The organism is Sphaerobacter thermophilus DSM 20745 (assembly GCF_000024985.1).
In the GTDB taxonomy this organism is placed as follows: domain Bacteria; phylum Chloroflexota; class Chloroflexia; order Thermomicrobiales; family Thermomicrobiaceae; genus Sphaerobacter; species Sphaerobacter thermophilus.
This window is the reverse complement of sequence record NC_013523.1, coordinates 1,032,898-1,090,568: the sequence shown is the minus strand read 5'-3', so window position 1 is coordinate 1,090,568 and position 57,671 is coordinate 1,032,898. Positions and strand designations below refer to the sequence as shown.

At 67.2% G+C, this 57,671-nt stretch carries 51 protein-coding genes, 1 other RNA gene and 1 pseudogene (2 of these 53 only partly in view); 17 read left to right on the top strand and 36 right to left on the bottom strand.

Translation table 11 applies throughout. The features are described 5' to 3' along the window. The 3 genes in view from STHE_RS04955 to STHE_RS04945 are tightly spaced (at most 39 nt apart) and all read right to left on the bottom strand, a layout consistent with a single transcriptional unit that may run on beyond the window. On the bottom strand, positions 1-813 hold the 5' portion of the coding sequence (locus STHE_RS04955; protein WP_012871470.1) for a (Fe-S)-binding protein. It extends 510 nt beyond the left edge of the window; 813 of the gene's 1,323 nt are visible here — the first part of the coding sequence; its start codon is at positions 811-813; its stop codon lies off the left edge, out of view. A gap of 39 nt (positions 814-852) precedes the next feature. Next, the gene (locus STHE_RS04950; protein WP_012871469.1) at positions 853-2,130 is read right to left on the bottom strand and encodes an FAD-binding oxidoreductase; all 1,278 of its coding nucleotides are present in this window, start codon (positions 2,128-2,130) and stop codon (positions 853-855) included. Between the two features lie 13 nt (positions 2,131-2,143). Further along, the gene (locus STHE_RS04945; protein ID WP_012871468.1) at positions 2,144-3,613 is read right to left on the bottom strand and encodes an FAD-binding oxidoreductase; all 1,470 of its coding nucleotides are present in this window, start codon (positions 3,611-3,613) and stop codon (positions 2,144-2,146) included. Between the two features lie 190 nt (positions 3,614-3,803). Between STHE_RS04945 and STHE_RS04940 the strand changes: the two genes are divergently transcribed. Together STHE_RS04940 and STHE_RS19650 are read left to right on the top strand one after the other, a co-directional pair. Next, entirely contained in the window at positions 3,804-4,280 is a 477-nt protein-coding gene (locus STHE_RS04940) for an EVE domain-containing protein (protein ID WP_012871467.1), read from the top strand. Positions 4,281-4,399: 119 nt separating this feature from the next. Then, positions 4,400-4,567: pseudogene (locus STHE_RS19650) on the top strand (cyclase family protein); the annotation flags it as partial. 524 nt (positions 4,568-5,091) lie between these two features. On the opposite strand, the gene ssrA reads toward STHE_RS19650, so the two are convergent. Both ssrA and smpB read right to left on the bottom strand, forming a co-directional pair. Then, positions 5,092-5,443, bottom strand: a transfer-messenger RNA (tmRNA) gene (gene ssrA / locus STHE_RS18430). Positions 5,444-5,473: 30 nt separating this feature from the next. Continuing rightward, complete coding sequence (gene smpB / locus STHE_RS04930; RefSeq protein ID WP_012871465.1) at positions 5,474-5,956, bottom strand: SsrA-binding protein SmpB; 483 nt, start codon at positions 5,954-5,956, stop codon at positions 5,474-5,476. Positions 5,957-6,044: 88 nt separating this feature from the next. On the opposite strand from smpB, the gene STHE_RS04925 reads away from it, so the two are divergent. From STHE_RS04925 to aroA, 3 genes are all read left to right on the top strand, one after another. Further along, positions 6,045-6,812, top strand: a complete 768-nt coding sequence (locus STHE_RS04925; RefSeq protein WP_012871464.1) for a class I SAM-dependent methyltransferase — start codon at positions 6,045-6,047, stop codon at positions 6,810-6,812. Between the two features lie 94 nt (positions 6,813-6,906). Next, positions 6,907-7,362 (top strand): dTDP-4-dehydrorhamnose 3,5-epimerase family protein, encoded by a 456-nt coding sequence (locus tag STHE_RS04920; protein ID WP_012871463.1) that lies wholly within the window; start codon positions 6,907-6,909, stop codon positions 7,360-7,362. A 14-nt stretch (positions 7,363-7,376) separates the two neighbouring features. Then, entirely contained in the window at positions 7,377-8,684 is a 1,308-nt protein-coding gene (gene aroA / locus STHE_RS04915; RefSeq protein ID WP_012871462.1) for a 3-phosphoshikimate 1-carboxyvinyltransferase, read from the top strand. A 170-nt stretch (positions 8,685-8,854) separates the two neighbouring features. Here aroA and aroC read toward each other — a convergent pair whose 3' ends face one another. From aroC to STHE_RS04885, 6 genes are all read right to left on the bottom strand, one after another. Then, the gene (aroC, locus tag STHE_RS04910; RefSeq protein ID WP_012871461.1) at positions 8,855-9,919 is read right to left on the bottom strand and encodes a chorismate synthase; all 1,065 of its coding nucleotides are present in this window, start codon (positions 9,917-9,919) and stop codon (positions 8,855-8,857) included. A gap of 27 nt (positions 9,920-9,946) precedes the next feature. Then, positions 9,947-10,840, bottom strand: coding sequence for a GNAT family N-acetyltransferase (locus STHE_RS04905; protein ID WP_012871460.1), 894 nt, complete (start codon positions 10,838-10,840; stop codon positions 9,947-9,949). Between the two features lie 19 nt (positions 10,841-10,859). Continuing rightward, positions 10,860-12,596 (bottom strand): ABC transporter substrate-binding protein, encoded by a 1,737-nt coding sequence (locus tag STHE_RS04900; RefSeq protein WP_012871459.1) that lies wholly within the window; start codon positions 12,594-12,596, stop codon positions 10,860-10,862. Between the two features lie 138 nt (positions 12,597-12,734). Next, positions 12,735-13,643 (bottom strand): nickel transporter permease, encoded by a 909-nt coding sequence (gene nikC / locus STHE_RS04895; RefSeq protein ID WP_012871458.1) that lies wholly within the window; start codon positions 13,641-13,643, stop codon positions 12,735-12,737. Next, complete coding sequence (locus STHE_RS04890) at positions 13,640-14,584, bottom strand: ABC transporter permease (RefSeq protein WP_012871457.1); 945 nt, start codon at positions 14,582-14,584, stop codon at positions 13,640-13,642. The genes nikC and STHE_RS04890 overlap by 4 nt, the downstream gene beginning before the upstream one ends. 69 nt (positions 14,585-14,653) lie before the next feature. Continuing rightward, positions 14,654-15,964 (bottom strand): ABC transporter substrate-binding protein, encoded by a 1,311-nt coding sequence (locus STHE_RS04885; protein WP_041398828.1) that lies wholly within the window; start codon positions 15,962-15,964, stop codon positions 14,654-14,656. Between the two features lie 764 nt (positions 15,965-16,728). On the opposite strand from STHE_RS04885, the gene ggt reads away from it, so the two are divergent. Further along, positions 16,729-18,321, top strand: coding sequence for a gamma-glutamyltransferase (gene ggt, locus STHE_RS04880; RefSeq protein WP_041398826.1), 1,593 nt, complete (start codon positions 16,729-16,731; stop codon positions 18,319-18,321). Between the two features lie 139 nt (positions 18,322-18,460). After that, entirely contained in the window at positions 18,461-19,801 is a 1,341-nt protein-coding gene (locus STHE_RS17830) for a hypothetical protein (RefSeq protein ID WP_012871454.1), read from the top strand. Positions 19,802-19,810: 9 nt separating this feature from the next. On the opposite strand, the gene STHE_RS04870 is transcribed toward STHE_RS17830, so the two are convergent. From STHE_RS04870 to STHE_RS04855, 4 genes are all read right to left on the bottom strand, one after another. Then, positions 19,811-20,149 (bottom strand): adenylate kinase family protein, encoded by a 339-nt coding sequence (locus tag STHE_RS04870; RefSeq protein WP_012871453.1) that lies wholly within the window; start codon positions 20,147-20,149, stop codon positions 19,811-19,813. A 61-nt stretch (positions 20,150-20,210) separates the two neighbouring features. Further along, entirely contained in the window at positions 20,211-20,921 is a 711-nt protein-coding gene (locus STHE_RS04865; RefSeq protein ID WP_041398824.1) for a SpoIIE family protein phosphatase, read from the bottom strand. Between the two features lie 5 nt (positions 20,922-20,926). Further along, entirely contained in the window at positions 20,927-21,964 is a 1,038-nt protein-coding gene (rfbB, locus tag STHE_RS04860) for a dTDP-glucose 4,6-dehydratase (RefSeq protein ID WP_012871451.1), read from the bottom strand. A gap of 226 nt (positions 21,965-22,190) precedes the next feature. After that, positions 22,191-22,508 (bottom strand): hypothetical protein, encoded by a 318-nt coding sequence (locus tag STHE_RS04855; RefSeq protein ID WP_012871450.1) that lies wholly within the window; start codon positions 22,506-22,508, stop codon positions 22,191-22,193. 326 nt (positions 22,509-22,834) lie between these two features. Between STHE_RS04855 and STHE_RS04850 the strand changes: the two genes are divergently transcribed. The 5 genes from STHE_RS04850 (at position 22,835) to STHE_RS04830 (ending at position 29,248) form a co-directional block, all read left to right on the top strand. Then, positions 22,835-24,133: an HD-GYP domain-containing protein gene (locus tag STHE_RS04850; RefSeq protein WP_012871449.1), complete on the top strand. Its 1,299-nt coding sequence runs from the start codon at positions 22,835-22,837 to the stop codon at positions 24,131-24,133. Between the two features lie 105 nt (positions 24,134-24,238). Then, positions 24,239-24,970, top strand: coding sequence for a tRNA (guanosine(37)-N1)-methyltransferase TrmD (trmD, locus tag STHE_RS04845; protein WP_012871448.1), 732 nt, complete (start codon positions 24,239-24,241; stop codon positions 24,968-24,970). A gap of 118 nt (positions 24,971-25,088) precedes the next feature. Then, entirely contained in the window at positions 25,089-25,823 is a 735-nt protein-coding gene (locus tag STHE_RS04840) for an ABC transporter ATP-binding protein (protein WP_012871447.1), read from the top strand. A gap of 94 nt (positions 25,824-25,917) precedes the next feature. Continuing rightward, positions 25,918-28,260 (top strand): ABC transporter permease, encoded by a 2,343-nt coding sequence (locus STHE_RS04835; protein WP_012871446.1) that lies wholly within the window; start codon positions 25,918-25,920, stop codon positions 28,258-28,260. Then, the gene (locus STHE_RS04830) at positions 28,253-29,248 is read left to right on the top strand and encodes an efflux RND transporter periplasmic adaptor subunit (protein WP_012871445.1); all 996 of its coding nucleotides are present in this window, start codon (positions 28,253-28,255) and stop codon (positions 29,246-29,248) included. Before STHE_RS04835 ends, STHE_RS04830 begins: the two co-directional genes overlap by 8 nt. Positions 29,249-29,535: 287 nt before the next feature. Here STHE_RS04830 and STHE_RS04825 read toward each other — a convergent pair whose 3' ends face one another. Beyond that, positions 29,536-29,718 (bottom strand): hypothetical protein, encoded by a 183-nt coding sequence (locus STHE_RS04825; RefSeq protein WP_012871444.1) that lies wholly within the window; start codon positions 29,716-29,718, stop codon positions 29,536-29,538. A gap of 302 nt (positions 29,719-30,020) precedes the next feature. Here STHE_RS04825 and STHE_RS04820 point away from each other — a divergent pair, with 302 nt between their 5' ends. Further along, positions 30,021-31,307: an ATP-binding protein gene (locus tag STHE_RS04820; RefSeq protein WP_012871443.1), complete on the top strand. Its 1,287-nt coding sequence runs from the start codon at positions 30,021-30,023 to the stop codon at positions 31,305-31,307. Positions 31,308-31,334: 27 nt separating this feature from the next. Here the strand turns inward: STHE_RS04820 and STHE_RS04815 are convergent, their stop codons facing one another. Together STHE_RS04815 and STHE_RS04810 are read right to left on the bottom strand one after the other, a co-directional pair. After that, the gene (locus STHE_RS04815; RefSeq protein WP_012871442.1) at positions 31,335-31,994 is read right to left on the bottom strand and encodes a cyclase family protein; all 660 of its coding nucleotides are present in this window, start codon (positions 31,992-31,994) and stop codon (positions 31,335-31,337) included. Positions 31,995-32,015: 21 nt separating this feature from the next. Beyond that, on the bottom strand, positions 32,016-32,660 hold the full coding sequence (locus STHE_RS04810) for a hypothetical protein (RefSeq protein WP_012871441.1): 645 nt from the start codon (positions 32,658-32,660) through the stop codon (positions 32,016-32,018). 85 nt (positions 32,661-32,745) lie between these two features. On the opposite strand from STHE_RS04810, the gene STHE_RS19180 reads away from it, so the two are divergent. Both STHE_RS19180 and ftsH read left to right on the top strand, forming a co-directional pair. Further along, complete coding sequence (locus STHE_RS19180; RefSeq protein ID WP_052295261.1) at positions 32,746-33,033, top strand: cupin domain-containing protein; 288 nt, start codon at positions 32,746-32,748, stop codon at positions 33,031-33,033. Between the two features lie 424 nt (positions 33,034-33,457). Beyond that, entirely contained in the window at positions 33,458-35,416 is a 1,959-nt protein-coding gene (ftsH, locus tag STHE_RS04800) for an ATP-dependent zinc metalloprotease FtsH (RefSeq protein WP_012871440.1), read from the top strand. A gap of 76 nt (positions 35,417-35,492) precedes the next feature. Here ftsH and STHE_RS04795 read toward each other — a convergent pair whose 3' ends face one another. From STHE_RS04795 to STHE_RS04780, 4 genes are all read right to left on the bottom strand, one after another. Beyond that, positions 35,493-36,308, bottom strand: coding sequence for a purine-nucleoside phosphorylase (locus STHE_RS04795; RefSeq protein WP_012871439.1), 816 nt, complete (start codon positions 36,306-36,308; stop codon positions 35,493-35,495). 12 nt (positions 36,309-36,320) lie between these two features. Next, positions 36,321-36,944, bottom strand: a complete 624-nt coding sequence (locus tag STHE_RS04790) for a PH domain-containing protein (protein WP_012871438.1) — start codon at positions 36,942-36,944, stop codon at positions 36,321-36,323. A 94-nt stretch (positions 36,945-37,038) separates the two neighbouring features. Next, positions 37,039-37,869, bottom strand: coding sequence for a DNA repair protein RecO (gene recO, locus STHE_RS04785; protein ID WP_012871437.1), 831 nt, complete (start codon positions 37,867-37,869; stop codon positions 37,039-37,041). Next, a complete protein-coding gene (locus tag STHE_RS04780; RefSeq protein ID WP_012871436.1) occupies positions 37,859-38,503 on the bottom strand; it encodes a bifunctional 4-hydroxy-2-oxoglutarate aldolase/2-dehydro-3-deoxy-phosphogluconate aldolase in 645 nt (214 codons plus the stop codon). Before STHE_RS04780 ends, recO begins: the two co-directional genes overlap by 11 nt. 159 nt (positions 38,504-38,662) lie before the next feature. Here STHE_RS04780 and STHE_RS04775 point away from each other — a divergent pair, with 159 nt between their 5' ends. Continuing rightward, positions 38,663-39,508: an NAD(+)/NADH kinase gene (locus STHE_RS04775; RefSeq protein ID WP_012871435.1), complete on the top strand. Its 846-nt coding sequence runs from the start codon at positions 38,663-38,665 to the stop codon at positions 39,506-39,508. 48 nt (positions 39,509-39,556) lie between these two features. On the opposite strand, the gene STHE_RS17825 is transcribed toward STHE_RS04775, so the two are convergent. The 11 genes from STHE_RS17825 to STHE_RS04720 all read right to left on the bottom strand — a co-directional run bounded on the left by STHE_RS17825 (position 39,557) and on the right by STHE_RS04720 (position 53,099). Next, positions 39,557-40,342, bottom strand: a complete 786-nt coding sequence (locus STHE_RS17825) for a zinc ribbon domain-containing protein (RefSeq protein ID WP_012871434.1) — start codon at positions 40,340-40,342, stop codon at positions 39,557-39,559. A 71-nt stretch (positions 40,343-40,413) separates the two neighbouring features. Beyond that, entirely contained in the window at positions 40,414-40,746 is a 333-nt protein-coding gene (locus STHE_RS04765; RefSeq protein ID WP_012871433.1) for a cyclic-di-AMP receptor, read from the bottom strand. A 9-nt stretch (positions 40,747-40,755) separates the two neighbouring features. Then, positions 40,756-41,394: a dTMP kinase gene (tmk, locus tag STHE_RS04760; RefSeq protein WP_012871432.1), complete on the bottom strand. Its 639-nt coding sequence runs from the start codon at positions 41,392-41,394 to the stop codon at positions 40,756-40,758. Next, positions 41,391-43,112 carry a R3H domain-containing nucleic acid-binding protein gene (locus tag STHE_RS04755; protein WP_012871431.1) on the bottom strand — a complete coding sequence of 574 codons (1,722 nt, stop codon included), beginning with the start codon at positions 43,110-43,112 and terminating at the stop codon, positions 41,391-41,393. The genes tmk and STHE_RS04755 overlap by 4 nt, the downstream gene beginning before the upstream one ends. Positions 43,113-43,130: 18 nt before the next feature. Next, entirely contained in the window at positions 43,131-44,168 is a 1,038-nt protein-coding gene (locus STHE_RS04750) for a hypothetical protein (RefSeq protein WP_012871430.1), read from the bottom strand. A gap of 62 nt (positions 44,169-44,230) precedes the next feature. Next, positions 44,231-44,836: a recombination mediator RecR gene (gene recR, locus STHE_RS04745; RefSeq protein WP_012871429.1), complete on the bottom strand. Its 606-nt coding sequence runs from the start codon at positions 44,834-44,836 to the stop codon at positions 44,231-44,233. 99 nt (positions 44,837-44,935) lie between these two features. After that, positions 44,936-47,161: an FtsK/SpoIIIE family DNA translocase gene (locus tag STHE_RS04740; RefSeq protein WP_012871428.1), complete on the bottom strand. Its 2,226-nt coding sequence runs from the start codon at positions 47,159-47,161 to the stop codon at positions 44,936-44,938. 65 nt (positions 47,162-47,226) lie between these two features. After that, complete coding sequence (locus STHE_RS04735) at positions 47,227-48,894, bottom strand: ribonuclease J (RefSeq protein WP_012871427.1); 1,668 nt, start codon at positions 48,892-48,894, stop codon at positions 47,227-47,229. A 70-nt stretch (positions 48,895-48,964) separates the two neighbouring features. Continuing rightward, complete coding sequence (locus tag STHE_RS04730) at positions 48,965-49,573, bottom strand: uracil-DNA glycosylase (protein WP_012871426.1); 609 nt, start codon at positions 49,571-49,573, stop codon at positions 48,965-48,967. A 68-nt stretch (positions 49,574-49,641) separates the two neighbouring features. Then, the gene (locus STHE_RS04725) at positions 49,642-51,039 is read right to left on the bottom strand and encodes a phosphohexomutase domain-containing protein (protein ID WP_012871425.1); all 1,398 of its coding nucleotides are present in this window, start codon (positions 51,037-51,039) and stop codon (positions 49,642-49,644) included. Between the two features lie 83 nt (positions 51,040-51,122). Continuing rightward, positions 51,123-53,099 (bottom strand): exonuclease domain-containing protein, encoded by a 1,977-nt coding sequence (locus STHE_RS04720; protein ID WP_012871424.1) that lies wholly within the window; start codon positions 53,097-53,099, stop codon positions 51,123-51,125. Positions 53,100-53,252: 153 nt separating this feature from the next. Here STHE_RS04720 and ligA point away from each other — a divergent pair, with 153 nt between their 5' ends. Continuing rightward, entirely contained in the window at positions 53,253-55,295 is a 2,043-nt protein-coding gene (ligA, locus tag STHE_RS04715; protein ID WP_012871423.1) for an NAD-dependent DNA ligase LigA, read from the top strand. Positions 55,296-55,676: 381 nt separating this feature from the next. On the opposite strand, the gene STHE_RS04710 is transcribed toward ligA, so the two are convergent. From STHE_RS04710 to carB, 3 genes are all read right to left on the bottom strand, one after another. After that, the gene (locus STHE_RS04710) at positions 55,677-56,411 is read right to left on the bottom strand and encodes a B3/B4 domain-containing protein (RefSeq protein ID WP_012871422.1); all 735 of its coding nucleotides are present in this window, start codon (positions 56,409-56,411) and stop codon (positions 55,677-55,679) included. Positions 56,412-56,593: 182 nt separating this feature from the next. Further along, positions 56,594-57,199 (bottom strand): orotate phosphoribosyltransferase, encoded by a 606-nt coding sequence (gene pyrE, locus STHE_RS04705; RefSeq protein ID WP_012871421.1) that lies wholly within the window; start codon positions 57,197-57,199, stop codon positions 56,594-56,596. A gap of 51 nt (positions 57,200-57,250) precedes the next feature. After that, positions 57,251-57,671 carry the 3' portion of a carbamoyl-phosphate synthase large subunit gene (gene carB / locus STHE_RS04700; RefSeq protein WP_012871420.1) on the bottom strand. The gene runs 2,822 nt beyond the window's last position, so 421 of the gene's 3,243 nt are visible here — the last part of the coding sequence; its start codon lies beyond the right edge, outside the window — the gene reads right to left on this strand; its stop codon occupies positions 57,251-57,253.

Sequence of the window (57,671 nt, the reverse complement as noted above, 5' to 3'; positions counted from 1 at the left end):
AGCGTTGACGATGATCGCGTCCAGATACGGGGTGTCGAACGCGTCGATGTTCTTCCGCGCCAGCGCGCGACCGCCGTCCGGGTCACCCTGGTGAACGTGGAGCGCGCCGCAGCAGCCCTGTCCGTTGATCAGCGTCACCTCGAAACCGTTGCGCGTCAGCACGCGGATCGTCGCCTCGTGGATCTCGGCGTACGCGGTGCTCATGATGCAGCCGGTGAACAGGCCGACTCGCCCGCGCCACTCTCCCCGCGCCGGGATCGTCTCGCCCTTGGGCACGACGAAGCGGTCGCTCACCTGCGGCATCAACTCGTGGGCCTGATCGAGGCCGAGCACCTTGAGCACACCGCTACGCTTGGCGATGCGGGGCAGCGGTGAGCGCTGATACAGCCGCAGCCCTGCGCTCAGTGCCCGGAAGCGTCGCATGTCGGTGAAGATCCCGCCGAACACCACCTTGCGGAGCACCCGGGCCTTGGGAGTGCCCTTGCGCGCCTGCTCGATCTGCGCTCGCGACGCCTCGAGGATCTCGCCGTACTTCACGCCGGACGGACAGACCGCCTCACAGGCCCGGCAGTTGAGGCAGAGATACATCTCCTCCTCGAACAACGGGTCGAGCAGGTCCAGCCTTCCCTCGCTGACCTCTTTCATCAGCCAGATTCGGCCACGCGGTGATGAGCGCTCGCGCCGCGTGATCACGTACGTCGGACACGACGGGAGGCAGAGGCCGCAGTGGACGCACGAGCGAATCACCTCCGTGCTGGGGACATCGTGGCCCGCGAAACCGCGCAGCTCGCTCGCTGGTGCAGTGGTCGCCATAGTTCCGTTCCTTCGTCCCGTACGCCCGATCGGCTGGTGTCACAGGTGGCCGATGAACCGCCCCCGGTTCAACGTGCCTCGAGGGTCGAACTCGGCCTTCAGGGCACGCATCGTCTCGAAGCCGGCCGGCTTCCGGCCAAACACGTCGGTGTCCGACTTGATCCCGTGCGGGGCGGTCAGCAACGTCGCGTGCAAGCCGAGTTGAGCCAGCTCCTCCCACGCACGCCGCATCGCAGCCGGCTCGCCCATGGCCCGCACGTAACAGAGCCCGCTTCCCAGGTCCAACGTCAGCTCCGTGGCCAGGTCGAGTGCAGCCAGCTCGTTCGCCGCAGCCTCGGAAACGACCGAGAGCTGCGACGGGGCCGCGCCCACCCTCACGCCGATCGTGTCCGCGGCGGGCGCTGCGTCGAGCGCCAGTGCGATCCGCTGCCAGAGGCCGGTGGTTTCATCGTTCTCCACGATCTCCGCGGCTTCCGCACCGTTCCGGACCGCGGCCGCTATCCGCTCGGCCTGGCGCACCACTGCCACCGGCGGCGCCTCGCAGCGCAGGCAGAGCGACCAGCGCGCATCCGGCAACTCCGCCCGGCGCGTGGCTCCTTCATCCAGCACCACGATCGCCGTCGGGACGAGCTGCGACGTGCGCACCGCCTCGGCTGCCTCCACCGCGGCCGTCAGCGTGGGGAACCGAGCGACCACGCTGCGCTGCGCGCGCGGCCTGGGGATCACCTTCATGTTGACCTGGGTGATCACAGCCAGCGACCCGAGCGAGCCGTAGTAGAGCCGCATCATGTCGAAGCCCGACACGTTCTTCACCACCATGCCGCCGCCCTTGGCGATCCTGCCGTCCGGCAGCACAACGGTGATGCCGATCAGGAGGTCGCGCAACGAGCCGTAGCCGAAGCGGCGAGGGCCGGCGAGCCCGGCCGCCACAACGCCGCCGATCGTCGCGCTTTCCGGTCGGGCCACGTCGATCGGAAGCACCTGCCCATGCTCAGCCAGGTGCCGATCCAGCTCGGCGATCGTGCAGCCCGCCCGCACCGAGATTGTCAGGTCGTCCGGCTCGTGGTGCGCCACGCCGTCCAGGGCTCGCAGGTCGAGGGCAACGTCGTAGCTGGCCGGGAGGTTGCCCAGCCCCATGTGCGAGCCACCGCCCCAGGGGATCACCCCGAGCCCTGCGTCGTTGGCAGCCGCCAGGCAGGCGCTCACCTCCTCGACCGTCGTCGGGGCGAGCGCCACCGCCGGGACCACACCATCCACCGCATAATCCTGAGGGTCACGGCGCGCTATCTCCGCCGGGAGCGCGTCGAGGTTCTGCACGTCACGCTCCTGCTCAGACGACATCTTCCAGCCCCAGTCCACCGGCCACCGGGACGCCGGATTCCTTGATCGCCGCCACTTCACCGCAGGAGAAGGAGGTCGGGAAGACCTTCTCCGGGTTGAAGTACTCCAGCGGGTCGAAGCTGCGCTTCAGCCCTGCCATTGCCGCCAGATCGTCCGGAGAGAAGATCAGTGTCAGATAATCCTTCTTCTCGAGCCCGATCCCGTGCTCGCCGGAGACGGTACCGCCGCGCTCAACACAGTACTGCAGCAGGTCCGTCCCGGCGTTGAGTACCCGCTCGATCGCCCCCTTCTCATAGCGGTCGAACAGGATGAGCGGGTGGAGATTGCCGTCCCCCGCGTGGAACACATTGGCGATCCGCAGCCGGTACTCACGGCTCAGTTCACCCACGAACGCCAGCGTCTCGGGCAACTTGGTCCGGGGCACGGTCGCGTCCTGGAGGTAGTAATTCGGGGTGAGCCGGCCCATGGCGCCGAAGGCCGCCTTGCGCGCGAACCACAGTGCCTCGCGCTCCTCGGCCGACTCCGCCACCCGCACCTCCATGGCGTCGTGCTGGCGGCAGATGTCGGCAATGGCGTTGGAACTCTCGGCGACCGCCTCCTGAAGCCCGTCGATCTCCACGAGCAGGACCGCCCCCGCGTCCGTCGGGTACCCGGCGTGGAACGCCGCTTCCACCGCCTGGATCGAGAGTTGGTCCATCATCTCCAGCGCCGCGGGCAGGACACCCGCCGCGACGATGGACGAAACCGCGTTCGATGCCGTATCGATAGTCGGGAACGGGGCCAGGAGCACGCTGACGGCCTCCGGGTTGCGCGTCAGGCGCACCATCACCTTGGTTACGATCCCCAGCGTCCCTTCGGAGCCGACCAGCGCTCCCGTGAGGTCAAACCCGGGCGACTCCGGCGCAGGACCGCCCGTCCAGATCACCTCCCCGCTCGGCAGCACCACTTCCAGGCCCAGGATATGGTTCGAGGTCACTCCGTATTTCAGGCAGTGCGGTCCACCGGAGTTGTTGGCGACGTTGCCGCCGATGGTGCAGGCACGCTGCGACGAGGGATCGGGCGCGAAGAAGTAGCCGCGCGGCGTCGTCGTGTTCGACAGTTCGAGGTTGATCACGCCCGGCTCGACGATGGCATAGCGGTCGCGCTCGTTGATCTCGATGATACGGTTCATCCGGGTCATGACGACCATGATCCCGCCGCGCGCGGCGATGGCTCCGCCCGCAAGACCGGTCCCGGCCCCACGCGGGGTGACCGGCAGGCCGTACTCCCGCGCCAGGCGGACGACCTCCGCAACCTGCGCCGTCGACTCCGGCAGCACCACGAAGTCCGGGCGGTGGCGTCCGGCGATGGCCTCATCCGACGCATCGTATTCGTAGACAAGCAGATCGGTCGGATCGGCGATCACACCACTCGCGCCGACGACCGCTTCCAGTCGTTCGCGCAGAGCCGCCCTATCCATAGCCCACACTCCTCTGGTGATGACACTCGCTAGTGTCAGTATGCCGGACCGCTGAGGGTACCGCAACCACGGTAGCGGAGCGACTCTGCCTTCGCTGGCAGCCATCTCGGCTTACCGCATTCGTACGCGGTCATTCAGGGAGAGCTGTGGCATAATCCGGTGAAGGACGCAGCGAGAGGAGAGATACGCCATGGCCGAACCGAACTACTGGATCATCGTCGGGTCCCCGGAGAACTTCGAAACTACGCGGGCGCACGGGTTCACTATCCAGGGAATTAAGAGCCGCCACCGTAAGAAGGCCGAGCAGATGCGCCCGGGCGACAAGTTCATCTACTACGTCACCGGCGTCAAGGCGTTCGCCGCGATCGCCACCGTGACCTCGGAGTACTTCGAAGATCACACGATCATCTGGAAGAGCAGCAACCCGAAGAAGAAGGACGAGGACTACCCCTATCGCGTGAAGATCGAGCCGGACATCGTCCTCCCCGAGGGCCAGTATCTTCCGGCAGAGGAGATTGCCCGCGGCATGGAGCACGTCCAGAAGTGGCCGGCCGAGAACTGGACGCTCGCTTTCCAGGGCAACGTGCACAAGATAAACCAGCACGACTACGACCTCGTCCGCGCTGCGCTGGCTGAGGCCGCCGCCACTGCCGCCGCGGCGGACTGAGAAATCCCGAGGTGCAAAAGACCACAGGGCGCGGTTCCTCCCGGCCGCGCCCTGTGTTCGTCGGCACGCTCATTTCCCACCAGGGAACTATCTCGCTTCGTCAATCCCGGCGATACTTGCCCCGCACCGACTTCGCCGCCCACGTCACCGTGCTCGGCGCCGGCAAGTACGGCGTTGAGAACCTGGCCAAGCTCGGTACAATCCCGCCGAAGGGCGTGACCATCGTGGTCGGCGCGCCCAAGCATGCCGGAGCTTCCGGCGGCCCGACCTACGTCTTCGCGATCTATCCGGGAAGGGATCAGGTCCAGAGGGCATCCACCGGAGCGAGAGGAGATTCCATGGGTTACTGTCCGCGCTGCGGCGAGAACTCGGCCTTCGGAGCGACGGAACCAGGGAAGCGCGACCTGCGCCCCAGGGCGCTGCGCATCCCTGCAGGCTCGCGCATCGTCGACCTTCCGTCCGATCTGCAAGACGGGGAGGTCATTCAGTACGGCGGCAGCCGCTTCCGAGTCCGCCGCGACGGAAACGACTACCTCATGGAGATCGCGGAGTAGCGCCTGCTGCCACTCATTCCGGCCGAAGAGGCGGCGAGCCGGGCGCCGACGACGCCACACCCGGACAAGATCAGGGACCTCGCGCGGGTCACCGCCCCAGCGGGAGGTCCCTTGCTTCTGCATCAGAGGACGCGACAGCGGCGACGCCCCAGGGGGAAGCGCCCATTGCGCGACCTTAGCGCGCGATGGCGATGTCCAAGCTCCCGTTGCTCAGGCCCGGAAACGACGAAGGCCGGGCACTAGGCCCGGCCTTTACTCGGTGGAGATGGGGGGAATCGAACCCCCGTCCAGAACCTTCAGCCGAAGATCTACTACAAGCTTAGTCGGTGTTTTGGATCCCGCGCCGAACCCCCACCGACAGGGTTTCGTCGCGGTAGTCGGATGGTCTTATGCTGATCCTATCCGACGCTCGGACCAGCAGCACCCCGGCCTTGTGGCGCCCACTCCCAACCCGCCGGGGTGGGGTCAGGGTGGACGTCGCCGCTAGTTATTAAGCGGCGAGAGCGTAAGACTCGTTGCCGTTTATGGCTTTGCCCCTTTTTACGAGTCCCGGGGCGACCTCGGCTTGCAATCTTCGCGCCTACGGCCCTGTCGAAACCAGACATCCCCGTAAGTGCGCGGGAAAGTATACCACGCGGGCTAACGCTGCCGCAACGCGCGCTCCATCTCCCGACGCGCATCCCGCTCGGCCAGCGCCGCACGCTTGTCGTACGACTTCTTACCGCGGGCCACGCCGATGTCCACCTTCGCCAGCCCCTTGCGCAACACCAGCCGCAAGGGCACCAGCGTGTACCCCTTCGCCTCGACGCGGTTCCGCAGGTAGTTCAGCTCGTGGCGATGCACCAGCAGCTTGCGCGGGCGGTCCGGGTCGTGCTGGAAGTAGCCGCCGGCATGCTCGTACGGCGAGATGTGCATCCCGATCAGCCACAGCTCGCCGTTCTCGATCCGCGCGTAGGCGTCGCGCAGGTTCACCCGCCCGGCTCGGATCGACTTGATCTCCGTGCCGGTCAGAGCGATGCCCGCCTCGAGCTCCTCTTCGATGTGGTAGTCGTGAAACGCCTTCCGGTTCGTGGTGACGACCTTCTCGCCCCCACTCGCCGCCGGCGCCTTCACCTTCGCCATAGCGTCTCAGTCTACCATCGCGGCGCCCATTCTCCCAGGTTTGACGCCTATTTGCCGCCCCATACGGCCGCTCCGTACAATCTCCAGCATGGACGACGCGTACGCGGCTATCGCACCCTTCTACGACCTGGAGTTCGGCGAGTTCGACGCCGATGTGGACCTCTATCTGGGCTACGCGGACTACGTCGGATCCCCCGTGCTCGAACTCGGCTGCGGCACCGGTCGCCTCCTCCTCCCGCTCGCCAGGGCGGGACTCCAGGTCCACGGCATCGACAGTTCCCCGGCGATGATCGCCCGGGCCCAGGCGCGACTGGAGGATGCCGGAGTCTCCGACGTCGAGCTGCGCACCGGCGACATGACCGACCTCAGCGCCTACCCGGACGCCCATTTCCGCATGGTCTTCGCCGCGATCAACTCATTCCTCCACCTCGAGACCCGCGAGCGGCAGCTGACCGCGCTCACGGAGGTGCGCCGGGTGCTCCACCCGGACGGCATCATGATCCTCGACATCTTTCACCCCACACCGGCCGTACTCCACGCCATGGACGAGGCCCTGCGGGTGGACGGCCAGTGGCCTCTGCCCACCGGCGGGCGGGTCGACCGGTTCAGCATGCGCCGCGTCTACCCCGCCGAGCAGCGGATCGAGACGACGCTCTACTACGACCACACCGAGCCCGGCGGTTCGGTCCGCCGTACCGTCACCAGCTACACCATGCGCTACATCCACCGCTTCGAGATGGAGGGACTGCTCGATCAGGCCGGCTTCGTGCTGGAAGGGGTCTACGGCTCGTACGAACTCGACCCGCTCGAAGACGACTCCGCGATCATGCTCTTCGTCGCCCACCGCCGGGCGTGAGACGCCCCTTTGCTATAATCGGCCCGCCGCGCAGCCCTGCGGGCAATCCCCGCGCGGCATCGATTGCGATACCTGAGGAGAGGGAGGACCGGGCGTGATCCACGGCGTCGAGGTCAAGCGGCTCATCACGCATGTAGACGAGCGCGGGGCGTTGACCGAGTTGATCCGCCGCGACGACCCGTTCTTCGAGCAGTTCGGCCAGTGCTATGTCTCGGTGAGCTACCCGGGCGTGATCCGCGGTTGGCACTACCACAAGAAGCAGACCGACTACTTCACCTGCGTCAAGGGGATGATCAAGGTCCCGCTCTACGACATCCGTGAGGACTCGCCCACCTACGGCGAGTTGAACGAGTTCTTCATCGGCGACGACAACCGCATCGTCGTGAAGATCCCGGCCGGGGTGCTCCACGGCTTCAAGAACATCGGCCACGAGCCGTGCTACCTGCTCAACTTCCCGACCGAGCCGTACAACCCGGACGACCCGGACGAATACCGGATTCCCTGGAACTCGCCCGACATCCCGTACAACTGGGATATCCAGTTCAAGTAGATCGGACCGCGAGCGTGGCGCAGTCGCCCCGGTACCCCGACGAGATCGAGATCCAGCCGGTCCGCGCACCGGTCGATGTGGAGGTCGCGGTGCCTGGGTCGAAGAGCGACACCAACCGCGCGCTCCCGATCGCCGCCCTTGCGGACGGCACCTCGGTCATCCGCGGCGCGCTCTTCAGCAACGACACGCATTACATGGCCGCAGCGCTCAACGCGCTCGGGATCCACGTCACCGCTTCTAGGGAGGACCGAACCTTCACGGTTGCCGGCGCTGGAGGCTCGATCCCCGCGCGGTCGGCGTCGCTCGTTATCGGCAACTCGGGGACGACCGCCCGCTTCCTGACCGCGCTCCTTGCGCTGGGCCGCGGCGAGTACGTCCTCGACGGCGTCGAACGGATGCGCCAGCGCCCCATCCAGCCGCTCCTCAACGCGCTCCAGCAACTCGGCGTCGACGCCGTTTCGATCCACGGCACCGGCTGCCCGCCGGTCCGTATCCGCGCGAACGGCCTGCGCGGCGGCCACACACGGCTCGACGGCCGCGAGAGCAGTCAGTTCCTCAGCGCGCTCCTCATGGTCGGCCCCTGCACCCCAGACGGCCTGACCATCGACATTGAGGGTGATCTCGTATCGAAGCCCTACGTCGACCTCACAGCGTCGACCATGGCCGCCTTCGGTGCGACCCTGACCAACGAGCGTTACCGCCGCTTCGTCGTGCCTGGTGAACAGCGCTACCGGGCCACCGAGTATCAGGTCGAACCGGACGCTTCTGCGGCCTCCTACTTCTTCGCCCTCGCGGCCGTCACGGGAGGACGCGTGCGCGTGCCCGGCCTCGGGAGCCGGTCACTGCAGGGTGACCTGCGCTTTGTCGAGGTCCTGGAGCGGATGGGCTGCACCGTCGAGATGACCGCCGACGCCACTGAGGTGCGCGGCCCGGAGCGCCTCGCAGGCATTGACGTGGACATGAACGCCATCTCGGACACGGCCCAGACGCTCGCCGCCATCGCGCCGCTCGCGTCGGGGCCGGTCGCCATCCGCAACGTGGCGCACATCCGCGCCAAGGAGACCGACCGGATTTCCGCCGTCGTTACCGAGCTGCGCCGCCTGGGAGTTCGTGTCGAGGAGATGCCGGACGGCCTCGTGGTCTACCCCAGCCCCGTCCGGCCGGGTCGCGTAGAGACGTACGACGACCACCGCATGGCCATGAGCTTCGCCATCCTGGGCTGCGCCACCCCCGGCATCCGCATCGCCGACCCCGGGTGCGTCGCCAAGACGTTCCCCGAATTCTGGGATACGCTCGCCGCTGCCACGGCCGGAGTGAGGTAGTCAGTCATACGTGATGCGTCATGCGTCATCCGTCCCCCTCACCCCCGACCCCTCTCGAACGGAGCCCACCAGGGGACAGGGGGGTGGGACGGAGCACGGAACACGCAACACGTACTACGCAGTGCGCACTACGCAATACGGATGACGCATGACGCATCACGCGTGACGCATCACACCCGCGCCATTCGGTTCCACAGGTACAGATCGGCCAGGACTAGGCACATCATCGCCTCGGCCACCGGCACGACGCGCGGGCAGATCGACGGATCGTGGCGCCCCTCGACGAGGATCTCGCGCTCGTTCCCGTGGATGTCGACCGTGCGCTGCGGCTGGGAGACGGAGGAGGTCGGCTTCACGGCGAGGCGAACGACGATCTGCTCACCGTTGGAGATCCCGCCGAGCATGCCGCCCGCGTGGTTCGAGTAGGTGCGTACCCGACCGTTCTCCATGTAGAACTCGTCGTTGTGCTGCTTACCGGTCAGGAGGAAGGCACCGAACCCCTCGCCGATCTCGACGCCCTTGACCGCCGGGATACTGAACATCGCCTGCCCGAGCAGCGCGTCGAGTTTGTCAGCCGTGGGCTCACCCAGCCCGGGCGGCACGTTGTCCGCACGCACCTCCACCAGTCCGCCGAGACTGTCTTTCGCCTCCTTGGCCTCGAGGATGGCCTGCACCATCTTCTCCGCGGCGACCGGGTCGGGGCAACGTACCGGGTTTCGGTCGATTTCGTCCCGGTCGAAGGTCTCCATCTGGATCGTGTGCAGTTGCCGCACGAAGCCGTACACCTCGACCCCGATGGTGCGCAGGAGGGCCCGCGCGACAGCACCGGCCGCCACGCGGCCCCACGTTTCCCGCGCGCTCGAGCGCCCACCGCCGCGGTGGTCGCGGTGGCCGTACTTTGCCCAGTAGGTGTAGTCGGCGTGCCCCGGACGGAAGAGGTCCCGGATCGCGTCGTACTTGCTCGAGTCCGCGTCGGCGTTGTAGGTGATGAGCGAGATCGGCGCCCCGGTCGTGCGCCCCTCGAAGACGCCGGAGAGGATCTGCACCCGATCCTTTTCCTGCCGAGGCGAGGTCACCTTGCTCTGCCCGACCCGGCGGCGATCCAGATCGCGCTGGATCAGCTCCTCGCTAATCTCCAACCCCGCCGGGCACCCGTCGATCACCGCGCCGAGCGCCGGTCCGTGCGACTCACCCCAGGTGGTGACCCGGAACATGCGGCCATACGTGCTCGCCATCCTGCCCTCTCCCCCTCACCGGTGCCGTCACATCTCACCGCGTGGGCCAATCCACCGCCCCCATAGGCGGTAGTCATGACTCATTGTCCGGCGAAATCCGTAGCGCTCGTAGAGTCGCCGGCTCACGGCGTTGCGCGCCTGGGTGCTCAGCCCGATCCGACGCGCGCCCTTCCCTGCCAGCACCGCGACGGCAAAGTCGAGTGAGCGCCACCCGTATCCCTGTCCCTGCCGGTCCGGCGCCACGGCGATCCGATCCAGATGACCCCAGTTCCCGCCGCGAAACCGCGTCACGCCGACATAGCTGACGACGGCGCCACTGGAATCCCGACCCAGGTAGATCTCTACCCCTCCTGAGTGCAGATAGTTCTCGAACTCACCCTCGCTGTTCCACCAGAGCCAGGGGAACGCGGCGTGGTCAAGCTCCAGCAACTCGTCCCGCCGCGCACGATCCTCCGGCAGAACCCGCTCGAACCGCAAGTCCCCTAGATTGGGCTCGATGCGCCGCACCGGCGAAAGCTCGTAGACGAGGATCTCTTCCAGCAGCTCGAACCCGGCCGAATCGTAGAACGCACGGTGGCGCGTTTCGAGATGCTCGCTCATCAAGACCAGCCGCTTGCCGGCCTCCGTCGCCACCTGCACCAGGGACTCCAGAAGGGGCACGGCGTTGGCCCCGCTCGCCAGCTCCACAACGCCGACGATTTCCGGCCGGTGACGCCACGGCCCGCCGATGACGTACTCGCCTGTGCTCGGAATCCAGAGACTCAGCCCCGGATACTCCCGCAGGTGCTCCTCGAGGTCACGCACCTGGAACCGGCTCGACCACCCAAGCCGGAGCCGGCGCGACTCGTCGCTGCTGAGCGGGACGATACGCGGTGTTTCGACCCTGCTTCTCCGGGCGTCCGCTTCCCATGATTCAGTCATTGGCGTCTCGCGCCCCGCGCTACAACGTCATCCATACGGTTTCCAGGCCAAGGATACCCAGCGGGGTAATCGTCATGCCATGAACATACGGCTTGATCAGGGTGTACGACTCCTCGGCATACAACGGCACGACCACCGCGTCATCGATGATCGTCTGCTGGGCCTGCTCGTAGAGTGCGGCGCGTCGCGCGGGGTCGGCCTCTCCGCGCGCCTCGTCGAGCAGCCGATCCACCTCTGGATTGCGGTACCCGATCGCATTGTCGGGGCTGGTCGAGTAGAACAGCGCACGCAAGAAGGTGTCGGGGTCGGGGTAGTCCGCGACCCAGGTCAGCGACGTTGCGGGCACCTGCCGCGTCCCCAGCTCAGCGATGTAGTCCACGAAGTCCAACTGCAGCACCTCAACCGGGAGCCCCAGATCCCGCTCATACACCTGCTTCATCGCGACCGGTGCCTGGGCTCCGGTGGTGTAGATCGACACCGTCGGTCGCTCGCTGCCGAGGGCGTGGTCGAGCAGCGCCCGCGCCGACTCCGGGTCGTACGCCGGGACATCCGCAGGCCAGTCACGCCCGAGCAGCCCCGGCGGCAGGATGCCGTCCACCGGTGTCACGTGGCCGTCGTAGGTAACCGTGGCGATCTTGTGCCGGTCAAACCCTTGGAGGAGCGCCCGCCGCAGGTCGGGGTTGTCCAAGGGCGGCACGTTCGGGTTGAACAGCACGTAGCTCACCGCAAACAGCGGCTGGACGTGCAACTCCTCGCGCAGCGGGCTGTTCGGCGCCTGCAAGCGATCGACCTCGTACAGGCTGACGCTGGCCACATCGACATCGCCCCGCTCGTACATCGCCACTGGTTGGAGTGCTTCGGTCCCGATCAGGATGACGACCGTCTCCAACGTAGGCGGGTTCGGCGTGTAGCCAGGGTGCGCCTCCAGCACGATGCGCTCCTGCTCCCGCCACTCAGCCAGCTTGAAAGGACCGCTCCCGTTCGGCCTCTTCCACCAGTCGTTATCATTCCGCGCGTTCTCGCGGTCCACGACGTAGCCCGGGGTGGCCGCCAGCTTGAGCAGAAAGTTCGCGGTGGGGTGCTCAAGCGTGATGCGCACCGTCCCCTGGTCCAAGACCTCCACTCCACGGAGCGAGTCGGCCCGGCCGGCCAGCCGGTCGGCAACTCCCGCGATGTCGGCCAGGTACGTTCCCGCCGGTAACGTCTCTCCGCGCCCCCCGGCCAGCGCGGGATCCGTCGCCCGCTCCAGGGAATAGCGCACATCCTCGGCGGTGATCCGCCGGCCATTGGTGAATGTGATGTCCTCCCACAGGTAGAACGTGTAGGTCAGCCCATCCGGACTGATCTCGATCCGCCGCGCGAGGTCCGGAACCGGTTGTAACCGCTCATCCAGCCGAACCAGCCCCCGGAAGATCTGGCGCGTCACGAAGGCCGACTCGGTGTCCCGGACCAGCGCCGGGTCGAGCGTCGCCGGCCCTTCCGGTGACCCAGTGATAGTCAGCGTCTGCTCCCCACTCGGGTCGGCTGCGGTCACCCGCGGTGGCGCCTCCAAGACGGTGCCCACCCCGCCACCCCCGCCGGTGCCCGGTATAGCAGTTATCGTCCGTTCCGACCCTGGCGGCCGGACCGTAGGCGTCGCCTCATCACCCCCGAGCAGCGGCACGCGACAGCCAGCGAGCAGGAACGCCGCCAGGACGAGTGCTACAATCCAACGCCCATCCCCGCCGGCCCCATAGGGCATCGCTTGCCGTCGCACCGGACCTCCTTATGCGCCGATGTTAGTGTAGCAACGTACGGCGAACAGACGCGACCAGCCCGGTCGGTCCAGCGTGGCGAGCGTGCCGCTGCCGAAGCCGGGGTGGATGGTGGCGCTCCCAGGTCCGCCGAGAGCTCGCTACGTCCGGCGATAGCGGGGGTCGAGCGCGTCCCGTAATCCGTCGCCCAGCAGGTTGAACCCGAGCACAGTGATCGCGATCGCCAACCCGGGGAAGATCGCAACCCACGGCGCCATCTCCATGAAGCCACGGCCCTCATTGAGCATCCGGCCCCAGGTCGGCGTCGGCGGTGAAGCACCGAGACCGAGGAAGGACAGTGCGGCCTCAGCCAGGATGGCGTAGCTCAGGCTCGTGGTGATGCGGACGATGATCACGCTCACCGTGTTGGGCGCCACGTGCCGGAGGAGAATCCGCCATCCACTCGCGCCGATGGCACGTGCGGCCTCGACGTACTCCTTGCGCGACTCGGAGAGGCTGGGCGCGCGAGCGGTCCGGGCGAAGATGGGTATGTAGACGATACCGATCGCGATCATCGCGTTGAGCACGGACGGACCGAGGATCGCCAGGATCGCGATCGCCAGCACGATCTCCGGGAACGCGATAACCGCGTCCATGATCCGCATGATCAGGGTGTCGAGCCGCCCGGCGCTGTAACCCGCCAGCAACCCAAGCGGGACACCGACCAGCGTTGCAATGCCGACGGACACACCCCCGACGAGCAGGGAGATGCGAGCGCCATACATGATTCGGCTGAGCGTGTCCCGCCCGAGGTTATCGGTCCCGAGCAGGTGCTCACGACTCGGCGGAGCGATGCGATTACGGATATCGCGTTCGTAAGGGTCATGCGGCGCAAGGACGGACGCAAGCAGCGCCATCGCGATCACTATGAGGACAATCACCAGCCCGACCGTCGCCATCTTGTTCCGACGCCACAGCCGGAGCTGATCTTGAATCCAGGACCGACGTGCGACAGCGCCGTTCAGCGGCGCGCTCTCAATCGCGTCTGCGCGCTGGTTCCGGCTGATCATGAGTACTTGATCCTCGGATCTAGATACGCATAGGAAAGATCCACCAGGAGATTCACGATCACAAAGGTGAGAGCAAAGATCATGACGACTCCTTGGATCAGCGGGTAATCTCGGTTGTTGATGGCAAAGACCAGGAGCTGCCCGACGCCGGGATAGCCGAAGATCTCCTCCACAACCACCGACCCGCCCAACAGAAAGCCCAACTGCAGCCCGATGACCGTGATGGTGGGCATCAGCGCGTTTCGCAGCGCATGACCGAGGACCGTTGCCCGCTCCGACAGCCCCTTCGCGCGGGCCGTGCGCACGTAGTCCTGCCGCAGCACGTCCAGCATCGCACTGCGGGTCATGCGACTGATGCTGGCTGACAGCCCAACCCCGAGCGCCAACGCCGGGAGAACCAAGTGGCGCAGAGATGCCCCCAGGTCATCGAGCGGCGAAACGTAGCCGCTGACCGGAAACCAGCCGAGTCGGAGAGAGAACAACAACATGAGGAGAAGCCCGAGCCAGAAGCTTGGAACACAGAGGCCGACCAGCGCGGCCAGCATCGCTGCGTAGTCCAGACCGGTGTTCGCCCTGTACGCTGCCACGACCCCGGCGGGGATCCCGATGCCGATGGCGATGATCATCGCCCCAACCGCAAGCATTGACGTGGCCGGAATCCGAGCCGCGATAAGCTGGCCTACCGACTCCTGCGTACGAATCGACTGGCCCAGATCCCCACGGACGAGATTGGCGAGCCACGCAACGTACTGCTCAAAGATGGGGCGGTCCAGCCCCCACTTGCGAATGAGCTCCCTCTCGACCTCGGGCGAGAGGTTCTCCCCGAGCATGATAGAAACGGGATCTCCCGGGATCAGCCGGACCAGCGCAAAGACGAACACCGAGACGAGCAGTACGACGCCCACCGCCTGGACCAGGCGCTGCACGATGTAGCGCGTCATCGTCTTCCCACTCCCGCGCCCTGGAGGCCCGTTTGGGCCCCAGGGCGAAGCGCACCCGCGCAGGCAGACCTACTGCTTCGTCGCTTCGGTCAGGAACAGGAGATCACCCGGGTGTTGGCGGAACCCGACGACGTTCTTGGCCCACCCGTTCGTGATGTCGGGCAGATAGAGCCATAGCCACGGGAGCTCATCGACCAGGATGCGCTGTACCTCAGCGTAGATCTCCTTGCGCTTGGCTTCCTCGATCTCCCGCCGACCCTGCTCGATCAGTTCGTCGACCCGCGGGTTGCTGTACCGCGTCGCATTGTGAACGCCCTTGGAGTGGAAACGTGGGTAGAAGATCTGGTCCGGGTCGATCCGAGCGGAGTAGCCCATGTAGGTGATGTAGAAGTCGCTCTTCAGGTAGATCTCCGGCCAGTACGTCGCCCACTCGATTTCGACGAGGCGCACATCGATCCCGATGTCCGCGAGATCTGCCTGAACGATCTCGGCGACCTCGGCCGACGGGCTCCAGTTCGGGATCGGCATGTCCAGCTCAAGCCCACCGCCGTACCCCGCCTCTTCCACCAGGGCTCGGGCCTTGTCCTTGTCCTGCTCGTAGTCCGGGATCTCAACGAACCACGGCGAGGTGGGCGGAAACGACACGTTCGTGATCGTTCCATGGCCCCACAGCGCCACCTCGAGGATCGCCTCCTTGTCGATCGCGTGCGCGACGGCCTTGCGCATCCGGACATCGGCGAACGGGCCCTCAGCGCAGTTAAAGGCCAGGTAGTATTCTCCAACGCCGGGAATGGGATCGACGACGAACTCACCGCTCTCCTTGATCTGGTCGATGATCTGTGTCGGGACGCTGGTGGTAATGTCCACCTCGCCGGCCCGCAACGCAGTCAGGCGGACGTCGGAGTCCGGCATGAACTTCCAGTTCACCCGGTCGGCCTTCGGGAGACCTTCCTCCCAGTACCCCTCGTGCCGTTCCAGGATGATCTGCGAGCCACGCTGCCACTCCACGATCTTGAACGGGCCGGTGCCGATCGGCTTGGTCCCGTCGTAGGCATCCATGTCGGTCATCGCGACCCGGTGCGAGAGGATCGCGAGGAACGGCGCGAACGACTCAGTCAGGGTGAAGACGACCGTCTTGTCGTCAGGAGCGAAGACTTCGACATCCTCGAAGTCTGGCGTCAACATCGACCCGGAGTTGGGGTCCTTGATGTGCTCGAAGTTTCGGAGAATCTCACCCGCCGTGCACGGCTTGCCGTTGTGGAACGTCACACCGTCACGGAGAGTGAATGTCCACTCCGTCCCGTCGGCGCTCGTCTCCCACTTCTCGGCGATCTGTGGCGAAACTCCGAGATCATAGTCCCACCAGACGAGCCCCGGCATCACGACGTTCCCGATGAGGCCTGCTGCAGCAGCCGTTAGATTGTGGGGCTCCAGGGACGGCGGCTCCTCCACCACCGCGACGTTGAGGACGACACCTTCACCACTGCTACTCGATTCCGAGCTCGAAGCGGGGGTTGACTCGCTCGTGGCGGGGGTCTGCGATGCCGAGCCGCCCGAATCATCGCCGCTCGAACCCCCAGACGTGGAGTCACCTCCACAGGCGGCCAAGAGCGACGCGGCTGACGCACCAACGGTCAGCATCGCCCCCATACGAACAAAATCCCGGCGGGACCAGAGGGTTTCGGCTCCCGCAATCGGCGTCCCGCGTTCCACCGTTCTCCTCCCCTCCTCCCTGGTGGCATCCCCACCGACCAGGCAGTTCTCATGACGCCCACAAGCTCGGCATCGAGTCCTGGTCTTGCAGGCGTCTCCCTACGTCGGATGCGCGATACCCGACGAAGAACCTCACTCACCCCATAGCGTTGGTGCGCACGCTTGTGTTCACGGCCGATTGTATCGTAGCATGCCGCTGTGTTGGCCATCAAGAACCCTCGGCGAAACGAACCTATTCCGGTTTCGGAACAATAACTTATGATTGGACTGCGCACGCACGGTTTCGGATGATTTGACCGGGCACCCCCATCTGGAGAAGCGCGGGTAAGGCCTTGCCGTCGATCTTCGCGACCGGCAGGTGTCGTGTTACGATCGCACCGGTCCAACGGGGGACGTGAGAACTGGGGAGAGGAGACGATCCGTTGAAGGGCATGGTCGTCGCGCCGCAGCCGCTGGCGGTGGAGGAGGGTGTCAAGGTCCTTCGCAGTGGGGGCAATGCCTTTGATGCCGCTGTGACGGCCGCGTTTGTCCAGATGGTGGTCGATCCGCAGATGTGCGGGGTGGCCGGGTTCGGCGTCGCCAACCTCCGTGCAGCGGACGGGCGACACGAGGTCATCGACTTCAACGGGACAGCCGGATCACGCGTCACGCCCGACATGTGGAAGGACATCGTCATCGAACAGGACTGGACGGGTTACGGCTACCACGTCCAGGGCGCCGTCAACGATGTCGGCTACGGCTCGATCATGACGCCGGGTACCGTCGCGGGCATGGCTGAGACCCTGCGCCGCTTCGGCACGATCTCCTGGGCCGATGCCCTGGCACCGGCCATCCGGATCGCTGAGGAGGGCTTCCCCGTCACCCCCGAACTGTGGTGGCTCTGGAATCAGCCGGTACCCCGCGAGCGAATCGCGATGCGGGAGCGCCTCAAGGCGACCGACGCGAACCGGAAGCTCTACTTCCGCGACGACACCGAGACGCTGCGGCCAGGCGAGCTGCTACGCAACCCGGACTTTGCCCAGGTGCTGCGCCGCCTTGCAGAGGCGGGGCCGGAGGATCTCTATACCGGCGAGATCGCCGCCCGGATGGCCGAGGATCTGGAGCAGAACGGGGCGTTCGTCACAAAGGAAGACCTGGCCAACTATCGGGTGCAGGTCCAGACGCCGCTGACGACGACCTACCGCGGCTACACGGTCCACACCAACAACCTGGCCGGCGGCGGCCCGTGCCTGGCGCAGATCCTCCACATCCTGGAGCACCGCGACATTGCGTCGCTCGGCCTGAACAGCGTGGAATACATCGACTTCGTCGCGCGGGCGATGCAGGCCGGGTTCCACGACTGGTACACCTACGGGGGCGACCCCCGATTTGTCGATGTGCCGGTCGACTGGCTCCTCTCCCGTGAGCGTGCAGCAGAGTGGTTCACTCGCATCAGCAACCGCGAGCCTATCACCGTCCCGCTCTACCCGGAGCCGGCCTCGACGACGCACATCACCGTGGTCGACGCCGAGGGCAACTGCGCGGCGATTACCCACTCGCTCGGGTCCTCCAGCGGCGTCGTGACGCCGGGCCTGGGTTTCACCTACAACAACATCATGAACGCGGCCAACCCCATCCCCGGCCAGCCGAACTCGATCGCGCCGGGGAAAGCACGGCTCACCGGGATGTGCCCCACCATCGTTCTCCAGGGCGACGAGCCTGTACTCGTGCTCGGCGCGCCTGGCGGAACGCGGATCATCACCGGCGTGCTCCAGGTTCTGCTCAATGTGATAGACCACGGCCTCGGACCGGTAGAGGCTGTCTCCGCCCCGCGGTTCGACGCTCAGAGCCACCGCCTTGACACCGAGACGCGCATCCCCTCGTGGGTCAAGGAGGAACTGGGCCGGCGGGGGTTCCAGATCGTGCCCATCCCGGCTGCGTACTGGACCTTCCCGCTGGTCCAGGCAGTGACGCGGGACCCAGTGACGGGCGAACTCAGAGGCGGCGCGGACCCACGACTCGGTGGGGCGGCGATGAGCGCCTGAGCGGTCCTCAATTCCGCGCCCTGGCAGCCATCTTGCGTACTCTTGCGGTGCTTGGTGGGTTGGCACTCGCGATCGACCGCACCCACTGCCAACCCACACGATCCAACCGCTCTGACCCCGAGACGGGGGAGTACGCAGGATGCGTCGGCCCTGGCGGGATGACCCCGGCAACCTCGCGGCTCCGTCCTTGGTGCGCTCCGAGCCGGAGCGCGCGCTCCCGCGTCCACGGTTGCTGCGTCCACCCCGCTACGCCCGAGGTGGCGCGGCCGGCTGGTACGGCTCGGGCGCGGCTCGCGCCTTCGCCGCTCTGGTGGTCACTGGCGTCCTGGTGCTCCTGGTCTACCTCGTGAGCCTGTCGTCACGACCTGCCATCTCGAACCTTTCACCACGGCCCAACACGGAAACACCGCCCGGCCCGGTGACGATCCGGGCCACGGTCGCCTCCAACGCCCAGCCGATCCGCCGGGTGATCATGACGATCGATGGAGCCATCGTGGAGCCAGCCGTCTCCGTCCAGAGCGACCACGTCTGGGTCGTCACTTTCACCGCCGTCCTGCGACGCGGCCCGCACGAAGTGCGGGTCGACGTGATCGACGAGGCTGGCCAGCGCGATGGCCACGCCTGGTCCTTTACCGCGGCCGGACCTCGCATCGCCCCGACCGTGACCTTCACCGGCCCGCTTCCGGGCGACAGCGTGCCGGACGGCGTCGCCCACATCGCGGCCGAGGTCGTCAGCGGAGGCGACATCGTGCGCGCCGAGATGCGCCTCAACAACGACCTGATCCCCACATTCCTGACGCCCGAAACTGAGTCAGGAACGAGTGCGCAGCGGGGCAGCCCGGCCCGGAACTGGACGCTGTTCGCCGAGCCAACCCTCGAGCCCGGCTCGTACACGGCCCGCGTCATCGTGGAAGATGTCTACGGCTCCACCACCGAGGAGGTCATCCAGTTCTCGGTGGTGTCCGATCCGGCCGAGGCGTCCGCGCGCTTCGTCGCCGAGACGGGCCAGTACATGCGCAACCCGTTCAAGGCCTTCTGGGAGGCGCACGACGGCGCCAGCCTCTTCGGCCGCCCGCTCAGCCCGGAGTTCGTCGACGACCGGGGCATCACGGTCCAGTACTACGAGCGCGCACGCCTCGAGCAGGGACCGGACGGCACGGTCATCCTGGGCCTGATCGGGCGGGAGGCGCTGCCGGCTCCCACGGAGCCGGTCGAGGATCCCCACAACCCCGCCGTCCGCTATTTCCCGGAGACCGGCCACACCCTGGCCGGGAAGTTCCGTGAGTTCTGGGAGCAGCGCGGAGGGATCCCTATCTTCGGCTTCCCCATCACGGAGGAGATGGATGAGGGTGGCGTTCGGGTGCAGTACTTCGAGCGCGCTCGGTTGGAACTGCGCCCCAACAGCGACGGCACCGGTATGGAGGTGACGATCACCCCGCTGGGTGAGCAATTGTGGCGGCAACGGCGCGGTGGCGGATGAGCGAGGGCGTCACTCCCGCGACTCGATCGCCGCCAGGATGGCCCGCACCGTCTCGTCCACCGTGAGCGCCCCCGTGTCGATCGTCACGGTGGCATTGGCACGGGCGTCCGCCAGTCGATCGCACTGCGTGCGATAGAGCCACTCTGGCCATGCCGGCCCGCGGCGCTGGCGTATCGTCTCCAGGTCCGCCTCCAGAACCACCACGTGGTCGGGTCGCGACCGTCTCCACAGGTCCGGAATAATGGAGTGCTCCTGAGCGACGACGTACGCGTCGTAGCCCGCCTGGCGCAGAGCGCGGACGATTGTCGTCTTGCCCGATGCGCATACGCCGACCACCGCAATCCGCATCTCGATTCCTCGATCCATCCTGGCCACCGGGCACCGGTCCACGACGACCAGCGGTAGCGGCTCAGCCAAGCGGCACCGTCAACGCCATGCGGCGGATCGGTTCAACCTCCTCGACATTGCGCAGGCGCAGGACCACCACGGTCATGTCGTCGCCGGCTCGGCCGTCGTCGGCCACCAGTGCAGCTTCGAGGAGCTCATCAGCGATCGCCTGGGCCGGTGTCTCCGGGCCGGCCACGCGCCCGCCCGTTGCCAAGAACTCCAGCGGCTGCCCCCGCCGCCCGCCGGCACCGATGATGCCGTCACTGACCAGGATGACCGTCAGGCCAGGCTCGGCCGGGAACTCCAGCACGCGGGGGCGGGTGTGCCGGTAGATCCCGATCCGCCCGCCGGACTCCGAGATCTGCTCGAACTCGCCGTTCCGTCCGAGCAGCATCGGTACCTCGCTGTTGCGGGTGACGAGCACCGAGCGCGAGGCGAGGTCGACGGAGAGGATATCGAGCGCAGCGGAGACCTTACCATCACGCATGGCGTAGAGGAAGTCATGCGCGGCCCGGGCGGCCGCGCCGTCCCGTACCCCCTCGTTCAAGAGCCGCACCGCCGCCCCGGCCACGAGCAGGCTCAGCCGCTTGGCACCGGCGCCGCTCCCCTGCCCATCGACCAGCACCGCTGAGAAGCCTCCGCCCGGTCGCTCGACCAGCTCGACGGTGTCACCGCTCTCGCGAGTGCCGAACTTGTGTGTCTTGGCAACAGCCAGCTCGATGGTCACCGGCATGGGCGTCACCGGTTGTCTGGCGCCTTGATGACGGCGCGGGAACCGTAGTTCCGGCCGTAGTACTCGGCGAAGGCCGCGTCGCGCAGCGGCTCCCACCAATCCCGGCGCTCCCGGTACCACTCGACCGTATCGCGCAGTCCCTGCTCGAAGGGCACCTGCGGGCGCCAGCCGAGTGCACGCAGCTTGCCGGTTGCCAACGCGTAGCGCCGGTCGTGTCCCAGGCGGTCCTCGACGTGCTGGATCAGGTCGTGCGGCTGCCCGAGGAGATCAAGGATCTCACGCGCGACATCGAGGTTCTGGCGAGGGTTGCCGCCGCCGATGTTGTACGCCTCGCCGGGCTTCCCCTTGAGGAGTACCGTCTCGATCCCAGAGCAGTGGTCGAGCACGTGGATCCAGTCGCGCACCTGGAGGCCATCGCCGTAGATCGGCAGCGGTCGCCCCTCCAGGGCGTTGGTGATCATCAGGGGGATGAACTTCTCCGGATACTGGTACGGGCCGTATGTGTTCGACCCGCGGGTGATGGTCGCCGGCACCCCGTGAGTCGCCACAGCGGCGAGGACCATCATTTCCCCCCCGGCCTTGCTCGCCGAGTAAGGGCTGCGCGGCCGGAGCGGATCCTCCTCACGAGACTCCCCGACCGGGACGTCGCCGTAAACCTCATCCGTGCTGACATGGACGAAGTGCCGCACCCCATGCTCTCGCGCCGCCTCGAGCAGGACGTGGGTCCCGACGACGTTCGTGCGCAGGAAGTCGTCCGCATCCAGCAGCGAGCGGTCGACGTGGGTCTCGGCGGCGAAATTCACCACGGCATCGCAGCCACGCATCGCAGTCGCGACGTCGGCGCGGTCGCAGATATCGGCATGAATGAAGCGGAAACCCGGATGGTCCTCGATGTCGGCCAGGTTCGCCCGGTTCCCGGCGTAAGTCAGCTTGTCGTACACCGTGACCCGCGGCACCCCGCGCTCCAGGAGGTAGCGGACGAAGTTGCTGCCGATAAACCCCGCGCCGCCGGTGACGAGCACATGCCGCAGATCTTGTCGCACGTTCTTTCTCCCCGCCCAATTCATCGCTCGACCGTGTCGCTGCGCGAGAGCCTAGCAAACCCTGCGCTCCCGGGCAACGCAGGGGAATGGCCTAGGTCCTGCGTACTCTCGTACCGGGACACAAGTATTGACACAGGAGTGCTAGAGTCCTATACTCGGACCAGGACGAAAGTAATCCCTGTAAGCGCAGCGTTCAGAAACGGAACGTGATGACTTGATGTCAAGTCTAGTCATGGGCGCCGGTGGTCCGTAGTCCGAGGGACGGAGGGAGATCGCCCGTGAAGTGGAAGAACTTCCGCTGGAAGTAGTCGACCGTGGATCTGTCTGTCGTGCCGACCTCAGTGAAGAAGGAGACGAGGGCAATGAAGAATTTCCGCTGGAAGTAACGCTCGAGGGCTCCGCATGTGCGAGTCACTCCTAGCCGGAGTAACGCCTTCATGAAGTGGAAGAACTTTCGCTGGAAATAGGGACGCCGCTTCGCGGGGTCTGCCGCGCGGGCAGCCAGGCTTGGTCGGGTGATCGGTTCGAGACTGGCTGCCCGCACGTGTTTCTCGGCTCTGGGACTCCGATGATGACCAAGGGGCCCAGCCACGGGAAGCCGCGACGGAGCCCCACCGGCAGTCCTGCTGGAGGCGCGTCTGATCCTGAGTGGCTGCCGACGGGACGTAGCAACGGACCAGTACGGACACGGTACTTTCAGACCTCGCAGGGTCGGTACTCTTGCGCCGAGTTGTGGCCCTCTTGGTGCCCGAGACGGCGAGAATCGGCTGCTATAATGCCAGAGACCGTGGAGGGAACCGCTCGGTTTGGCGCGTTGAGTGGGATCACGCGCCACCAGCCGGCGGCCGAGAGGGATCGGGCTTCGGGACCGTGCAACCAGTTGATCGGGTTCGCAACGTTGTCATCGGGCTCGTCGCCGTCACCGTAGCGGTGCTGATCACTCTGGGCCCGCTCGCGCAGCGCCCTCCGCTGACCTGGCAAACCCTCTTCGTCGCCGCGATTCTCGTCGGCCTCATCATCTTCGCCGATTTCTTCGACATCGAACTGCCACTCTCCTCCGTCCGCATCACCGTCTCGGTTTCGTCCGCCTTGTGCTTCGCAGCCGCGCTGTCCCTCGGTCCCATCGTCGGCGCGCTCATCGCGGGCGGGGCAGGGCTCTTCGTGGAACTGGTGGACCGGCGGCCGACTATCAAGCTACTGACCAATGTGAGCAACTACACGCTGGCCACCTTCGTCTCGGGCTGGGCCTACAGCGGGCTGGCCGACCCCAGCCGCTCACCGATCGGCAATTGGAGCAATGTGGCTGTGACGATCGGTGCGGCCGCCGTCTACACGACGATTGAATCCGGGGTGATGGCGGTCGTCCTCTCCCGCGCGGTCGGCACCTCACCCTGGCAGATGTGGCGCGCCAGCGCCTACGGTGTCATCTTGGAGTGGATCACGCTGCCGACCCTCGGCAGCCTGATCCCGGTGCTCGAGCGCGAGAGCCCGCTGGCTCTCATCATCGCGGTCGTGCCCCTCGTCGGGCCGTACCTCGCCTTCCGCAGCTATCGTCAGATCCATGAGGAGACGCAGAAGACGATCGAGATGCTGGCCGACACCCTCGACCGGCGCGATCCCTACACGTCCGAGCATTCCAAGCGGGTCGCTGCCTACGTTGAAGCGATCCTGCAGCACATGGATAACGTCCCCCTGGAAGAGGCCGACCGCATCATCGCGGCCGCCCGGATCCACGACCTGGGCAAGGTCAGTACACCGGACGCGACACTGATGAAGCCGGACAAACTGACCCCGGAGGAGCGACAGGCTATCGAGAAGCATGCCGCCGAAGGCGCCGCGATCCTGAGCAACCTGACCATGTACCGGACCGTCGCGCATATCGTCCGGCACCACCACGAGCGCTGGGACGGCACAGGTTACCCCGACGGCCTGGCAGGGGAGGAGATCCCCTTCGGCTCGCGGGTCATCGCCGTCGCGGACACCTACGATGCCATGACCTCAGATCGGACCTACCGCCGCGCGCTGCCCCACCACGTCGCGATGGCCGAGCTGCGCCGCTGCGCCGGGACGCAGTTCGATCCCGCCGTCGTTCGCGCATTCGAGCGCGCTATGAGCGCCTCCCCCGCTGTCCCCCAGTGCCCGACGCTGGCACCCGAGGGGAACCACTAACGCCGGAAGAAGCAGCACAGCTCACCCCCATTCCGGCATAATCAACGGCGGTACGGCCGCAGCCGGCCATGACGCTTATCGCCTCAGAGATGCGAAGGACGCGCGGTGCGCTTCGATGTGTTCACCATCTTTCCCCGGATCTTCGACGGCCCGCTCGACGAGAGCATCCTGAAGCGTGCCCGCGAGCGCGGGCTGATCTCCGTCCACCTCCACGACATCCGGGAATGGGCCACCGACCGCCACCGCTCGGTCGACGACTACCCCTACGGCGGGGGCCCGGGGATGGTCATGATGGCACCTCCCATCGTGAGTGCCGTCGAAACAGTGCTGGGAGATGAGATCGCCACGACCCCAATCATCGCGCTCTCTGCCTCCGGCGAGCCCTTCACCCAGGCTGTCGCTACTGAACTGGCCACGCATCCACGCCTCGCGCTCATCTGCGGGCGCTACGAGGGTATCGACGAGCGCGTCCACCTCATCCTGCGCACACGCCAGCTCTCGATCGGCGACTATGTGCTGACCGGTGGCGAGCTCGCCGCTGCGGTCATGATCGACGTCATCGCCCGGCTCGTTCCCGGTGTGATCGACCCGGAGTCGCTCCAGGAGGAGTCCTTCACCAGCGGCTTGCTTGAGTACCCGCAGTACACCCGGCCGCCGGAATACCGCGGGCTCACCGTCCCAGAGGTCCTCCTGAGCGGGCACCACGCGCGCATCGCCGAGTGGCGCCGCCAGCAGTCCCTCTGCCGGACCCGCGCGCTGCGCCCCGATCTCCTGGAGCGTGCCGACCTCACCCCGGCCGACCGACGCTTGCTCGAACAATGCTCGGACGACGTCTAGCGCTCCTGTCGCCCGCGCGGGCACCGCACGGACGCTGTACCGCCTGGCCACTGCACCAGCGAAGGTTGACGCCCGGCTGCTCTAGCCCGTTGAGATGCGAGCGGGCACAATTGCAGATATGACGGGGCCTATCATTCACCTGACCGGCGTGACCAAGGAGTATCAGGCGGGACGGCGCGCTATCCAGGCACTGCGCGGCGTAGACCTGATCGTCGAGCCCGGGGAGTGGGTCACCATCCTCGGCCCGTCCGGGTGCGGCAAGTCCACGCTGCTCAACATCCTCTCCGGGATCGACCGCGCCACCGGCGGGTCCGTCGAGGTCGCCGGCGTGGATCTCCGTAGCCTCAGCGAGGAGGAGCTGGCGCGCTGGCGGGGACAGCACGTCGGGATCATCTTCCAGTTCTTTCAGCTCATGCCGACCCTGACCGCCCTCGAGAATGTGCTGCTGCCCATGGAACTGGTCGGCAACCGGCCACGGCGCGACCGCGCCCGCGAGTTGCTGGAACGCGTCGGCGTGGAGCACCTCGCCGACCACCTCCCCAACGAACTCTCGGGCGGCGAACAGCAGCGGGTTGCAATCGCCCGCGCGCTCGCCAACGATCCACCACTGCTGCTGGCCGACGAGCCGACCGGCAACCTCGACAGTGCCTCGGGCGCGCGGGTGCTCGCCTTGCTGGCCGAAATGTGGGAGACGGGGAAGACGCTGGTGCTCGTCACCCACGACCGCGCCATCGCCTCCCACGGCTCGCGCGTGATCGAGATGCGGGATGGTCGCATCGTGGCCGACCGCCGCGTTGCCGAGGACGTGCCCCACGCGGCAACGCCCGATATCGCGGCCAGTGGAGAAGCGTAGTGAACACCGCGGCGGTCCGGCCAGAACCCTGGTAAGCTACCGTCGGCGCGGCCGCGCGCCGCCGGTGGTGATGGTTGCCCCGGGAAGCGAGTCGATGCGACTCCTGTTGACCAAGGCACTTCGCGATATCCAGCGGCGTCCACTCCGGACGCTCCTGACGACGCTCGGCGTGCTCCTGGGCGTCGCCGGGGTCGTCGCCATCTCCTACACCGGACGCAGCCTTGCCGACGCCCAGCGCGAAACCTACGCCAGCACCCGCCAGCCGGACATCACCGCCTTCGCCGCGCAGCTCTCGCCGACGCTGGTCGACCTGATTGGGCGCCGCGACAACGTCGTCGCTGTCGACACGCAAGCCGTCCAGATCACCCGCGCCAGCACCGGCGACCGCTGGGTGAACACCCGACTGGTCGGGGTGGCCGATTTCACCAACATGCGCCTCGACGCGGTGCAGCTCGTCTCCGGTCGCTTCCCCGGTCCCGGAGAAGTCGCCTTCGACGCCAGCGCCACGAAGCTGATCGACGTGGAGATCGGTGACCTCGTCGCGCTCCAGCCGACCCCGGCATCTCCGATCAACTACGCCCGCGTCAGCGGCTTCGTGCGCGCCCCGGCCACCATCGACGCCTCGATCCTGAACCAGGCGACGGCCTACATGCCTGCCCGCGATGTGCGCCAGATCCTGGGGCGCCACTACGACAATTACCTTCTGGTTCGCGTGGCCGAGCCCCAGCGCGCCTCAGAGACCGCCGACCAGATCCGCGCCTTCCTCGACAAGCGAGGCGTGGCGTCGAGCAATTTCACCGTTCGCGACCCGCACGTCTTCACCGGGAGCCGCGAGCTGAGCACGCTGCTCCTCTTGCTCCAGGTCTTCTCCGTCATCGGGGCGCTTCTCAGCACGTTCCTGGTTGCCAACACTATCGCCGCCATCATGGTTGAGGAGACGCGCCAGATCGGCATCATCAAGGCTCTCGGCGGCACGCGCTGGGCGGCAATGCGCCCGTACCTCTTCTTCGCCCTCACCATCGGCGTCACGGGCGCGGTGCTCGGATGGGCCATCGGCCTTCTCGGAGGGCAGTTGCTGACAGGCTATCTCGCCGGGCTGGCGGGCCTGGTGCTGCCCAGCTTCAGCTTCGCCGTGCGCGAATTATTCCTGGCGCTCCTGGTCGGAATTTGCGTCACCCTCGGCTCAGCAGTCCTCCCGGCTGGCCTGGCGACCCGTCAGAAAGTGGCGGAACTCCTGGCCCAGCGCGGCGTCGTGGCCGACTTCCATCGCGGCATCACCCAGCGTCTGACCGGGCATCTCTCCCGCTTCGGCATCGTGGCGACCATGGGCCTGCGCAACGTGGCGCGGCGACCGGCCCGGGCCTGGGTGACCCTCACCGTCGTGGCAGTGGCCGTCGCTGCGTTCCTCGGCACCCAGGCGGTGAGTCGCTCTGTGACCATCACGGTCGACCACCTGTATGACCTCTACGGAGCCGACGGCTGGATCTTCTTCAACCGCCCGGTCCGCCCCCAGTTCGCGACCACACTCGAGCAGCACCCGGATGTCCGGCAGGCCGAGTCCTGGGCCAACGCGCGCGCCTCCATCGGCTCCGTGCGGACCGACGTCTGGGGCATGCCGCGCAATACCGGCATCTACACGCCGCGCGTCATCGCGGGGACCTGGCTGCGCCCGGCCAATCCGACCGGCGCGGTGCTGACGAACAACCTCGCCCGCGCCATCAACGCATCCGTTGGCGACGTCCTCACTCTGGATGTCGGAGACCGTTCGACCCTGATCCAGGTCCTCGGCATCGTGGACGATGAGAGCACCTATCTGGGCGCCTCGACGACGGGGAAAGTCTTCCTCGATGTCGCCGATGCGCGGCGCATCACCGGCTCGGGCGACCGGGCGGCGGTGTTCGCTCTCACGCTCCACTCCTCGGACCCCGCCTCGGTCGATGAGAGCCTGTCCCGGCTGGAGGACACCTTCCGCCAATACGCACCGGTGACGCTGGCCATGTACCAGGATCAGGCCAGCTCACGGCGGGCCATCGACATTCTGACGGTGATGTTGAACGCCATGGTGATCATCGTCAGCGCGGTCGGACTGGCGGGGATCGTCAACACCCTGCTGATCAACCTGACCGAGCGGCGCCGCGAGTACGGCATCCTCCGGGCGATCGGCGCCACCGGGCGCCATCTCGTGCGCCTGGTGATGTCGGAGGCGCTGGGGCTGACGGCCGTCGGCTGCGCGGTGGGCCTCGCGGTTGGCTACCCGCTGGCTCGCTACCTGGTGTACCTCACCGGAAGCCAGCTCTTTGGGCTGGAGTTCCACCTGGGTCCGGCTACCATCGCTGCTACGATCCTCGTCGCGCTCATCGCCACGGCGGCGGTGAGCACCGCGCCCGGGCTGCTGGCCTCTCGTATTCGACCGATACAGGTGCTGCGCTATGAGTAGACGACCGGTTCGACGGCTCATCCTCGTCGCGGCGGGAGTGCTCCTGGTCGCCGTGGTGGTCGCGGCCTTCCTGCTGGCCACCCGCCCTGAGCCACGCACCGCCGTGGTAGAGCGGGGCTCCCTTGAGGCGACCGTTGAGACGGTCGGTCGCCTCGTGCCGCGTAATCCGATCACGGTCCGCAGCACGGTGAGCGGGCGGGTGCAGCTCGTGGCCGTCTCCCCCGGTGACGTGGTTGAAGAAGGCGACGTCATCGCCCAGCTCGACCCTGAGCCGTTCGAGGAAGCGATCCGCCGAGCGGAGGATCAGGTGGCCGCGGCCGAGGCTGCGCTGAACCTCGCCGAACAACGGGCTGGGGACAACCCGTCCCCCGAGCAGCTCTCTGCCCGGCTCACGGCCGAGCAGCAGCTCCGCGAAGCCCAGCGCGCGCTCGACGACGCTCGCGCGGCGCTCGACGCCTCGATGATCCTCGCCCCGCGCGCCGGGACGGTGCTCCAGGTCCAGACAGCCGAAGGCGCCCCGCTGGGGACAGGAGCCGAGGTCGCGCAGATTGCCGACCTGAACGACCTCGAACTCCAGGTCGACCTCGATGAGATCGACCTGCCGCACGTCCCACTCGACGCGCCCGTGACCTTCACGCTCGACGCCTACCCCAGCGAAGACATCGAGGGCCGCCTTGAGCGCATCTCACCGACGGCGGAGACCAGCGGCGGGACCACGACCTTCCGCGCCACCGTACGCTTCACCCTCCCCGAGGGTCTGGTTGCCCGTCCGGGCATGAACGCAGACGTCTCGATCAAGACCGCCGTCCGCCCGGATGTGCTCCTGATCCCCGAAAGTGCGCTACGCACCGTGGGACGCCGCACCTTCGTGACCGTCCTGGTGGACGGCGAGGAGCAGGAGCGCGAGATCCGGATCGGCCTCCGAAGCGGCGGCATGGTTGAGGTCGCGTCCGGGCTGACCGAAGGCGAGCGGGTCGTCATCCCTTAGGGTATGCCTCCAAATTGAGACATCGGTGGACAACCCGGGGGCACGTACCGCGCACCCAGCGATACCCAACGGCCTGACTCCTCGCTGGCGTCAACCTAAGCGGAGCCGTCGTGGCGGGAGCCGCGGGCGGCCGGGTCGAAGGATCTCCCTGGTGGGCGGTGCCATCGCAAAATCCCACGCTCCGCTCAGGATGACCACGACCCCAGCGACTCGTCGAACGGGGAACGGAACCCCAGCACCGCTCTCCCGCCCGGGCAACGGCGCTCCTACCACATGTTCCCAGCCGATCACCGCAGCCCGCGGAAGAAGCCCCGAATATCCTCCACCATCACATCGGGTACCAGATACGCGGCGTAGTGGCCGCCTGGTGCATCGTAGGTGTGCCACTGCACGATGTTGGCGTGGTCGCGCTCGGCGAACCGCCGGATCGACTTGAAGTCACCCTCGAAGGCGGCCAGTCCGATCGGCACGGTGGTCGGCTAGGAACCCAGCAATGATGCGCCCACGACAGGCGTCATCAGGCTCGGCTTGCGTGCCTCCCACGGCATCCACTCGGCCGCGCGAGCCCTCGTGCCACCCCGGCCATCCGCCATCACGCGCTCGTCCAGGCCAAACGGCCCGACCGCGCGGGTACAGGCGTACCGCGCACAAGACGGACGGGCACGAACCAACGGGACCATTGCCCTAGTGCTTCTATGGCGCCCCATCCGTACCCTACAGGCGGGGAGCGCCCCCGCATGGGGCACAGCGGTAGGGAGTAGTAGCAGGCCACATGCAGACGCTGACGTCACCGGGTCCCACAACCAGAATCCTGAGTACCCGCGAGCCCTCGGCCATCGAGCAGACCGGGCTCGACCTCTCATTCATCAGCGATCTCGCACTCAAGGCCATCTACTACCAGAACGCCATCACCGCGCAGGCCCTCAGCGACCTCTTATGCCTTCCCTACTTCAATGTGGTGGAGCGGGCTCTCGCGCAGCTCAAGCGCGACGAGATGATCGAAGTCACGGGCTCTCAAGGGTTTGGGGAACTCGCCTACCAGTTCCAGACAACACCGAAGGGCAGTGCCCGCGCGCAGGAACTGGTAGAGCGCAATTCGTATGTCGGTCCGGCGCCGGTGCCGCTGCAGGCCTTCAAAGAGATGGTCGAGCGGCAGTCGATCCGCACCACGCGGGTGACGCCATCACAAGTGCGTCGCGCCACGGCCGACCTCATTTTCGACGACGCCGTCCTCGACGCCATCGGGCAGGCGGTCAATACCGGGCGGTCGATGTTCCTCTTCGGCGAGTCAGGGAACGGGAAGACCGCGCTCGCGGAACGTGTGGCGCAGATGCTGGGCGGCCACGTGCTCATCCCCCACGCCATCCTCGTCGACGGCCACATCATCAAGATGCTCGACCTACAGCACCACGAACCGATTCCAGCCGCCAACGGCCGCACCGACTACGACCGCCGCTGGGTTCTCTGCAAGCGCCCCACGGTCATGGTCGGCGGCGAGCTGACCCTGGCCAGCCTCGACCTGGTTTACGACCCGGTCTCCAAGGTCTACGAGGCGCCGCTGCAGATGAAGGCGATCAACGGGATGTTCCTGATCGACGACTTCGGTCGCCAGCAGATCCGCCCGGCGGACCTGTTGAACCGCTGGATCGTGCCGCTGGAAAAGAGCGTCGATTTCCTGACGCTGCACACCGGCAAGAAGATCGAGATCCCGTTCGACGAGTTGATCGTCTTCTCGACCAACCTGCAACCGAAGGACCTGGTGGACGAGGCATTCCTCCGCCGTATCCAGAACAAGGTCCGCATCGGCAACCCGACGGTCAACCAGTTTCGCGAGATCTTCCGCCGGCAGTGCGAGGAGCTCGGGGTGCCGTTCGATCAGCAGGGGCTCGTCTACCTGCTCCGCGAGTACTACGTCAAGCCGAAGCGGCCGTTGCGCTCCTGCCACCCCCGCGACATCCTACGCACGCTGGTCGGCATCGCCCGCTACCTGGATCAGCCCCCGACCCTGAGCCAGGAACTGATCGATCGGGCGTGCAACACCTACTTCGTCGACTTCTAACGGGGTTTCAAGTCGGCAACCCGGACACTACCCGGTAGGTATGAGCGGGTGGTCCAGATCCCACGCGAGGGCTCGGACCGGGGCGCCGTCCACATCACCCAGTGCCAGGGGAAGGAAGCCGAAACCGTAGGTGCGCCCGGCTTCCAACGCATCCAGGCCGCGGAGATTCTCCACGATGAGCACGTCGGCCCGCAGCAGCGTGTCGTGGACTGTCGCCCCACTGTCGGCGGTCGAATCAACATTTAGCGCGTCGATCCCGAGGAGCGATGCCCCCATCGCAACGACCGCCGCAGCAAGGGCATCACTGAGATACGGGTGGCGATAGTAGGATTCGTCACCCCAGTGCCGATCCCAGCCCGTGCGCAGCACCAGACACCAGCCGGGCTTGAACCCCTCTCGGTAGCGCGCAAGCACGTCCTCTGGGATGGCCTGGTTCATCCCGAAGCCCGCCGCGTCGACCACGATCCCCTGCAGCACGAACCGCTCCAGTGGGTACTCGCCGATGGGGCGCCCGTCCGGGAGAAAGTGGCTCGGCGCATCAACGTGCGTGCCGGTGTGGCTCCCGATCGCGAGCGAACTGACCCGCCAGGGCGGCTCCGTCGCTGCGGGTGTGATCTGCGGAACCGGGTCACCCGGGAAGTGCGGCATGCCCGACACGATGCGGTGGCTCAGATCGTAGAGTGCCACCTCCTGCTCCTCCTTCCGGTCTCAGTCGCGCCGCACCTCTTCCGGTAGCTCATACCACGGCTTGCGGTCGCCGATCAACGCGCGGAGCTTCCAGGCGCGCGTCTTTGGTGCCGCTTCGACCGCTCGCTCCAGCTCGTCCAGCCGGCCCACGATGTCCGGTTCCTCCGCCAGCCCATCCTCGCTGAGCGCCTCACGGACCAACGCGATGTTCTTGACCGTCGTGCGGTAGAAGCCCCAGTCAGCCGTCAGGATCGCAAGGAGTCGATCGACGTTGATCGTCTCCTCATCGCCGGACCCGAGCGGATGGTCACGAAGCAGCGCGATGATGTCCCGGATGTCCTTCTCATTGATCTCGTAGATCTGGAGTTTCGTGAGCAGCAGATCGGCCAGCGGGATCGTCCGGCGCTCCACGTGCAGCCGCTGCCGCAGATCGAGCGTATGGCTCATCCGCAGGGTGTCCACGAACACGTCGACCTGCCGCTGGTTTGCGCTGTCCCAAAAGTACAGCCGTTGGTGCCCGTGCAGCGTGTTGAACTCCGCATCCGGCGTGTAGCCCAGGTCAACGAAGAGCGTCGGCAGTGCACCGCGATCGCGCGCGAGGGTAATGAAGTCAAGGTCGCCATAGGTGCGCTGGAGCGCGCGGTGCTCGGCGCTTGGGCTGTGCATCAGGACGGCCACGCCCCCGAGAATACGCAGGACGATACCCCGCTCCTCGGCACACCCCAGAATGCGCTCAGCTGGGGGAGACCGCGTGACGGAGTTCCTGCTGACCCCGAGCGGCGAGCGGCGGCTGCAAGTGATCGAGTCCCATATCGAACCGGGCGGCGGGAGTGGCGACGGGCTGTACTCGCTACCCGCCGACGCCGGGTTCGTGCACGTGATCGCCGGTCGCCTCGATATCGAGGTCGAAGGAAATCACTACCACCTGACGGCGGGCGACTCCCTCACCTTCTCTGCCCGCTCGCCTCACTGTTGGCGTAACCCGTCCGCCGATGAAGTTACGCACGTGATCTGGGTGCTGGCTCCATCGCCCTGGTGAGCTGACACCTCCGGCTCGCTCGCAGTCAAGGCACGGCGACGAGGCACAACCCAGACCACGCTCCCCTCCTTGTCTGTCACCCAACAGTCCAGGACAGCTCTGTTCGCTGAGTTAGTACTTATGTTGTCTTGGAAAGAGCCCAGAGGACCGTGGAGGATTGTCTGGCACCGGGACGCTCGGTGTCGGCGTTGCGCGGTCAGTTGCGCGATGAGCAGTTCCCGATGCGCACCCGACACCAATCGCGTGAACCGAGGTGGCCAGATACTCGGTTGGCATTCGATTGTGAATCTGTGTACTATGGGGGCCGGACGGCCGTGGGCAGGGATTGGGCCGGATTTCGCCAGAACGGGGCAGGCGCGAATTCCACCGCCACACCTGACCACTTTCGCCAAGCTGAGGCAGGAAGCCTGAGGGACAGATAGGCGTGAACAAATATCGACGGGGGTTGGCACTTGGCGCCCTGGCGCTGGCAGTGTTCATTCTCATCGGCGTGGGCATCAGTATGCGCGCCACGCCACAGCCGGTGAACCTCACTCAGGTTTTGACGGACATCCGCGACGGTCGCGTCACGGAGATCCATCTCGCCAACGACGGCCAGGCGGCCGAGGTTACCTACACCGACGAGAGCAAGACCCGCGTGGCGCTTCCAGCAGGTGAGTCCCTGACGACGCTCCTCACGGATGCGGGGATCCCGGTGGAGCGCTGGCCGGACATCTACCCGGCCGGGAACGGCGCCATTTCCGCCGATCTCATGCTCCTGCTGCGCATCCTAACCATCGTCGCCGTGGGTGTGGTGATCTTCGTCCTGTTCCGCCGGTTCGGGCCCAGCAGTATCGGCACCACGCCGACGCGGCGCGGCAGCTTCGAGCCCATCCGGCCGGGTGAGCGGGTCATTACCTTCGACGATGTGGCCGGCGCGGAGGAGGTCAAGGAAGAGGTCGCCGACATCGTCGATTACCTCCGCGATCCGGAGCGCTTCCGCCGGCTCGGCGCCCGTATCCCGCGCGGCGTCCTGCTCACCGGACCGCCCGGCACCGGGAAGACGCTCTTGACCCGTGCGCTGGCGGGCGAGGCGCGGGCCTCCTTCTTCTCGGTCAGCGGCTCGGAGTTCGTCGAGCTGTATGTCGGCGTGGGCGCCTCGCGGGTGCGTGAGCTGTTCCGCAAGGCGAAGGAGAACGCCCCGGCGATCATCTTCATCGACGAGATCGACGCCATCGGTCGCCGCCGTGGCCGCATGGAGCAGAGTTCTGAGTACGACCAGACGCTGAACCAGATCCTGGTCGAGATGGACGGCTTCGAGGAGCGGACCACGGTGGTCGTGGTGGCCGCGACCAACCGCGTCGATATCCTCGACCCGGCGCTCCTCCGTCCCGGGCGGTTCGACCGCAAAGTGGTGGTGGACCTGCCCGACCGGAAGGCCCGCCGTGCCATCCTCGAGGTCCACGCGCGCGGCAAGCCGCTGGCAGAAAATGTCAATCTGGACGAACTCGCGGCGCGGACGACCGGCATGACCGGTGCCGATCTCGCCAACGTCATCAACGAGGCGGCGATCCTGGCCGCACGGGACCGACGCGAGACGATCACGAATCAGGATCTGCTCGAAGCGCTCGACCGCACCCTGGCCGGTCCCGCGCGCAACGCTCGGCGCTTCAGCGAGCGCGAGCGGCGTGTGGTCGCCTACCACGAGGCGGGCCATGCGGTGGTGGCTCACCTGCTGCCGCATGCCGACCCGGTGCGCAAGGTCTCGATCGTGTCCCGCGGTCGCGCCGGGGGCTACACCATGATCGTGCCCGATGAGGATCGCGGCCTGTGGACCCGCGCTCAGCTCAGCGACCGGCTGGCGGCGCTGCTGGGCGGACTGGCCGCCGAGGAACTCATCTTCGGCGACATCACCACGGGGTCGTCCAACGACCTGGAGCAGACGACCGCGATCGCCACCTCGATGGTCCAGCGGTACGGCATGGGCAAGCGCTTCGGTCTCCTGTCAACCGGAGCAGGCAGTGACTTGCAGCAGCTCTCGCCTCAGTCGGCCTACACCGCCGAGCAGGAGGCGCTGGAGCTGGTTCAGCAGGCTCACCAGGTCGCGCTCGACGTGCTGCGCGCCCACGCAGACGATCTGGAGCGCGTCGCCCAGCGGCTGCTGGAAGTGGAGACGATCGACGGGGAGGAGCTGGAGACGCTCATCAGCCCGCCACGCCAGCTCCCGGTTCGCCGGCCAGTGGAGCAGGCCCTACCGACCCCGCTCCATCGGGCGCCGATCCGCGAAGGTCGGCGCAAGGGGAGTGCCCATCGCGTCGGCCGGGCAATCGGGCTGGTCGCAAGCTTCACGCGCGACGCGGTCGAATCCCTCCGTGCCGCCAAGCCGCAGATCGACCGCACCTGAACCACCCCCGATTACCCATGAACACGCGCAACCGGGCCTCAAACGAGGCCCGGTTTTCATACGTGAGGCACCGGGGCTACTGGCCTGCGAGACGTGGCAACAACTCGCGCAGGACCGCGGCGAGGCGCTCCGCCGCGCGCGCACCCTCGCGCACGACCTCCTCGTGACTCGGCGTGGCCGGCTCGTCAGCCACAGCGCGGTTGGTGATCGTGGACAGCGCTAGAACGTCCAGCCCGATCGCGCGTGCCATGACTACCTCCGGCACCGTCGACATGCCGACTGCGTCGGCGCCGGCGGCCCGCAAGAAGCGCAGCTCGGCGGCCGTCTCATAGCTCGGCCCGGCGACCATGGCGTAGACGCCCTCCCGCAGTGAGACACCAACTGCGCGGGCGGCCGCATGCGCCAGCTCCCGCAGCTCCGGGGAATAGGCATCACGCATCGGGATGAAGTCGACCTCGGCCCCGCGCGGCGGAATCAGCGGGCTCTGCCCGGCCAATCCAGGGAGGTTCAGATGGTCACGGATCAGCATCAGGTCGCCGACCTGGAAGGCCGGGTCGAGCCCACCCGCGGCGTTGGTCAGCACCAGCCGGCGCACGGGCGTCCCCTGCAGCGCGCGGATCGGTGCCGCAACGTCGGCGGCCGTCAACCCCTGGTAAAGGTGGTAGCGGCCGAGGTAGACCAGGATCGGTACCCCGGCGAAGCGCCCAACCACCACCTCCCGCGCATGCCCCGGAACAGCCGGCACCTGGACCCTGAACAGATCGTCCATCGCCGCACGGGCAGCCACGTCGAGTTCCGCGACCACCGGCGCGAGCCCCGATCCGATGACCAGCGCCACCCGCGGCGAGAGACCACTGGCAACCAGCAGGGCGTTCAGATCAGCGTGCGTCACGTCGCACTCCGCTCACCGCGCTTCCGACCCGAGCAGGGCTGCCCGCTTCTCCAGATACTCGGACTCCGACAGGACGCCCGCGTTCCGCAGGTCGTTCAAGGCGACCAACAGCCGCGTCACATCCTCCGGCGGGGCAGGGCGGCGGTCATCTGCCCACCCCATCTGACTGCGCGCGTCAAGGATCGCGCGCTTGAACCGGAACGGCTCCGCGAGCGCGTCGAGCCGGTTCACCCCGATTTCGCTGCCGGTCACGATCTCGAGCGTGCCGTAGTTGAACAGGCGACCCATGGCGCTCTGGGTCAGGAGGATGTCGTTCACCTTCTCCAACGAGGAGTCCATCACGCGCTTGGTAATGATGCCCTCCACCTGCACGATGCGGGCGTTGGTGACGACGTACTGCTCGCGGTGCCAGGCCAGGAAGCGCCACAGCGCCCAGGCGAGTGGGATGACCGCCAGCGCCCCGACGATAATCCCGGCCGGCCGAGAAACGGCGGTCCCGAGCCAGACGCCGAGACCCACCAGCACAGCCGCCGCGAGGATGAACAGCGCCAGCCGCCCGGCGATGAAGATCGGATGCCGTCGCTCGACGATCAGGATGCGCTCTCCCTGGCCCAGGAGTCCGTCGATGTATGCCACGGTGCCCTCCTCGCGCTGACAGCCTTTCCCGATGCGTCGGATTGCCCTCCGGGTCGATCGGTGCCGGTATCGTAGCGGGCAGAGCGGGCTGGGATCAATGGGTGAGCAAGCGCAGCACAGCGAGCGAGCCGAGGTCGCGCTCCACCACCTGCCGGATCTGCGCCCGGAGGGGATCCTCGATCTCGCGCCGCAGCGAGTCGCTGAGGCGCAGGCGGAAGGCTGCCGACGGGTCGCGGTCGATCAGGCGGAGGAACTTGAGCGCATTCACCGGGAGCGGCAGCGCCTGCGGCTGGGCCTGCCGGCACACAGGGCAGAGGACGCCTCCCGCCTCGGCGCTGAAGGCATTTACCACCGGCTCCAGTGTCTCGCCGCACCCGGCACAGCGGTACAGCTCCGGGCGGAAGCCCGTCACCGTCAAGAGGTGCAGTTCGAAGATCCGGGCGATCACGAACGGGTCGAGGCCGCGATCGAGCATCTCGAATGCCGACACCAGCGCATCGTAGGCCGCAGGATTCGGCTGTGCCTCGACCGTCAGCGCGTCGAGGAGATCCGCGAAGTATCCCGCGTAGGCGATGGAAATCTCGTTCTCGCGCAACGCGCGGTAGGGTTTGACGAGCTGCGCCTGGGTGATGATATCGAGGTTGCGGCCCTGAGCCAGCAGCAGCGAGGTTCGCGCGCATGGCTCCAGATGACCGGCCAGCTTGCTCTGCGGACGGCGCACGCCTTTGGCGACGACGCGCAGCTTGCCGTGGCGGGCGGTGAAGAGCGTGAGGATGCGATCCGCCTCGCCGAGGTCTCGGCGGCGCAGCACCACAGCCTCGGTGCGGTACAGCCGGATCCGTTCCCGGCGAGGCGCGGTCTCCGATTGGTCGGCGCTGGACGGGACCGCCGGCGCGTCGGCCACCCGCTCTCCGCTAGGTTCCATGGCTCAGCTCCGCTCGGGCACGCGCCACCATCTCCACCCACTGCCGCGCACGCGCCGCAACGGCCGCCCAGTCGCCAGCGACCACCGCGCGCTTGTCGACCAGCTCGCCCCCCACCGCCAGCGCCACGGCGCCGTTAGCCAGGAAGCGCGGCCCGGTCTCCAGCGTGACCCCGCCCGACGGGATCAGCTTCACCTGGGGCAGCGGCCCGAGGATGTCCTTGAAGTACTCGGGACCGGCCGCGCGGGCCGGGTTGACCTTGATATAGTCAGCGCCCTGCTCCCACGCCGTCAGGATCTCCGTCGCCGTGAAGGCGCCGATGACGGAGGGGACGGAGTAGCGGCGGCAGATCTCGATCGTCTCGGCTCGCAGCGTCGGCGTGACGATAAACTCGGCCCCGGCCAGCATAGCCGCCCGCGCCGTTTCGGCATCGAGCACGCTTCCCGCGCCGACGCGGCAAACGTCACCCAATGCCGTACGGACCTGCTCAATCGCGCTGCCGGCCTGCCGGTTGGTGTAGGTAAACTCCAGCACCCGAATGCCGCCCTCGACGAGTGCCGTCGCCAGCTCGACCGCGCGGCTCAGGTCGTCGAGGCGAATCACCGCGATCAGGCCCGACTCTTCGATCCAGTGCATCCCGGGCACCCCTTCGTTATCGCCAGTTCCCGCACCAAGTGTACCGCGGCACAGAGCCGGACGCCGCGGTGAAGCGGGCTGGGTTGATGCGGTACCATGGGCAGTGCGGCCCAAGACGGGGGTCGCGGGGGTGACTGACTCATGAGAGAGGGGCGACGCATGGCCCGGATCGGCCTGATCGCCGCGCACGGTAAGACGGAGGCCGAGAGTCTGGCCGCCGAGGTGATCCCGTGGCTGGAGCAGCGCGGGTGCGAGGTGCTGAACGAGGATGAACTCCGGGGCGGTGCACGGCCGGACGTCATCGTCGCCCTTGGTGGCGACGGGTTGATCATGCGCGTCGCCCACGACCTGCCCGACATCCCGATTCTTGGCATCAACGTCGGGCGCGTGGGGTTCCTGGCGATGACGGAGCGTCAGCACTGGCAGGACGCTCTGCAGGAGATCATCGACGGCCGCTATGAGGTACAGGAGGGCCCCACGCTGGAGGCGACGGTCTTCCGCAACGGGCAGGCTATCGTCGACGCCTGGGCCATCAACGACGTGGTCATCCGCTCGGGTATGCAGCTGATCGACGTCGAGGTCTACATCGACGAACGCTACGTCAACACCTACCCCGGGGACGGCATGATCGTCGCCACGCCGCAGGGCAGTACGGCCTACTGCATGGCCGCGGGCGGCCCGGTGCTGGCGGCCGGCGTCGGCGGGTTCGCCGTGACCCCAATCTGCGCCCACTCACCGATCCGCACGACCCTGGTCGTGCCCAAGTCGGCCCTGATCGAGCTGGTCCTGGCGAGCGAGCGAGAGGCCCACCTCATCCTCGACGGCGTACCCGAGTTGGAGCTGCAGGAGGGCGACGTGGTGACTGTCCGCGACGGCGCCCACCGCTTCCGGCTTGCAGTGCTGGAGGGGATGAACTTCTACGACGCGTTCCGGAGCAAGTTCAATTTCATGATCCGGCCGGATGCCGTCCCGACCCTCGGTCGGCGGGGGCGTGAGAGGCCGTAAGCCCGGTCCACTCGTCGCCCCGCCGTGCCCGGTGACGGCGTGCGCCGCCTAGGTGCGCGGCCCCGGCTGAGAGACCCCGGCCGGCAACTCGTCCGTCTCCTCCAGGGGGTCGACCGCCGTGGATTCCGGCTCACCCCAGCGGGCTTCGAACGCGTCACTGCCGTTGTCGTCCGCGGCCGATCGACTGTGTCCTCGCCAGACCGACGCTTCCGGCACGTTCGTCTTCTCCGACGTGGTCCGTGCCCGCTCGCCCGCACCTCCGATGGGCTGCTCGATCGCGATCGTCGCGTCGTCGGGCAACCGCGACCAGCGACCGGAGAATCGCTCACGCGCCCCCTGCACGAGCCGGTTCACCACGGCCGGCTCCGGCCGCTCCCACGATGCGGCATGGCCAGGCTCCTCGCTCGGGTACTGCTCAATGCCGCAGTACGGGCAGATTTCCCAGCGAAGATCGATCAGCCGCTCGCAGCCGGGGCAGGGCTGGCGGAGGTCCGCCCGGCAGTATGGGCAGTAGACGAAGTCCTCATTGACGTAGCGCTGGCAGGACGGGCAGAGCGGCAGCTCCTCCAAATCCTGCAGCAGGTACTCCTCCTCCAGCGATCGCTGGAAAGTATCGTCGAGCGTCTCGCGCGGGCGCAGAATGAGATAGATCAGGATACCGGGAACGAAGAACAGAACGACGACCAGCGTCGAAAAAATCTGCGCGATGACGCTGCGGCTGCGGCGCTGGATGTCCTGGAACGTCCAGACCACCAGGGCAAACCAGAGCGCGAGCAGGTAGGCACCGCCGAGGGCGACGATGACCTGGACGGCTCGGGCGATGATGGCTTCCATCGAAACTCTCTCCCTCCGTCGGTCGGGAGTGTACCGCACGACCGGCTCCGTGCCAGCCGGTCGCTCCCCGCCTAGGGGATACGCTCGACGCGTTCGACGTCCAACACGAAGACGGTCGCGCCGCCCACCTGTACCTCGACGGGGTTCGGAACGTAAAACTCACCAGGCTCCATGATCGGCAGGAGCGGGTTCACATACTGCGTTCGCGTATAGCAGTTCTGCTCAATAAGCCGCAACACGTCGGGCACGTACGGATCCTCCACGCCGATCAGGACCGTCACATTGTTCTCTCGCAAGAATCCGCCCGCGCTGTTGATCTGGGTCGAGCGATAGCCGTTATCCCGGAGCGCCGTAAGCAGGTTGTCTGCATCCTTCCCCTGGATCACCGCGAAAATCAGCTTCATACTCATCCCCTACTGGCGCCCCGGCGCCGGCGGCAGTCGCTCAAGCACGACCGCCAGCACCTCCCGCGCCACCGCCTCCTCAGACTGGGCCGCGTCGATGATGCGCCACCGCGCCGGATCATCGCGTGCCAGCGCGAGGAACCCCGTGCGCACCCGCTCGTGAAATCCTAGCGCATCCGCGTCGAAACGGCTCAGGGGCTCGCCCGATGCCCGCCGACGCGCCTGCCCGACCTCGACCGGCAGGTCCAGCAGCAGCGTCAGGTCGGGCCACAGCCCGCGCGTCGCGAAGCGCTGGAGTGCCAGTAAATCGCTCGTTGGCAGGCCGCGCCCTGCACCCTGGTAGACCAGCGTCGAGTCAACGAAACGGTCGCAGAGCACGATCTTGCCCGCCGCGAGGGCGGGCTGAATCACCTCCGCGACGTGCTGGGCCCGAGCGGCCGTGTTCAGCAACGCTTCGGTCTCCGGCAGCATAGCAGAGTGTTCGGGCGCGAGCAAAATCTGACGGATGGCCTCGCCGATCGCGGTCCCGCCAGGCTCGCGAGTCGCCACGACCGAATAGCCGCGAGCCTCCAGTTCACTCGCCAGGCGCCGGATCTGGGTCGACTTGCCCGCCCCCTCCGGCCCCTCGAACGTCACGAACAGGCTCACGGAAGACCGTCCCGGCGGAAAATTTCGACGTAGCGCTGGGGCTCGCGCCCGCGGCTGCGCGAGGCAAGGTTATAGCGCTCAGCAAGCTGGTGCTGCAGGCGTCGCACGTGCGAGGCCTGCGGCCGCAAGTCGACGCTCGAGACCTCGCCACTCAGCACGTCGTGGATCGCAGCCTCGGCCTCGAACATCGCCGCCGCAAGCCGATCCTCGGGAACCTCCGCCTCCTCCTCATCCCACCGCTCAGACTCCTGGCGCATCACACTGCTCTGCAGTTGCTCAGCAAACAGCGATCGGAGCAGGTTCGCCATCTGAACGATGGTGTTGTTGCGCAGCACGTAGATCGGGATGCCACGCGCCTCCGCCTCCCGCAGCGGCTGCGGCCGCCGCCGGTAGTAGTTCTTGAGGGTGACCACCACGTCCGCGTCGCGCAGGTCACGGACGACCGTTGCCGGCGCGGCCATCTGGTGAATCGCCTGCTCCAGTCGGTTGCGGCTCACGCCAAACGGGAAAACGCGCGCGGGGCGGTCCGGAGTTCCCCGGCCCGCGCGCATGACGTCCCGCACCACCGGCGCCGTCTCTTCCGCTGCCGGATGCATCGCCTCACCACCCCGTCGCCGGCCACTCCGCCGGTCAGTGTCCGCAGCGTGCTCGGCGTGGTACGGCTGCTCGTAGGTAACCGTAACCGAGCCGTCCGGCGCACGCTGCCGGACCTCGACCCGCAACGGCTGCCCGCGCAGAATGGCGTCGACTGCGCTGGCCACGTCCCGGTACACGGCCACCCGGTCACGGGCCTGGATCTCGACCATCATGGTGAAGGTCGGTGGAGCCTTGCGCTCCAGGATCGACTTCTGCGTACCGCGGCGGCGAGCCTCCTCGTCGCTCAGCGTCACCGACTGGATCCCGCCAATCAGATCGGACAGCGTCGGGTTCATCATCAAGTTTTCGAGGGTATTCCCGTGCGCCGTCCCCACGAGCTGCACACCGCGCTCGGCGATCGTCCGCGCCGCGGCCGCCTCCAGCTCGGTGCCGATCTCATCGATGACGATGACCTCGGGCATGTGGTTCTCCACCGCCTCGATCATCACCGCGTGCTGCATGGCAGGCGTCGGCACCTGCATACGGCGCGCACGCCCGATCGACGGGTGGGGAATATCCCCGTCGCCCGCAATCTCATTGCTCGTGTCGACGATGATCACCCGCTTACCCAGGTCGTCGGCCAGGACCCGCGCCGTCTCGCGCAGCATCGTGGTCTTCCCGACCCCGGGACGACCGAGCAGGAGCAGGCTCTCGCCCGACTCCACCAGATCGCGCACGATGCCGATCGTCCCGTAGACGGCCCGCCCGATCCGGCAGGTCAGCCCAACGATCTGCCCGGAGCGACTTCGGATGGCGGAGATGCGATGCAGGGTCCGCTCGATCCCGGCCCGGTTGTCGTCGCCGAAGCGACCGATGCGCTCCGCGACGTAGGCAATGTCTTCGCGTGTGACCTCGCGGTCCGAGAGATACACCTCGCGGTCCGGATAGCGCGCCTCCGGCGGCCGCCCGAGGTCCAGGACGATCTCAATAAGCTCCTTGCGTTCCTCAGGCGTGCTCTGCGCCTCCAGTGCTTCCACAACGTGGGGCGGCAAGACCGCGAGCAGATCCTCCAGGTTATCGGTGATTTCCTCGCCGAACGGCGCCGGCGATTCCGTCGCGGATGTGGTCCTCCAGGTTGTCAAGTGAAATCCACTCCGTCGCTATACCGTCAACGTCCCTGATGTGACGCCATCAGCCGGCGGCGTCGTGCCCGTGCTGGAATACGAAGGCAGCCGCGCCGAAAGTCGCTCCCCGACCTCCGGCACCAGCGGCAGGGGTCGGGCCTGACTCGTGCGCACCGGCACCGCCGTATACCGCACCATCCGGGCCTGGCGCCCGGTGACGGCAAACCCCACCGCCTCCAGATGCGAGATGTACTCGCTATGGTAGTCGGGCACACCCACCCAAACCTCATCGTTCTCCCCGGCGCCGGACCGCGCCAGCGCCTGCGGCACCAGTTCTCGCAAGAGCCCCGCCTCACCCGGGAGCGCCAGCACGTCGACAACGTGCTGGTGCCCGCGCGACGTCACGCGGCAGTACGCGACCGCCTGGTGGTCGCGTTCCACCAGAAAGCCACGCACGCGCCAGGCCGCACGCCGGCCGACGTCCCAGTGGTTAGTCGTGAACGCCTCGGCAAACTGGACCGGCTGCGGGGTCGCCCGCTGGTACAACTGCTGCAAGGCCCAGGCATCACTTGGTTCTTGTTCTCGAATCACCGTCCCATTCAACGCACCCGGACCAACACCTGATGCCGCAAGCGTGGTCTGATACGCGTAGATGGTGAAATTGGCGCGCAGCAATGCCTCCAGGGCCGGGCCATCCAACGGTGCGCACGCGTGGAGCCGCTTGGCACCGGACGCACCCGCCGCGCGGATCGCCGCGATCAGCAGGGCCTCCCACACGTCGACCAGCAACTCTGACTGCTCGGGAACGGACTCCGGTCCTGCGGCAAGCGCGGCCACCACCCAGCGGTAGTCCCGCGGCTCCGGCTGGATCTCCACCGCGGCGCGGAGGCCCTGGCTGGCCGTTGCGATGTACCCACGCCAGTAGCGGCGCGTCACGGGCAGGCTCGCCAGCACCCCGGCCCCCATCGGGCCCACCGGCGCACCACCGTCGCCGAGACCCAGCGGGATTCGCTGTAGTGCACGGAAACCGGTTAGATCGCGGATGCCGATGGGGCGAACGGTCAGCGTGGCCATGATGCGTCTACCCCCGTGCAGATCGGCTCCTGCCGGAGCCCGGCAGCCCGCGCCGGGAGGGCTCAGAGCGCGCGACGCCCGGCAAGCGCTCGCCCGAGCGTCACTTCGTCGGCGTACTCGAGGTCGCCCCCCACCGGCAGCCCACTGGCCGGGCGGGTGACAGTGACGCCGAGCGGGAGCAACTGCCGCGCAATGTACATGGCGGTGGCATCGCCTTCAATGTTCGGGTTCAGCGCCAAAATCACCTCATCGGGCGGGTCCGCCTGTACGCGCGCGACCAACTCACGGATACGCAATCGGTCCGGGCCAATTCCATCGACCGGCGACAGGACACCATGCAACACGTGATACAGCCCGTTGTATTCGCCGGTCCGGTCGAGCGCTACCACATCCAGCGGCTCCTCGACCACGCAGATCGTGCGGCGGTCCCGCTGTTCATCGGAGCAGATCGGACATGGGTCGTGCTCCGTGATATTGAAGCAGGTCGAGCAGAGCACGATCCGCTCCTTGACCTCGAGGATCGCCTCCGCCAGTGCCACCGCCTCCTCGCGGTCGCTCCGTAGGATGTGGTAGGCCAGGCGCGATGCCGTCTTCGGGCCTACCCCGGGCAACTTACCGAATTCGTCAATCAGCTTGGCAACCGGTTCTGCCGTAACCCGAGATCGCACCCGTTCCTCACGATCCGTATGGCGTCGCACCGGCTATGAGTATACCAAACGGCTCATTTCCCCCGTCGCGCCGCGCTCGGCCGTGCAACGCCGCCCACCTTACTCCTCGTCCATGATGTAGACCGGCCGCCCACGCGAGCCGTCCGCCGGCCCGACGTAGCCTAGCTCCTCCATCTGCTCGATGAGGCGCGCTGCGCGGTTGTAGCCGATCCGCAAGCGCCGCTGGAGCATCGAGGCGGAAGCAGTCCCCTGCTGGCGCACGATCTGGAGCGCCTGCTCCATGAGCGGGTCTTCCCCCGTCTCGGTCGGCTCGTCGGTCTCCACGTTCACCCAGTTCGGGTCGTACTGGTGGTTGGGGGCTACCTTCCGCCAGTGGCGGACGACGTACTGCAGATCGCGGTCCTCGATGAACGACCCCTGAACGCGGTGCGGCTTGGCAGCGTCAGGGGGCAGGAAGAGCATGTCACCCCGACCGAGCAGGCGCTCTGCCCCAGGCAGGTCGAGGATCACCCGGCTGTCCGTCACCGACGTCACCGCGAAGGCGATACGCGCCGGGACGTTCGCCTTGATAAGCCCGGTCAGCACATCGACCGAGGGCCGCTGCGTGGCGATCAGGAGATGGATACCCGTCGCGCGCGCCATCTGCGCCAGGCGGACGAGCAGCGTCTCGACCTCCTCGGGCGTGGTCATCATCAAGTCGGCCAGCTCGTCGATGATGACGACCAGGTAGGGCATGATCTCGAGGCCGGGGTCCTCCTGGCGCCGGAGGTTGTAGCCGTCGATGTTCCGCACACCGAGCGCCGCGAACTGCTGGTAGCGGCGCTCCATCTCCTCCAGCACTTTGCGGAGCGTGCCGACCACCTTGTCCATGTCGGTCACGACCGGGCACTTCAGGTGCGGCACGCCGTTGAACCCGACCAGCTCGACCTTCTTCGGGTCGATGAGCACCATCTGCAGCTCCGTCGGGCGGCGGGTGAGCAAGAAGGTGGCGATGATGCCGTTGATGCAGACCGACTTCCCGGAGCCGGTCGAACCAGCGATCAAGAGGTGCGGCATCTTCGCCAGGTCGCCGATCACATAGCGACCGTTGACATCGCGCCCGAGCGCCAGCGGCAGCTTCGCCTTGGAGCGCTGGAAGGCCGCCGACTCCAGCGTCTCGCGCAGCCCGACGGTGAGGACGCTGGAGTTGGGCACCTCAATCCCGACGCGGGCCATCCCGGGGACGGGCGCCTCGATACGGATCGACGGGGCGGCCAGCGCCAGGGCGAGATCGTTCTGTAGCTCCGTGATGCGCCGCACTTTCACGCCCGGTCCCGGCTCGAGGGTGAACATGGTGACGGCGGGACCGGGGAAGATCTCGCGCACGTGAGCATCGACCTTGAAGTTCTTGAGCGACTCCTGGATCAGGGCCGCTTTGCTCTCCAGCTCAGCGGGATCCGGCGTACCACCGTCGTAGAGCGCCAGGCGCTTGATGTCCGGCAGGGGTAACGGCGGGAGCCGCGCTGGCTCGCCCTCATCCTTAGCCACGGGTTGCGCCGGGGGCGGGGGATCGTCGGCCTTCGCAGCCGGCGGCTCTGTCTTGGGCAGATTGATCACCGGGCGCGGCGGCGGGGCCGAGTTCTCAGTTTCCTCGACAACCGCCTGCGCGGCCCGGCGCTTCGGTGCTGCGGGCGCGGCGGGCGGCGCCGCTGCACGCATCGCCGCGCGGGACTCGCGCAGGCTGCGCCACGCCTGCACGGCGCTCAGGAGGTCCATTCCCGTCAGGAGGTAGACGCCGACCACACCGACGGTGAAGGCGATGATGGAGGCCCCGGCATGGCCCGCCGCCATGCGCGCGAGCTCGCCCAGACCGCTCCCCAGGTGGCCACCAGCTTGCTCCACCTCCGGCGCACCGATCAGGTGAAGGAAGGTGACCACGGCCGCGGTGAACAGCATGTAACCCGCCACTCGGCGGCGGCGTGCGCCGTCACCACCCGGCACGAACAGCTCGATGGCCAGGCCTGCCAGCCCGACCGGTACCAGGAGCGCTCCTCGGCCGAGCAGTTCGCGCAGCCAGTCGCCCAGCACGCCGATCAGCCCCTGCTGGTCCTCGGCCAACACCACCGGGAGCGCCAGCAGCACCGCCGTGGCGAGGGAGAGGACGCCTAGGACTTCCCGCTGGAGACGGCTCGGCACCTCCCAGCTTGCGAACCAGGCGCCGACAGCCCTGAGGCCACGCCAGACCAGCGCAAGGGCGGCAGGCGGCGTCGAGCGGCTATTACCCTTCCGGCGTGCCGTGCTCCTCGTCTGTGCCTTCTTCCGGCGCCCCTTGGCCTGCGCTGCCATCGCCCCCTCCGTGTACGTGCGTCGTGTTCGTACGCATTATAGCACCGAGGGGTAGGGATTCAGCCTCATACCTCCAGCACGACGGGGAGAATCACCGGCCGGCGCCGCGTCTGCTGGTAGACGAACGATTGCACCGTCTCGTGGATCGCGCGCGTGGCGGCGAGACGGCCATGGCTGGTGTGGCCGTTCTGGCCCAGCACCTGGCTGAGGTGATCTCGCGCGGCGGTCAGGAAGGCGGTCCCCACCCCATCAGGAAGGAACCCGCGCCCCACGATCTCCGGACCGGCCACCACCTGACCCGACTCTCGGTCGATCGTGACGACGATCAAGAGCACCCCATCCCGCGCCAGGAGCCGCCGATCGACGATCGTCTTGTCTCCCGCCTCGCCGACCGACAGCCCGTCGACGTAGACCGTCCCGCTCGGCACGCTGCCCACGATCTCGGCCGTCTCTCCATCGAAGCGAAACACCGTGCCGACCTCGCCGATCATGATGCGCTCGTCCGGGATGCCGACACTGCGAGCCAGGTCGGCGTAGAGATACAGGTGGCGCGGTTCACCGTGGAACGGGAGGACGAAGCGCGGCCGCACCAGGTTGAGCATCATGCGCAGCTCATCCTGGCTGGCATGTCCCGACACATGGACCGGCGCGTGAGCGGCGTAGATCACCTCCGCGCCCTGCTTGAAGAGCTGATTGATGAGCCGGTAGACCGACGATTCGTTGCCGGGGATCGGCGTCGCCGAGATCACCACGGTATCACCCGGCTGGATGCGGATCTCCTTATGGTCGCCCCGCGCGATGCGGCTGAGCACCGCCATCGGCTCTCCCTGGCTCCCGGTGCAGACGTAGACCACCTGTTCCGGGGGGAGCTTGGCCGCCTGCGCCACACGGATCAGGGTGTCGGGCGGCGGGGTGAGGTACCCCAGTTCCAGCGCCACGCGGACGTTGTTCTGCAGCGACCGGCCGACGCACGCCACACGACGACCATGCCGGTGCGCCGTCGTCAGCACCTGCTGCACGCGTGAGATGTTCGAGGCGAAGGTGGCGACAATCACCCGCCCGGACGCGCGGCGCATCACGTCGTCGAAGGTCTGCTCGACTACCCGCTCGGACGGCGTCGTCCCAGGGGACTCGACGTGCACGCAGTCGCTGATAAGGAGGAGCGGCTCGCGGCGCCCGAGTTCACCGAGCTTCGCCATGTCCGTCAGCCGGCCGTCGACCGGCGTCTGGTCGAACTTGAAGTCGCCGGTGTGCACCACCAGCCCGACCGGTGTCTCAATCGCAAAGCCAACGGCGTCGGGGATGCTGTGGCTCACACGGAAGCACTCGACCGTGAAACACCCGGCGGTAATGCGCGGGTCCTCCTCCGGGACAATCAGGCGCAGGTCCGCGCGATCGAGCATCTTGCGCTCTCGGAGGCGATTCCGCAGCAGCCCCTGGGTGAGCCTCGTGCTATAGACCGGGGCGTTGACCGCCTCCAGTAGATAGGCGAGCGCGCCGATATGATCTTCGTGGCCGTGGGTGATGAAGATCCCGCGGACACGGTCCGCGTTCTGGCGGAGGTACGTTATGTCGGGAAGGAGGAGGTCCACACCGAACATGTCCTCCTCCGGGAACCCGACGCCGGCATCGATGACGATCATGTCGTCACCCGACGCCAGCACGAGCATGTTCTTTCCGACCTCACCGAGCCCGCCGAGGAACGTGACGTCGAGGTGGTGGTCGTTGTTCAACCGGGAATGCTCTCCTTCTCCGTCGATCCCACGCCGGGAGGCAACCGGGCCAGCTCCCGCGGCCGGCGTGTTAGAAGAGCCGCATCTGCTGCGGTGGCGGGGGGGCGTCCTCCGCCGCCGCCTCGCGGCGGGCTTCCTCCAGGATCTGCGGCAGCTTCGCCATGTCCGCCTCGATGGTCGCGCGCAGCGAGGACTGGTGCAGCGCTGCCGCAGGGTGGTACATCGGCACCACGACCACGTCACCGAAGCGGCGCGGCTGGCCGTGAATGCGTGAGATGCGTTCGTTCGGGAACCAGCGGGCCATCGAGAAGCGACCGAGCGTCACGATCACCTTGGGCTTGATCGCGGCAATCTGCGCATCGAGGTAGGCGGAGCAAGCGGCGATCTCGTCGGGCAGCGGATCGCGGTTGCCGGGCGGACGGCACTTGACGATGTTGGTGATGAAGACCTCGTCCCGAGACAGCCCGATGCTCTGCAGCATCTCGTTCAGGAACTGCCCCGCGGCGCCGACAAACGGGAGCCCCTGGCGATCTTCGTGCCAGCCCGGCCCTTCGCCGATGAACATGACCTCGGCGTTGGGGTTCCCGTTACCCGGGACCGCGTTGGTCCGCATGCGATGCAACTCGCATTGCGTGCAGACGCGCACACGCGCCGCGATCGTGTCCAGACTCGCTGTCAAGATTGCCTCCTCACAGCGTCCATCTCACCGGGACAGAAGTATACGTCCACTCGCGAGCGTACGCCGATTTAGATCCCGAGGAATTCCCGGCCCGCCGCCAGCAACGCATCGACATCGTCGGGAGAGTGCGCCTCGGCGTACAGGCGCAGCAGCGGCTCGGTCCCGGACGGCCGGAGCAGGAGCCAGCTCCCATCCTCGAACTCGAGCTTCACCCCGTCGATATCCCGCACACCGGCCAGAGGCATCCCGGCGATACGTGAAGGCCACTCGCTGGCCTGAACCTGGGCCACGACCTTCGCGGCAACCTCCGGTGCCAGCGGCACGTCCACCCTGCGGTAGTGCCACGGACCGATCGCGGCCTCCATTTCCGCCAGAAGCGCCGAGAGGGGCTTGCCGGATTGCACCAGGTAGTCGAGCAGGAGCAGCGCGGCGAGGAGTCCGTCGCGCTCCGGGAGGTGGAATCCAAAGGCGTAGCCACCGCTCTCTTCCCCTCCCAGGATCGCCCCCTCCTCCTGCATCGCTTCGGCGATCCGGCTGAAGCCCGTCGCCGTCTCTACTACGGGCACTCCAGCCCGCTCGGCTAGCCGGTCGACCATCGCGCTACCCGTGACCGACTTGACGATCGGCCCGCGCGTCTTGCGCACCTCCAGCACGTAGCGCGCGAGCAAGCCGAAGACATGCTGGGTCGAGACATACTCGCCCCGCTCGTCAACAACCCCGATACGATCGCCGTCCCCATCGAAGGCGACCCCGAGGGTCGCGCCGCCGTCGGCCACGACCTTCTTGAGGCGCGCCAGGTTGCGCTCCACTGGCTCCGGGCCTTTCAGACCCGGGAAGAGCGGGTTGTGCGCAGCGTTGATCTCGATCGTCTCGGTGGCGTCCCCGTTGAGGAGCAACGGCAGGAGTCCCGCCGCCGCCCCAAACATCGCGTCAGCCACCACCGTCAGGCCCGCAGACAGGATACGGGGGAGATTCACCGCCGACCGCAGCCCCGCCAGGTAGTCGTCCGTCGGGTCTATCTCGACGACGGGCGCGGCGGTGCCGCCGGTTTCTCGATCGGCGCCGAGCAGCGCCTCCACCCGGCGCACCAGAGCTGGCGGCGCCGACGCCCCGGCCGCGGTCTTCAGCTTGATCCCGTTGTAGAGAGGCGGGTTGTGCGACGCGGTGATAACCAGGGCACCGTCCGCACCCAGCGCGACCGTGGCCCAGCTAATAGCCGGCGTCGGCAGAGGGCGCCGAGCGAGGTGAACCGACACGCCCGCTGCAGCCAGCGTCTCGGCCGCCGCCCGCGCGAAGGCATCGGAGGCGAAGCGCCGGTCGTACCCGACCACGACCTGCGGCCGGCGCTCCGTAACCTGCTCGTGCAGCATAAGGGCGTAGGCCCGCGCTACCGCGCGTACCGAGGCAAAGGTGAACTCATCGGCGATGACGGCTCGCCAGCCGTCTGTACCAAACTGTATCGCCACCCCGGATCCGTTCGGTGTGCCAACGTTGCGAGCACAACGTGTGAGGCTAGCACACGCCCTGCCTGTTCGCAAAGGTCAGGCCCTCACGCGGGGAGCGGCTCCTCCGAAACGGGAGCGGGACGTGAGTCGAACGACAATTCATCATCAGTAAGTGCGCGACCCTGCGCGACGAGCGCGACCCAGTTGGGCACGGCATCAAGCGGGATAATCGCGCGGTGCCCAGCGTACTTGCGGAGCCAGCGACCGAGGAGGTGCACCTGATCGAGTGAATCCTGATCAACAGCAGGCATCGTCGTTTGCTGAGCGCGCTCCCAACTGCGCGCCAGCCGCGCCGCCACGTCGTCGTCCGTGGCGCCGGCCGCGGCCCGGATCTGCGCCCAGAGTCGCCCCCGCACCACGAGCAGGAACTCCCGCGCCCCGGATTCCGGCGACGGCGTGACAATGAGCACCGTGCCGCGCTGCTCGGTCTCCGCCAGGAGTTGCTGGCTCAACACCAGCTGCTGCACCCGCCGGATGCGGTCCCGCAGGCGGCTGGCACGCTCGAAGTCCAGCCGCTCGGCGCACGCAACCAGCTCCTGATGCAGCCGCGCCATGACCTCGTCCCGCCCGCCGCGGAGGAACCCGATCACGTCCTGAACCGCCTGGCGATAGGCGTCCCGGTCCACCATCCCGGTGCAGGGGCCCAGGCATTGGCCTAACGACAGCCGGAGGCAGGGTGAACCGTAGCTGCGTGCGGTACGGAAGGAACGTGCACAGGTTCGGAGCGGGAACACCTCGTTGATGAGATCGACCGTCTCACGAGCGGAGCGCGCCACGCGGAACGGACCGAAGTAGACCGCGCCGTCGTCCGCGCGCTGGCGCGTCAGCGTCACCCGCGGCCACGGGTTCCCGATGTCGATCTTGATGTACGGGTACGCCTCGTTGTTCCGCATCTGGGTGTTGTACTGCGGCCGGTAGCGCCGGATGAACTGCGCCTCCAGAAGCAGCGCCTCCAGCTCCGAACCGGTCTCGACCACCTCGATCCGCTCGATCGACTCCAGCAGCCCGTCCATCTTGCGCGTGTAGCCGAGCGGCTGCGAGTAGTAAGAGGACACCCGATTGCGCAGATCCTTGGCCTTGCCGACGTAGATCACGCGCTCCCGCGCGCCGTACATCAGATACACGCCGGGTGCATGCGGGATACCCTCAAGGTGCGAACGATCAAGCACCGCCCTTCCGCGCCCAACCGGACCACGCCGCTTCGGCACCGGCACCCGCGTGGCAGCGGCGCGCTGCAGACCGTCGAAGGTGGTCAGCCCCCGCTCCCGCGCCAACTCCCCCAACCGAGCCAGCAACAACGCCGTCAGTGCCGCGTCGGCCTCGGCCCGGTGACGCTCGCGGAACTCCAACCCGAGCGCCAGGCACGCGGCGTCGAGGCCCGAGCGCCGCATCCCCGGGATCAACTGCGTCGACAGGGGCAACAGGTCGAGCCTAGGGTTGATCAAAGGCGGCCGCCCGAGCCGCTTCAGCTCGGCATTGAGGAAAGCGATGTCGAACTCGACGTTGTAGCCGATGAGGAGGTCGTCTCCGAGGAAAGCAGTCAGTTCGTCCGCCACCCGGCGGAAGACGGGAGCACCTGCCAACGCCGTCTCATCGATGCCGGTCAACTTGCGGATATATGCCGGCACCGGGCGCTCCGGGTTAACGAGGGTGGAAAAGACACCCTGCCGTCTGCCACCACGATAGCGGATCGCGGCCACCTCGATGATGCGCTGGCGCAGCGGACGCAGCCCGGTCGTCTCGATGTCGATCACCACGAAGTCGGTGGGGAGCAGGCCGTTGCTGACCGGTGCGGTGCCGCGCAGCGCCCAGTATCCGTCAGCGCGGAGGTCGAGCCGGTCGTCTGCGCCCAGAACCTGTCGCAGGAGCGGACGCCACAGCGCCGGGTTGCCGGACGAGCCAAAGACGTGCTCGATGAGCTCCTCTTCAGGCACCGCGCCGTCCCGTTCGCGCAGGAACAGGTATGCCCGCTGCCGCAAACCCGCGTAGGGATCGTCCCGCGCCTCTGATCCGGCCGCCATGAAATCCTCCCGGTGACTGTCCGTCACGGCGCGCTGGGAGTATACTTCCGAACAAGTGTACGAACAAGCCGTGTTATACTCGCTGCGAATCATCGGGCTGTAGGCGACCACGGCAGACGGGCAGCGCGTGCGGCGCGAAGGAGTCGGCAGAGTATGGACGACGTGGACGTCCAGGAGCGGATCGCGGAGCTGCGGAAGCTCATCGAGCGCTACAACTACGAGTACTACGTCCTCGATCAACCATCGGTGAGCGATGCCGAGTACGACGCGCTGATGAACGAGCTGCGCGAGTTGGAGGCAGCGCATCCGGAGCTAATCACCCCGGACTCCCCCACGCAGCGCGTCGGCGCACCGCCCTCCTCAGCCTTCGGCACCGTCCGCCATGAGATCCCGATGCTCAGCCTTGCCAACGCCTTCAGTGAGCAGGAACTGCGCCAGTGGGCCGAGCGGGTCTACCGGCTCGCCGGGCGCCGGGACATCGAGTTCGTGACCGAACCGAAGATCGACGGCAGCGCCGTCTCCATCCTCTACCGGAACGGCGTCTACGAGCGGGGAGCAACTCGTGGCGACGGCATCCAGGGCGAGGACGTCACCGCCAACATTCGCACCGTCCGCAACGTCCCGCTGCGTCTCCACGATGTCGACGGCGTCCACGTCCCCGAAGTGCTCGAGGTGCGCGGCGAGATCTACATGCGCAAGAGCGACTTCGAGGCGCTCAACCGCCGCCGCGGAGAGGCCGGCGAAATTCTCTTCGCCAACCCGCGCAACGCCGCAGCCGGCTCGCTGCGCCAGCTCGACCCGAACGTGACCGCCTCCCGCCCACTGCGCTTCTACGCCTGGGACGTCGGCATCATCGAGGGTGGCCAGCACAACGGCACCCACACGGCCAACCTCGACCTGCTCCGCACCCTCGGCATCCCGACCGCGCCCGACTATCACGTGTGGCAGACGATCGACGAGGTCTGGGCAGAGTGTGAGCGGTGGCTGAGCCTTCGGGACGAGCTCGACTTCGAGATCGACGGCGTCGTGGTCAAGGTCAACGACGAGGATCTCCAGGCCGAACTCGGAACCGTGTCCCGCGAGCCGCGCTGGGCCATTGCGTACAAGTTCCCTGCAATCCAGAAGACGACCATCCTGCGCGACATCGAAGTCAACGTCGGCCGCACCGGCAGCCTGAACCCGGTGGCAATCCTCGACCCGGTCGAGATCGGCGGCGTGGTCGTCCGACGCGCCACCCTGCACAACGAGGACGAAATCCGGCGGCTCGATCTCTTGATCGGCGACAGGGTCGTCGTCCAGCGCTCAGGTGACGTCATCCCCAAGATCGTGGCCGTCGTGGTCTCGGCGCGCGACGGCGACGAGCGTCCCTTCACCATGCCGGACCACTGCCCGGTCTGCGGCGCGGCGGCCGTCCGGCTCGAAGGGGAAGTGATGCGCTACTGCGTGAACGCTTCCTGCCCCGCCCGGCTGCGCGAGGCGGTGCGGCACTTCGTCTCACGCGGTGCAATGGACATCGAGGGGTTCGGCAGCCGTCTGGCCGAGCAGTTCGTCGACCTCGGTCTGATCCACTCCGTCGCCGACATCTACGAACTCGACTGGGAGCGGATCCGACAACTCGAAGGCTTCGGTGACAAGCGCATCGCCAACCTCCAGGCCTCGATCGAGGCGAGCAAGGAGCGCCCACTGTCGCGCCTCCTCCACGCCCTCGGCATCCGCCACGTCGGTGAGCGCAACGCCCGCCTGCTGGCCCAGCACTTCAACAGCATGGACCGGATCGCCGCCGCGTCGATCGAGGAGTTGCAGGGCATCCCCGGCTTCGGAAGGGTCGTCGCCGAGGCCGTGTACGACTTCTTCCGCGAGCCGCAGAACCTGGCGCTGATCCAGCGCCTGCGCGCCCACGGCCTCCGCATGACCGAGGCAGACGGCGACACCGCGCCGGTCGACGGCCGCCTCGCCGGAAAGACGGTCGTCCTCACCGGTCGGCTCGAGTCCATGACGCGCGAGCAGGCGCAGGAGGCGCTGCGCCGAATGGGAGCCACGGTCACGAGTTCGGTGTCGCGTAAGACCGACTTTGTCATCGTCGGACAGGATCCGGGGAGCAAGGCCGACCGCGCGCGGGAGCTGGGCGTTCAGATCCTTGACGAGCAGGCCTTCCTGGCGCTCCTCAACGGCGCGACGGACGAAGACCCGAGCTAGCGCCGACGCCTGACAAGGAGCAACGTGGTCCGGCTACCGCACCGAGACCCGAGCGGACGATCCAGTCTACGTTGTCCGGACAATCGGCAGAATTGCGTTCATGATCCTTGAACGCCGGGACGAGCACGTGCGGGAGCCACGCACAACACCCTCGCGCCGCCTCACCGAACTTGCGGCCCTCCACATCCAACTCCGCGCCCTCCGCCAGGCACAGGCCGGATCCCAGGAGCAGACCGGGTAGGCGGGATACTCTTGAAGCGATCCATCAGAGTGCATCCCGGTTCAAGGACTTGACACACCCCGGCGGTGAGGAGCCGTGGTCCTGGCAGTTGGCGGCACCGGTGCCTCGGGGAGCACCCGTGCGTCGTTGGACCCAGACCGTCAGTTCTCAGAGCGCAAGTCCGGCGCTATCACCCGGCGGGCGACGCGGATGTCGGGGGAGAACCGTGACAGGTGGTAGATCAGGTCGTCGGCGGCCGCGTGGAGTGCCTCGTCGGTCATCGGTTCCAGCGCGTCCAGGATGAACGGCGCCGCGGTGGTCTCGTCAGTGAGCTGGGTGCGGCGTGCCTGGCGCCAGTTCCAGCGTCGGCAGGTCACATCTGCGTCGTCGCACCACACGACCTCACCGGGTTCGGGGTATTCGATCACGACCTCGCCATCAGCCACGGTGTCGAAGGGCTCCTCGCCCGTGGCACGGATCAACCGGGGTGAGCCGCGGTAGCGGTCCAGATCCTCTCCACCGGCCGGAACCTGATGCAGCACGGAGATTGCGTTGTAGACGTCGGTCAGCCGGTTCACGCGGGGCAGGCCTGACGGCGCGCGGCGCAACAGGGCTTCCAGGCTGTTGCGGGTCCGTTGCGGCTTGGCACCGAACGCCCGGTACGCCTCACGCCATGCGGCCACATGCGGGACTTCGCTCACCGGCCGGTCGCGGAGCAGGGCACAGGCAGCGGCCTCAGCCTCGCGGAGCAACGCCTCGCTCATCTCGTCACCCGGGCCGGGGATGATCCCGTCGACGGCGATCAGCAGCGCGCGGTAGTCGGGCCTGAGCGCGAACACCGCGTCGTCAACGGAGGCGCCATCGACGAATGCCTGTAGTGACTTGAGGTCGTGCATTGACACACTCCGAGAGATCCCACATCGATCCTCGACTCTACCTCGCGAAGGCAGCCCTCGAGAAAAACCGCGTCCGGCCGCCGGAACCTAGCGACCGGACCGCGTGCGTCACGCCGCGGCACCGTGCGCGTGATCGAGAGAGGGGAGCACCCGGGTGGATTCGCCGGGTACGACGCGCCGCACTAGGCGGGCTTCGGTGCGCCTCCGCCGGAAGCCGTGGTACCTGGCTTGACCAGTGGCACACCCGCACGGCAGAGGGGGCAGTCGTCCGGCTCCCATGTGGCGATATCCATGCGCGTCAGCGCCAGAAGCGGCACGTCGAAGGCCACCCGCCCGCCGCTGCGATCCACCAGCACGGCGATTCCCAGCACCTGGACGTCTTCTCGCTCAAGCGCCGCCAGCGTCTCACGCACCGACCCGCCGGTCGTGAGGATATCGTCCACCACCAGCACCTTGGCGCCCGGTGGGAACTGGGTCCCGCGGCGGAACTCCCGCGCGGAGCTGCCGTCACTTGCCCGCTCCGCGTAGGCCGCCGCCACCCCAAGCTGCCGCGCGACCTCGAAGGCGAGCAGGATGCCGCCGGTGGTCGGCCCGGCAACCACCTCGACGCCCCAGTCCTGTACCTGGCGCACGAATTCGCGGCACGCCTGCTCGGTCATCCGAGGCTGGCGCAGGAGGTCGAACTTCTCGATGTACTGGCCACTGTGTCGCCCCGACGCCAGCAGGAAGTGCCCCTCTTTCAGCGCCCCGACCTCGCGGAGCAGCGTTTCGAATTCTGCCTCGGTCACCCGCTCCCCCTCCGTCACGATCCGCTCTGAGGCCCCAGCCGGCAGCCCGCCTCAGTACCCTACCTGCACCCGCTGGCGGTAGGTGCCCAGGGGCTGGACGGCGTAGCCGTTCGGCGCGCTCTCCAATGTCTGGACGATGGCACGGGCTGTGTCGATCGAGGTGATGCACGGGATGCCGCGTTCCACCGCCGCGCGCCGGATCTGGAAGCCGTCGAGCACCTCACGCTGGGCCGGCCCCGGTGTGTTGATGACGGCGTCCACCGTCCCGTTGAGGATGACGTCGAGCATATCGGGCGAGCCGGCGCCGATCCGCTTGGTCACCATCTGGACCGGGATGCCGTTCCGCTCGATCATGGCTGCGGTCCCCTCGGTCGCGTAGATGCGGTAGCCGAGGCGCGCCAGGACCTCCAGCCACCCGACCGAATCCGGCTTGTCCTGGTCGGCCAGGCTGACCAGGATCGACCCGCGCGGC

Coding starts and splice junctions, on each gene's coding strand:
- STHE_RS04945 (WP_012871468.1), bottom strand. CDS start 3,613: ATGGATAGGGCGGCTCTGCGCGAACGACTGGAAGCGGTCGTCGGCGCG.
- STHE_RS04940 (WP_012871467.1), top strand. CDS start 3,804: ATGGCCGAACCGAACTACTGGATCATCGTCGGGTCCCCGGAGAACTTC.
- smpB (WP_012871465.1), bottom strand. CDS start 5,956: ATGGCGAAGGTGAAGGCGCCGGCGGCGAGTGGGGGCGAGAAGGTCGTC.
- STHE_RS04925 (WP_012871464.1), top strand. CDS start 6,045: ATGGACGACGCGTACGCGGCTATCGCACCCTTCTACGACCTGGAGTTC.
- aroC (WP_012871461.1), bottom strand. CDS start 9,919: ATGGCGAGCACGTATGGCCGCATGTTCCGGGTCACCACCTGGGGTGAG.
- STHE_RS04905 (WP_012871460.1), bottom strand. CDS start 10,840: ATGACTGAATCATGGGAAGCGGACGCCCGGAGAAGCAGGGTCGAAACA.
- nikC (WP_012871458.1), bottom strand. CDS start 13,643: ATGATCAGCCGGAACCAGCGCGCAGACGCGATTGAGAGCGCGCCGCTG.
- STHE_RS04890 (WP_012871457.1), bottom strand. CDS start 14,584: ATGACGCGCTACATCGTGCAGCGCCTGGTCCAGGCGGTGGGCGTCGTA.
- STHE_RS04885 (WP_041398828.1), bottom strand. CDS start 15,964: ATGCCGGGGCTCGTCTGGTGGGACTATGATCTCGGAGTTTCGCCACAG.
- ggt (WP_041398826.1), top strand. CDS start 16,729: ATGGTCGTCGCGCCGCAGCCGCTGGCGGTGGAGGAGGGTGTCAAGGTC.
- STHE_RS17830 (WP_012871454.1), top strand. CDS start 18,461: ATGCGTCGGCCCTGGCGGGATGACCCCGGCAACCTCGCGGCTCCGTCC.
- STHE_RS04870 (WP_012871453.1), bottom strand. CDS start 20,149: ATGCGGATTGCGGTGGTCGGCGTATGCGCATCGGGCAAGACGACAATC.
- STHE_RS04865 (WP_041398824.1), bottom strand. CDS start 20,921: ATGCCGGTGACCATCGAGCTGGCTGTTGCCAAGACACACAAGTTCGGC.
- STHE_RS04840 (WP_012871447.1), top strand. CDS start 25,089: ATGACGGGGCCTATCATTCACCTGACCGGCGTGACCAAGGAGTATCAG.
- STHE_RS04835 (WP_012871446.1), top strand. CDS start 25,918: ATGCGACTCCTGTTGACCAAGGCACTTCGCGATATCCAGCGGCGTCCA.
- STHE_RS04830 (WP_012871445.1), top strand. CDS start 28,253: ATGAGTAGACGACCGGTTCGACGGCTCATCCTCGTCGCGGCGGGAGTG.
- STHE_RS04820 (WP_012871443.1), top strand. CDS start 30,021: ATGCAGACGCTGACGTCACCGGGTCCCACAACCAGAATCCTGAGTACC.
- STHE_RS04810 (WP_012871441.1), bottom strand. CDS start 32,660: ATGCACAGCCCAAGCGCCGAGCACCGCGCGCTCCAGCGCACCTATGGC.
- recO (WP_012871437.1), bottom strand. CDS start 37,869: ATGGAACCTAGCGGAGAGCGGGTGGCCGACGCGCCGGCGGTCCCGTCC.
- STHE_RS04780 (WP_012871436.1), bottom strand. CDS start 38,503: ATGCACTGGATCGAAGAGTCGGGCCTGATCGCGGTGATTCGCCTCGAC.
- STHE_RS04775 (WP_012871435.1), top strand. CDS start 38,663: ATGGCCCGGATCGGCCTGATCGCCGCGCACGGTAAGACGGAGGCCGAG.
- STHE_RS17825 (WP_012871434.1), bottom strand. CDS start 40,342: ATGGAAGCCATCATCGCCCGAGCCGTCCAGGTCATCGTCGCCCTCGGC.
- STHE_RS04765 (WP_012871433.1), bottom strand. CDS start 40,746: ATGAAGCTGATTTTCGCGGTGATCCAGGGGAAGGATGCAGACAACCTG.
- STHE_RS04750 (WP_012871430.1), bottom strand. CDS start 44,168: ATGGCCACGCTGACCGTTCGCCCCATCGGCATCCGCGATCTAACCGGT.
- STHE_RS04740 (WP_012871428.1), bottom strand. CDS start 47,161: ATGGCAGCGCAGGCCAAGGGGCGCCGGAAGAAGGCACAGACGAGGAGC.
- STHE_RS04720 (WP_012871424.1), bottom strand. CDS start 53,099: ATGGCGGCCGGATCAGAGGCGCGGGACGATCCCTACGCGGGTTTGCGG.
- ligA (WP_012871423.1), top strand. CDS start 53,253: ATGGACGACGTGGACGTCCAGGAGCGGATCGCGGAGCTGCGGAAGCTC.
- STHE_RS04710 (WP_012871422.1), bottom strand. CDS start 56,411: ATGCACGACCTCAAGTCACTACAGGCATTCGTCGATGGCGCCTCCGTT.